Origin of the sequence: Arthrobacter sp. 1088 (assembly GCF_031455315.1) — a bacterium.
Lineage (GTDB): Bacteria > Actinomycetota > Actinomycetes > Actinomycetales > Micrococcaceae > Arthrobacter.
Map to the genome: position 1 here is coordinate 573729 of NZ_JAVDSM010000001.1, position 57671 is coordinate 631399.

The 57671-nt window shown below is 62.3% G+C and carries 53 protein-coding genes and 1 tRNA gene (2 of these 54 cut by a window edge); 39 read left to right on the plus strand and 15 right to left on the minus strand.

Going from position 1 to position 57671, the window contains the following annotated elements:
- The 15 genes from groL to J2Y41_RS02710 form a co-directional block, all read left to right on the plus strand.
- Window positions 1–1568 carry the 3' portion of a chaperonin GroEL gene (gene groL, locus J2Y41_RS02640; RefSeq protein ID WP_216925135.1) on the plus strand. It extends 46 nt beyond the left edge of the window, so only the last 1568 of its 1614 coding nucleotides appear in the window; its start codon lies beyond the left edge, outside the window; it ends in the stop codon at window positions 1566–1568.
- 184 nt (window positions 1569–1752) lie between these two features.
- Window positions 1753–3408, plus strand: a complete 1656-nt coding sequence (locus J2Y41_RS02645) for a response regulator transcription factor (RefSeq protein WP_224164958.1) — start codon at window positions 1753–1755, stop codon at window positions 3406–3408.
- A gap of 168 nt (window positions 3409–3576) precedes the next feature.
- The gene (locus J2Y41_RS02650; protein ID WP_309925886.1) at window positions 3577–3918 is read left to right on the plus strand and encodes a hypothetical protein; all 342 of its coding nucleotides are present in this window, start codon (window positions 3577–3579) and stop codon (window positions 3916–3918) included.
- A gap of 34 nt (window positions 3919–3952) precedes the next feature.
- Window positions 3953–5062, plus strand: coding sequence for an NAD(P)-binding domain-containing protein (locus J2Y41_RS02655; protein WP_309925888.1), 1110 nt, complete (start codon window positions 3953–3955; stop codon window positions 5060–5062).
- A 147-nt stretch (window positions 5063–5209) separates the two neighbouring features.
- Window positions 5210–7312 carry an acyltransferase family protein gene (locus J2Y41_RS02660; protein WP_309925993.1) on the plus strand — a complete coding sequence of 701 codons (2103 nt, stop codon included), beginning with the start codon at window positions 5210–5212 and terminating at the stop codon, window positions 7310–7312.
- Window positions 7309–9402: an acyltransferase family protein gene (locus J2Y41_RS02665; protein WP_309925890.1), complete on the plus strand. Its 2094-nt coding sequence runs from the start codon at window positions 7309–7311 to the stop codon at window positions 9400–9402. Before J2Y41_RS02660 ends, J2Y41_RS02665 begins: the two co-directional genes overlap by 4 nt.
- A gap of 257 nt (window positions 9403–9659) precedes the next feature.
- Window positions 9660–11171, plus strand: a complete 1512-nt coding sequence (guaB, locus tag J2Y41_RS02670; RefSeq protein ID WP_223933862.1) for an IMP dehydrogenase — start codon at window positions 9660–9662, stop codon at window positions 11169–11171.
- 103 nt (window positions 11172–11274) lie between these two features.
- Window positions 11275–13155 (plus strand): ABC transporter ATP-binding protein, encoded by a 1881-nt coding sequence (locus J2Y41_RS02675; RefSeq protein WP_309925892.1) that lies wholly within the window; start codon window positions 11275–11277, stop codon window positions 13153–13155.
- Window positions 13156–13207: 52 nt separating this feature from the next.
- Complete coding sequence (locus tag J2Y41_RS02680) at window positions 13208–14344, plus strand: GuaB3 family IMP dehydrogenase-related protein (RefSeq protein WP_224088261.1); 1137 nt, start codon at window positions 13208–13210, stop codon at window positions 14342–14344.
- 88 nt (window positions 14345–14432) lie between these two features.
- Window positions 14433–16187 carry a glycerol-3-phosphate dehydrogenase/oxidase gene (locus J2Y41_RS02685; RefSeq protein ID WP_309925894.1) on the plus strand — a complete coding sequence of 585 codons (1755 nt, stop codon included), beginning with the start codon at window positions 14433–14435 and terminating at the stop codon, window positions 16185–16187.
- A gap of 47 nt (window positions 16188–16234) precedes the next feature.
- Window positions 16235–16723 carry a PTS sugar transporter subunit IIA gene (locus tag J2Y41_RS02690; RefSeq protein ID WP_224164951.1) on the plus strand — a complete coding sequence of 163 codons (489 nt, stop codon included), beginning with the start codon at window positions 16235–16237 and terminating at the stop codon, window positions 16721–16723.
- A gap of 85 nt (window positions 16724–16808) precedes the next feature.
- Window positions 16809–17693, plus strand: coding sequence for an SURF1 family protein (locus J2Y41_RS02695; protein ID WP_309925897.1), 885 nt, complete (start codon window positions 16809–16811; stop codon window positions 17691–17693).
- Window positions 17690–18190, plus strand: a complete 501-nt coding sequence (locus J2Y41_RS02700; protein WP_309925899.1) for a DUF3817 domain-containing protein — start codon at window positions 17690–17692, stop codon at window positions 18188–18190. Before J2Y41_RS02695 ends, J2Y41_RS02700 begins: the two co-directional genes overlap by 4 nt.
- A gap of 121 nt (window positions 18191–18311) precedes the next feature.
- Entirely contained in the window at window positions 18312–19901 is a 1590-nt protein-coding gene (guaA, locus tag J2Y41_RS02705) for a glutamine-hydrolyzing GMP synthase (RefSeq protein ID WP_224088257.1), read from the plus strand.
- Between the two features lie 128 nt (window positions 19902–20029).
- A complete protein-coding gene (locus J2Y41_RS02710) occupies window positions 20030–24334 on the plus strand; it encodes a DUF4011 domain-containing protein (RefSeq protein WP_309925903.1) in 4305 nt (1434 codons plus the stop codon).
- Between the two features lie 60 nt (window positions 24335–24394).
- Here J2Y41_RS02710 and J2Y41_RS02715 read toward each other — a convergent pair whose 3' ends face one another.
- The 3 genes from J2Y41_RS02715 to J2Y41_RS02725 all read right to left on the minus strand — a co-directional run bounded on the left by J2Y41_RS02715 (window position 24395) and on the right by J2Y41_RS02725 (window position 26298).
- Window positions 24395–25186 carry an RcpC/CpaB family pilus assembly protein gene (locus tag J2Y41_RS02715; RefSeq protein WP_309925905.1) on the minus strand — a complete coding sequence of 264 codons (792 nt, stop codon included), beginning with the start codon at window positions 25184–25186 and terminating at the stop codon, window positions 24395–24397.
- 68 nt (window positions 25187–25254) lie between these two features.
- Window positions 25255–25527: an FmdB family zinc ribbon protein gene (locus J2Y41_RS02720; RefSeq protein WP_309925907.1), complete on the minus strand. Its 273-nt coding sequence runs from the start codon at window positions 25525–25527 to the stop codon at window positions 25255–25257.
- Between the two features lie 156 nt (window positions 25528–25683).
- Complete coding sequence (locus J2Y41_RS02725) at window positions 25684–26298, minus strand: 5-formyltetrahydrofolate cyclo-ligase (RefSeq protein ID WP_309925909.1); 615 nt, start codon at window positions 26296–26298, stop codon at window positions 25684–25686.
- A gap of 112 nt (window positions 26299–26410) precedes the next feature.
- Between J2Y41_RS02725 and galU the strand changes: the two genes are divergently transcribed.
- The 5 genes from galU to J2Y41_RS02750 all read left to right on the plus strand — a co-directional run bounded on the left by galU (window position 26411) and on the right by J2Y41_RS02750 (window position 29953).
- Window positions 26411–27343, plus strand: coding sequence for a UTP--glucose-1-phosphate uridylyltransferase GalU (galU, locus tag J2Y41_RS02730; RefSeq protein WP_396133430.1), 933 nt, complete (start codon window positions 26411–26413; stop codon window positions 27341–27343).
- Window positions 27344–27348: 5 nt separating this feature from the next.
- Complete coding sequence (locus tag J2Y41_RS02735; protein ID WP_224088250.1) at window positions 27349–27975, plus strand: GNAT family N-acetyltransferase; 627 nt, start codon at window positions 27349–27351, stop codon at window positions 27973–27975.
- A 131-nt stretch (window positions 27976–28106) separates the two neighbouring features.
- Entirely contained in the window at window positions 28107–29036 is a 930-nt protein-coding gene (locus J2Y41_RS02740) for a hypothetical protein (RefSeq protein WP_224091110.1), read from the plus strand.
- 6 nt (window positions 29037–29042) lie between these two features.
- Window positions 29043–29843 carry an NAD(P)H-binding protein gene (locus J2Y41_RS02745; RefSeq protein WP_309925912.1) on the plus strand — a complete coding sequence of 267 codons (801 nt, stop codon included), beginning with the start codon at window positions 29043–29045 and terminating at the stop codon, window positions 29841–29843.
- Window positions 29844–29880: 37 nt separating this feature from the next.
- A tRNA-Ala gene (locus J2Y41_RS02750) sits at window positions 29881–29953 on the plus strand.
- Between the two features lie 62 nt (window positions 29954–30015).
- Here the strand turns inward: J2Y41_RS02750 and J2Y41_RS02755 are convergent.
- Window positions 30016–30219 carry a cold-shock protein gene (locus tag J2Y41_RS02755; protein WP_144648155.1) on the minus strand — a complete coding sequence of 68 codons (204 nt, stop codon included), beginning with the start codon at window positions 30217–30219 and terminating at the stop codon, window positions 30016–30018.
- Between the two features lie 202 nt (window positions 30220–30421).
- Between J2Y41_RS02755 and J2Y41_RS02760 the strand changes: the two genes are divergently transcribed.
- From J2Y41_RS02760 to J2Y41_RS02780, 5 genes are read left to right on the plus strand one after another with little or no spacing between them, the layout of a single operon-like run.
- Window positions 30422–30766 carry a zinc ribbon domain-containing protein YjdM gene (locus tag J2Y41_RS02760; RefSeq protein WP_224164932.1) on the plus strand — a complete coding sequence of 115 codons (345 nt, stop codon included), beginning with the start codon at window positions 30422–30424 and terminating at the stop codon, window positions 30764–30766.
- Between the two features lie 16 nt (window positions 30767–30782).
- The gene (locus J2Y41_RS02765) at window positions 30783–31289 is read left to right on the plus strand and encodes a universal stress protein (RefSeq protein ID WP_224164930.1); all 507 of its coding nucleotides are present in this window, start codon (window positions 30783–30785) and stop codon (window positions 31287–31289) included.
- Window positions 31279–31707 (plus strand): CrcB family protein, encoded by a 429-nt coding sequence (locus tag J2Y41_RS02770; protein ID WP_309925917.1) that lies wholly within the window; start codon window positions 31279–31281, stop codon window positions 31705–31707. The genes J2Y41_RS02765 and J2Y41_RS02770 overlap by 11 nt, the downstream gene beginning before the upstream one ends.
- Window positions 31704–32075 carry a fluoride efflux transporter CrcB gene (crcB, locus tag J2Y41_RS02775; RefSeq protein WP_309925919.1) on the plus strand — a complete coding sequence of 124 codons (372 nt, stop codon included), beginning with the start codon at window positions 31704–31706 and terminating at the stop codon, window positions 32073–32075. The genes J2Y41_RS02770 and crcB overlap by 4 nt, the downstream gene beginning before the upstream one ends.
- 45 nt (window positions 32076–32120) lie before the next feature.
- A complete protein-coding gene (locus J2Y41_RS02780; protein WP_224088238.1) occupies window positions 32121–32651 on the plus strand; it encodes a ferritin in 531 nt (176 codons plus the stop codon).
- Window positions 32652–32680: 29 nt separating this feature from the next.
- On the opposite strand, the gene zapE is transcribed toward J2Y41_RS02780, so the two are convergent.
- The 4 genes from zapE to J2Y41_RS02800 are packed head-to-tail and all read right to left on the minus strand — an operon-like array spanning window position 32681 to window position 35801.
- Window positions 32681–33856 (minus strand): cell division protein ZapE, encoded by a 1176-nt coding sequence (zapE, locus tag J2Y41_RS02785; RefSeq protein ID WP_309925920.1) that lies wholly within the window; start codon window positions 33854–33856, stop codon window positions 32681–32683.
- The gene (corA, locus tag J2Y41_RS02790; RefSeq protein ID WP_224164925.1) at window positions 33853–34848 is read right to left on the minus strand and encodes a magnesium/cobalt transporter CorA; all 996 of its coding nucleotides are present in this window, start codon (window positions 34846–34848) and stop codon (window positions 33853–33855) included. Before corA ends, zapE begins: the two co-directional genes overlap by 4 nt.
- A 9-nt stretch (window positions 34849–34857) precedes the next feature.
- Entirely contained in the window at window positions 34858–35283 is a 426-nt protein-coding gene (locus J2Y41_RS02795; protein ID WP_224164924.1) for a DUF1761 domain-containing protein, read from the minus strand.
- Window positions 35284–35330: 47 nt separating this feature from the next.
- Window positions 35331–35801, minus strand: a complete 471-nt coding sequence (locus tag J2Y41_RS02800) for an Lrp/AsnC family transcriptional regulator (RefSeq protein WP_396133431.1) — start codon at window positions 35799–35801, stop codon at window positions 35331–35333.
- A 187-nt stretch (window positions 35802–35988) separates the two neighbouring features.
- On the opposite strand from J2Y41_RS02800, the gene J2Y41_RS02805 reads away from it, so the two are divergent.
- A complete protein-coding gene (locus J2Y41_RS02805) occupies window positions 35989–37224 on the plus strand; it encodes an MFS transporter (RefSeq protein ID WP_309925922.1) in 1236 nt (411 codons plus the stop codon).
- A 6-nt stretch (window positions 37225–37230) separates the two neighbouring features.
- Here the strand turns inward: J2Y41_RS02805 and J2Y41_RS02810 are convergent, their stop codons facing one another.
- Both J2Y41_RS02810 and J2Y41_RS02815 read right to left on the minus strand, forming a co-directional pair.
- Window positions 37231–37737 (minus strand): Lrp/AsnC family transcriptional regulator, encoded by a 507-nt coding sequence (locus J2Y41_RS02810; RefSeq protein ID WP_309925925.1) that lies wholly within the window; start codon window positions 37735–37737, stop codon window positions 37231–37233.
- Window positions 37738–37851: 114 nt separating this feature from the next.
- Window positions 37852–39075 (minus strand): MFS transporter, encoded by a 1224-nt coding sequence (locus J2Y41_RS02815; RefSeq protein ID WP_309925928.1) that lies wholly within the window; start codon window positions 39073–39075, stop codon window positions 37852–37854.
- Between the two features lie 108 nt (window positions 39076–39183).
- On the opposite strand from J2Y41_RS02815, the gene J2Y41_RS02820 reads away from it, so the two are divergent.
- Window positions 39184–40158: a LysR substrate-binding domain-containing protein gene (locus tag J2Y41_RS02820; RefSeq protein WP_309925997.1), complete on the plus strand. Its 975-nt coding sequence runs from the start codon at window positions 39184–39186 to the stop codon at window positions 40156–40158.
- Here the strand turns inward: J2Y41_RS02820 and J2Y41_RS02825 are convergent.
- Complete coding sequence (locus J2Y41_RS02825) at window positions 40133–41161, minus strand: nitronate monooxygenase (RefSeq protein WP_309925931.1); 1029 nt, start codon at window positions 41159–41161, stop codon at window positions 40133–40135. The genes J2Y41_RS02820 and J2Y41_RS02825 overlap by 26 nt on opposite strands.
- 41 nt (window positions 41162–41202) lie before the next feature.
- On the opposite strand from J2Y41_RS02825, the gene J2Y41_RS02830 reads away from it, so the two are divergent.
- Window positions 41203–42138: a BadF/BadG/BcrA/BcrD ATPase family protein gene (locus tag J2Y41_RS02830; RefSeq protein WP_309925934.1), complete on the plus strand. Its 936-nt coding sequence runs from the start codon at window positions 41203–41205 to the stop codon at window positions 42136–42138.
- An 8-nt stretch (window positions 42139–42146) separates the two neighbouring features.
- On the opposite strand, the gene J2Y41_RS02835 is transcribed toward J2Y41_RS02830, so the two are convergent.
- Entirely contained in the window at window positions 42147–43169 is a 1023-nt protein-coding gene (locus tag J2Y41_RS02835) for a pirin family protein (RefSeq protein WP_309925937.1), read from the minus strand.
- Between the two features lie 50 nt (window positions 43170–43219).
- On the opposite strand from J2Y41_RS02835, the gene J2Y41_RS02840 reads away from it, so the two are divergent.
- The 9 genes from J2Y41_RS02840 to J2Y41_RS02880 all read left to right on the plus strand — a co-directional run bounded on the left by J2Y41_RS02840 (window position 43220) and on the right by J2Y41_RS02880 (window position 52803).
- Complete coding sequence (locus J2Y41_RS02840) at window positions 43220–45016, plus strand: beta-galactosidase (protein ID WP_309925940.1); 1797 nt, start codon at window positions 43220–43222, stop codon at window positions 45014–45016.
- 41 nt (window positions 45017–45057) lie between these two features.
- Window positions 45058–45510 carry an NUDIX hydrolase gene (locus tag J2Y41_RS02845; protein WP_309925942.1) on the plus strand — a complete coding sequence of 151 codons (453 nt, stop codon included), beginning with the start codon at window positions 45058–45060 and terminating at the stop codon, window positions 45508–45510.
- A gap of 224 nt (window positions 45511–45734) precedes the next feature.
- Window positions 45735–46922 carry a ribosome small subunit-dependent GTPase A gene (gene rsgA / locus J2Y41_RS02850; protein WP_309925944.1) on the plus strand — a complete coding sequence of 396 codons (1188 nt, stop codon included), beginning with the start codon at window positions 45735–45737 and terminating at the stop codon, window positions 46920–46922.
- 97 nt (window positions 46923–47019) lie between these two features.
- Entirely contained in the window at window positions 47020–48114 is a 1095-nt protein-coding gene (locus J2Y41_RS02855; RefSeq protein WP_276573608.1) for an ABC transporter ATP-binding protein, read from the plus strand.
- Entirely contained in the window at window positions 48114–48857 is a 744-nt protein-coding gene (locus tag J2Y41_RS02860) for an ABC transporter permease (RefSeq protein ID WP_224164909.1), read from the plus strand. The genes J2Y41_RS02855 and J2Y41_RS02860 overlap by 1 nt, the downstream gene beginning before the upstream one ends.
- The gene (locus J2Y41_RS02865; protein ID WP_224088222.1) at window positions 48854–49600 is read left to right on the plus strand and encodes an ABC transporter permease; all 747 of its coding nucleotides are present in this window, start codon (window positions 48854–48856) and stop codon (window positions 49598–49600) included. Before J2Y41_RS02860 ends, J2Y41_RS02865 begins: the two co-directional genes overlap by 4 nt.
- Complete coding sequence (locus J2Y41_RS02870; RefSeq protein ID WP_309925948.1) at window positions 49597–50556, plus strand: ABC transporter substrate-binding protein; 960 nt, start codon at window positions 49597–49599, stop codon at window positions 50554–50556. The genes J2Y41_RS02865 and J2Y41_RS02870 overlap by 4 nt, the downstream gene beginning before the upstream one ends.
- A gap of 120 nt (window positions 50557–50676) precedes the next feature.
- A complete protein-coding gene (locus J2Y41_RS02875; RefSeq protein WP_224088221.1) occupies window positions 50677–51897 on the plus strand; it encodes a pyridoxal phosphate-dependent aminotransferase in 1221 nt (406 codons plus the stop codon).
- A gap of 51 nt (window positions 51898–51948) precedes the next feature.
- On the plus strand, window positions 51949–52803 hold the full coding sequence (locus J2Y41_RS02880) for a polyphosphate kinase 2 family protein (RefSeq protein WP_224164899.1): 855 nt from the start codon (window positions 51949–51951) through the stop codon (window positions 52801–52803).
- Between the two features lie 14 nt (window positions 52804–52817).
- Here the strand turns inward: J2Y41_RS02880 and J2Y41_RS02885 are convergent, their stop codons facing one another.
- Window positions 52818–53084: an exodeoxyribonuclease VII small subunit gene (locus J2Y41_RS02885; protein ID WP_224088218.1), complete on the minus strand. Its 267-nt coding sequence runs from the start codon at window positions 53082–53084 to the stop codon at window positions 52818–52820.
- Window positions 53085–53137: 53 nt separating this feature from the next.
- Complete coding sequence (xseA, locus tag J2Y41_RS02890) at window positions 53138–54415, minus strand: exodeoxyribonuclease VII large subunit (protein ID WP_309925952.1); 1278 nt, start codon at window positions 54413–54415, stop codon at window positions 53138–53140.
- A 202-nt stretch (window positions 54416–54617) separates the two neighbouring features.
- Between xseA and J2Y41_RS02895 the strand changes: the two genes are divergently transcribed.
- The gene (locus tag J2Y41_RS02895; protein WP_309925953.1) at window positions 54618–55490 is read left to right on the plus strand and encodes a hypothetical protein; all 873 of its coding nucleotides are present in this window, start codon (window positions 54618–54620) and stop codon (window positions 55488–55490) included.
- Between the two features lie 9 nt (window positions 55491–55499).
- Entirely contained in the window at window positions 55500–56585 is a 1086-nt protein-coding gene (locus tag J2Y41_RS02900; RefSeq protein ID WP_224088215.1) for a 4-hydroxy-3-methylbut-2-enyl diphosphate reductase, read from the plus strand.
- A 94-nt stretch (window positions 56586–56679) separates the two neighbouring features.
- Here J2Y41_RS02900 and J2Y41_RS02905 read toward each other — a convergent pair whose 3' ends face one another.
- Window positions 56680–57671, minus strand: the 3' portion of a protein-coding gene (locus J2Y41_RS02905; protein ID WP_309925957.1) for a DNA recombination protein RmuC. 256 nt of this gene lie beyond the right edge of the window; the window shows 992 of its 1248 coding nt (coding positions 257–1248); its start codon lies off the right edge, out of view — the gene reads right to left on this strand; its stop codon occupies window positions 56680–56682.

A 57671-nucleotide genomic window follows, 5' to 3' on the forward strand; every position in this document is an offset into this window, starting at 1 on the left:
AGGCCGGTATCGACAAGCTCGCCAACACTGTCAAGGTGACGCTTGGCCCGCGCGGCCGCAACGTCGTGCTGGACAAGAAGTGGGGCGCTCCCACGATCACCAACGATGGCGTGACGATCGCCCGCGAAGTTGAGCTTGACGACCCCTACGAGAACCTTGGTGCGCAGCTGGCCAAGGAAGTAGCCACCAAGACCAACGACGTCGCTGGCGACGGCACCACCACCGCTACGGTGCTGGCGCAGGCACTGGTCAAGGAAGGCCTGCGCAACGTTGCCGCAGGTGCCGCTCCTGGCGAGATCAAGCGTGGCATCGAGGTTTCCATCGAAGCCATCGCAGCCCGCCTCCTGGAGAACGCCAGCGAAGTGCAAGGCACCCAGGTTGCCAACGTTGCCGCTATCTCCGCCCAGAGCGACGAAATTGGCGAACTGTTGGCCGAGGCTTTCGGCAAGGTGGGCAAGGATGGCGTCATCACCATCGAAGAGTCCTCCACCACCCAGACCGAACTCGTCCTCACCGAAGGCATGCAGTTCGACAAGGGCTACCTCTCCCCGTACTTCGTCACTGACGCAGAACGCCAGGAAGCCGTCCTCGAAGACGCCTTGATCCTGATCAACCAGGGCAAGATCTCCTCGCTGCAGGAATTCCTGCCGTTGCTGGAGAAGGCGCTGCAGGCCTCCAAGCCGCTGTTCATCATCGCCGAGGACATCGAAGGCGAAGCCCTGTCCACGCTGATCGTCAACCGCATCCGCGGCACCCTGAACGTCGTCGCCGTCAAGGCTCCCGGCTTCGGCGACCGCCGCAAGGCCATGCTCCAGGACATCGCTACGCTCACTGGCGCACAGGTTGTTTCCCCGGACCTTGGACTTTCGCTGGACACTGTTGGCCTTGAGGTACTGGGTACGGCTCGCCGCATCACGGTCACCAAGGACAACACCACCATCGTCGATGGCGCCGGAACCGAGCAGGACGTTGCCGACCGCGTGGCCCAGCTGCGTGCCGAGCTCACCCGCACGGACTCCGACTGGGACCGCGAGAAGCTGCAGGAGCGCCTTGCCAAGCTGGCTGGCGGCATCGGTGTCATCAAGGTTGGCGCAGCCACCGAGGTTGAGCTGAAGGAAAAGAAGCACCGCATCGAGGACGCCGTTTCCTCCACGCGTGCAGCCCTTGAAGAAGGCATCGTTTCCGGTGGCGGTTCCGCGCTCATCCACGCCCTGAAGGCACTGGACGAGTCCCCGGCCGTCAAGGCCCTGGAAGGTGACGCGGCAGCAGCTGTAGGCATCGTCCGCCGCGCCTTGATCCAGCCGCTGCGCTGGATCGCGCAGAACGCCGGCTTCGACGGGTTCGTCGTCGTTTCCAAGGTCTCCGAACTCGAAGCCAACCACGGCTTCAACGCCAAGTCCGGCGAGTACGAGGACCTGATCGCCGCCGGCGTGATCGACCCCGTCAAGGTCACCCGCTCCGCACTCCGCAACGCCGCTTCCATCGCTGCCCTGGTTCTCACCACCGAGACCCTGGTTGCCGAGAAGCCAGCCGAGGAAGAAGACGCACACGCAGGCCACCAGCACTAACAGCCTGTTCAAAAAAGCCCTGGTCACCTTCGTGTGGCCAGGGCTTTTTTGTCAGGAACCCGCAGGTTCCCCGGAGCCGCGGGGACCTATTGTGGGACTTACGACGGCGGCGGTACCCTGACGCTAATACGGCGGCTTGGGTGCGCCAACCGGGTTGCTCCCGGTCGCGGAATGAGTGTTCACTATGTCGGTCACAGCCTTGGATATGGGACGCTCGGCATTCTCCGAGCGTCGCTGGAGCGATGCGCTGGACTGCCTTGCCCGGGCCGATTCCGAAGGTGGCTTGCCTGCCCGGGACATGGAACTGGTGGCATCCGTGGCAATGCTGCTGGGCCATGACGATGACGGAGTGAAGTACCTGACGCGGGCCCATGAGGAATTCCTGACGTTGGGCGACATGGCCGGTGCGGCGCGCTGCGCGGCGTGGCTGGTGCTGTTCCTCATGGACATCGGGGAGCCCGCGCGAAGTTCCGGTTGGATGTCCCGCGCCCAGCATTTGATTGCGGAAATGGAAGAGCCCACCGAAGCGGAGGGCTACCTCCTCATCCCATCCGCCCTGGGTTCACTTTACGGAGGAAACCCCGAGGCCAGCCACGAACTGTTTGGCCGGGCCTTTGAAGTGGGCCGGCGTTTCCACGACAGGGATCTCATGGCGTTGGGCCAGCTGGGCCTGGGCACGGCCAGGATTACCCTCGGCTCCCCGGACGAGGGATTGCAGCTCCTCGATGAAGTGATGTTGTCCGTCACCGCCGGCGAGGTCTCGCCCATACCTTCCGGGATCATCTACTGTGCGGTGATTGGAAGCTGCCGGCTCGCTTTGGACGTCCACCGCGCCCAGGAATGGACAGCAGCCTTGGAGCGGTGGTGCGGAGACCGGCCGGACATGGTGATGTTCAGCGGGCAATGCCAATCGCACCGCGCAGAGCTGTTCATCCTGCATGGAGCCTGGGACGAGGCCTTGGCTGCGGCCCGCATCGCCCAAGACCGTTCGCGTCGGGGCGATCCGGAAGCGGCCTGGGGAGCTTGGTACCAACAGGGGGAAGTCCTCCGCCTCAGGGGCAGGTTTGACGAGGCCGACGCAGCCTACGCCAAGGCCGGGGAGACCGGCTTTGAGCCATTGCCTGGCCTTGCGCTTCTACGTATGGCCCAAAACAAAACGTCCCAGGCGCAGGCCATGTTGCACCGTGCGATGTCCGGAGCGGATCCGGCCAACCGCTGCAGGCTGCTTCCGGCGGTGGTCCAGGTGGAGCTTGCGGCGGGGGACGTCGTCGCAGCCCGAGAGGCCGCAAATGAACTCGCAGCACCGCTCCACGAAGCCAGCCGCCCCTTGGAGCGGGCGCTATCAGCCCAGGCGGAAGCGAGCGTTCTCTTGGCCGAGGGGAGTGCCGAAGCCGCACTGATGACCGCCCGGAAGGCTTGGCGGCTTTGGTATAGCCTCGAGGCTCCGTATGAGGCTGCCCGGTGCCGGTTGTTGGCCGGTCGTGCGTGTGCCCGGCTGGGCGACCCCGACTCTGCCGCCATGGAATTCGAAGCGGCCGCAGCCGAGTTCGCAGAACTCGACGCAGCGCCTGCCCTGGCCGGGGTGCTGGGTCTCAAAGCGGGAGCCGGAACGGTGAGCGGCGGCGATGGTTCCGTGCCCACTGCCCGTGAACTGACTGCCCGTGAACTGGAAGTCCTGAGGCTTGTCGCCGACGGAAAAGCCAACAAGTCCATTGCCCGGGAACTGTATCTCAGTGAAAAGACCGTTGCCCGCCACGTCAGCAACATCCTCAGCAAGCTCTCCCTGCCATCCAGGGTTGCTGCCACCAAATACGCGTTTGAGCACCACTTAACCAACTGATGCTCTATCACTTCCCACCGCTTTTCTCCCGATCTTCTCTCACATACTGCAGGGTTTTCCCGAACGCTCTCTCACTTCCCGGCATGCGCATAAATACCCATGCCCGTTCCTGCAGGATGCGTCATTTGGCCGACGCGGCAAGGGGCGCCGGACTCATAGCTTGGGCTTATGAACATTCCACTGCTCGCCGGCACCGTATCCACCGTGCTCTTTGCATCCAGCATGCTGCCCATGTTGTTCAAGGCAGTCCGGACCAAGGACCTGGCCTCCTACAGTTTGAGCAATATCACCTTGACCAACATCGCCAATGCCGTGCACTCGTTCTACGTCTTCGATCTTCCGGCGGGGCCGGTGTGGCTGCTGCACACCTTCTATGTGGTGACGTCGGCACTGATGTTGGTGTGGTGCCTGCGATACCGGAAGGCTCCCACTGAAACCCCAGCAACTGAAACTCCAGCAACGCGGGGTCACTTAAGGCCCATGTCGGCCGCTGCCATAGGCCATAAGTGACCCCGCGTTGACTAGTAGTGAGAAAGGAAAAGCCATGAAAAAAGCTAGTGACCCACAGTTCGATACCGTGATCGTAGGCGGTGGCCAGGCCGGTTTGGCGCTCGGCTATTGGCTGGCCAAAGGGCACCACGACTTCGTCATCCTCGACGAGAACGCCAGGACCGGCGATTCGTGGCGCCAGCGGTGGGATTCGCTCCGTCTCTTCACCCCGGCCAAGTACGACGGTTTGCCGGGCATGCCCTTCCCAGGGGACCGCCTGGCGTTCCCCAGCAAGAATGAGTTGGCGGACTACCTCGAAGAATATGCACGGCGGTTCAGTCTTCCCGTGGTTCCCGGGGTCCATGTTGATGGAGTGACACAAGAGGGTGATCGCTTCCTTGTGAGCTCCGGTGACAGGTCCTGGACCGCCAACAACGTAGTGGTTGCCACCGGCGGGTATCGCCTGCCCAAGCGGCCGGCATTCGCGAATGAGCTGGATCCGGCCATCGTGCAGCTTCACTCGCAGGAATACAAGAATCCCGGTCAACTCCAACCTGGACCAGTGCTCGTTGTCGGGCTCGGCAATTCCGGCGCGGAGATTGCCCTCGAAGCCAGCAGGACCCACACCACGTTGTTGGCGGGCAAAGCCAGTGGCGAAATCCCTGTTCGCCATGGACGCGCTGCAGCCCGGTTTGTTCTGCCTGTGATCCGGTTCGCAGGCCTTCACGTCCTGACGCTCAACACACCGGTTGGCCGGAAGGTGGCGCCGGCATTCAAGATGATGGCGGCACCTTTGATCCGAACACGTACCAAGGAACTGCGCGAGGCGAAGGTGGAACTGCTGCCAAGGATAGCCGGCGTAAAGCAGGGCAAACCGTTGCTGGAAGAGGGCCGGACGCTGGACGTGGCGAACGTCATTTGGTGTACCGGATACCGGGAGGACTACTCGTGGCTGAAGCTCCCGTACCAGGACGGAGAGGGGGCGCCGGCCCACAAGAGGGGAGTAGTGGAATCTGTCCCTGGACTCTATTTCATAGGCCAGGAGTTCCTGTTCGCTGCAGTCTCGGCAACGCTTCCAGGAGTTGGCCGGGATGCCCGTTATCTGGCACAACGAATCACAGTCGACCGGCAGCTGACGGTGGGGCGTCGGCCGGCCTTGACCTAGTTTTCCGGGCCTTCAGACACAGTGCCTTGGCACAGGCAACGCACAGTTTCATCTTTGCAAATGCATAGTCCAACCTGAGCTAATAGACACTCGTAAGGCGGTTCCGCAGACCGGCCCGACTGGGGCCGGAGCCCGGAACAGCGTATGATGGATGCTTTGTGCAATAGCCTTGAGGAACTGCCTAACGTGACTACATCAACGATCCGAACGCCCGCCCGTCCCAACAGGCGGGCTACCGGTCCCGTTGTAAAGTCCACCTTCCGGCCCGAAATCCAGGGCCTCCGCTCCCTCGCTGTCCTCATGGTGGTGAGCTACCACATCTGGATTGGGCGGGTGTCAGGCGGGGTAGATGTCTTCCTGCTGATCTCGGCATTCCTCATGACTCTTCAGTTCACCAGCCGCTTCAAACAGCGGCGCCCGATGGACTTGCTGCGGCACTGGCTGCACTTGTTCAGGCGCCTCCTCCCGGCAGTCGTGGTTGTACTCTTCGGAACATTGGCTGCTACTTTTGCTTTCCTGCCTCCCACCCGCTGGGTAGAAGTGGTCAATCAGGCTTGGGCCTCACTCTTCTACTACGAGAATTGGCTCCTGCAGACTCTTGCGGTCAACTACTACGCAACGGACCACAGCCTGGCCAGTCCTGTGCAGCACTTCTGGTCGCTTTCCATCCAGGGCCAGGTATTCATTCTCTGGCCGGTGATCTTCGCCGTGATGGCGGTCATCTGCCGCAAATTCGATCTCCGGTACCGGGCTTCGCTCGCGTACGTTTTTGCGCTCATCTTCGTCGTTTCCCTGACGTACTCCATCATCTTTACGGCCAACAACCAGGCGGTGGCGTACTTCGACACCTTCGCCCGCCTGTGGGAGTTTGCCCTCGGAACCCTTGTTGCCTTGATATTGCCTGCCTTGGACTTTTCCAAACCTGTCCGCGTGGCGATGGGGTGGATCGGCGTGGCCGCCATGCTCAGTTGCGGCATCCTGCTGCAGGTCCAGACGGCGTTCCCCGGCTTTGTTGCACTCTGGCCTACCCTGGCTGCCGTTGCAGTGATTGCAGCGGGACAGACCGGTAGCCGCTTCGGCGTGGATCGGATCCTGAGCTCCAGATTCCTTGTTCGGCTGGGCGACAATTCCTATGCGCTCTATCTCTGGCACTGGCCCATCCTGGTGATCGCGTTGGCTTGGAGCGGCAAGGATCATGCGGGTTGGCTTTCCGGCACGGCGATTGTGGCGTTGGCACTGGTCCTGGCGTTCCTGACCACGAAGTATGTGGAGAAGCCATTCCGGGAGTGGAAGTGGCCCGAGGTGAAGCGTCGCCGGGCAGCCATCTCGATCGCGGTGTGCCTTGCCGTGGCGTGCACGCCGTTGCTCGGTTTCCAGTACAAGCAGTACCTGGACCAGAAGGCCGCTGACACGCAGGCATTCAACGACAACCCGGGAGCACATGCCCTCCTGCCCGGGTACGTGGACCAGGTCAGCCCTGACGCCAAAACGCTTCCTACCGCAGAGCAGCTACCTGAGGACTGGGCACATCTGGGTGGGACGTGCGAGGGAGCGTCCCAGCCGGAAGACAAGACCCTGCAGGAGAACTGCCAGCAAAACGGCGTGGGCGATGACGCCACCAAGAGCATCATTGTCTTGGGTGATTCCCATGCCCAGCAGTGGCTGGCCGCGCTCGGTCCCCTCGCTGAGGCTGAGCACTGGAAGGTCACGGCCCTCCTTTTGGGCGGATGCCCGTTCATGCCGGAGAACCCCGACGCTGACCAGCACTGCAATGATTTCAACTCGGCGGCTTTCAAGTATGTGGCAGCGCACACCCCGGATTCCGTGTTCATGGTGGGCACCAAGGCTGCCCCGTCATCACCGGATGAGGAGTTGGTGTACGGCTTTGAACAGTCGGTCACCAACTTCAACGACCTCGGCATCCAGGTGGTGGCCATCCGTGACAACCCCCGCTATGACCACAACGTCACCGAGTGTGCCCTGTCCAAGGGCGTGGACAGCCCTGACTGCAAATCCGACCAGCATGACGTCCTGGCAGCGGAGAGCCCTTTCGCGGCCGTGCAGGGAAAGTTTGGAAATGCCGCGTTCCTGGATATGACGGATCTCCTCTGCAATGGTGTCCAGTGCCCCAGCGTCGTAGGAAATGTGTTCGTCTACCTGGACGATAACCACTTGTCCAAGACCTACGTCACCAGCATGGGTGAGATGTTCGATGAAAGGTGGTTTGCCGCAACGGGGTGGGAGCGATGAGCGACAACGTGAAAACAACTGCACCTTTGGGTGGCAACCCCACCACAGCGAGGCCCACGACGGCGGAACGCACCTTTCGTCCCGAGGTCCAGGGCCTGCGGGCCTTGGCTGTGTTGATGGTGGCGGCTTATCACATTTGGCTGGGCCGGGTGTCCGGTGGTGTCGACGTCTTTTTGCTCATCTCGGCTTTCCTGCTGACCCTGTCCTTTACGCGGAAGCTCGAAAACCACAAGCCCCTGAGGCTCCTGCAGCACTGGCTCCACGTGTTCAAGCGGCTGCTGCCCGCCGTCGTCGTTGTCTTGTTGGCGGTTCTGACCGCAACGTGGGCCTTTGTCCCGCAGAGCCGGTGGCCGGATGTGCTCGCGGAGGCGTGGGCCTCCCTGTTGTACCGGCAGAACTGGCAGCTTGCGGATTCTGCCTTTGATTATTATGCCCAGGACCACTCCGGGGCCAGTCCCCTTCAACACTTTTGGTCCCTGTCCGTCCAGGGCCAGGTCTTCATTCTGTGGCCGCTCATTTTCGGCGTCGTAGCCCTGCTGCAGCCGCAACTGGCAAAGCTGTTTCCAGGCCGAAGGGTCATGGAACACCGGCAGTTGCTGTTCATGGCGTTCGGCCTGGTCTTTGTGGCCTCGCTGGTCTATTCGATCGACCAGACGGCGAACAACCAGGCCTATGCGTATTTCGATACCCGGACAAGGCTGTGGGAATTTGCGCTGGGTTCCCTGCTGGCGCTTGCTCTCCCGTACCTCAAACCGGGACGGCGGCTCCGGGTATTCCTGGGTTGGGCAGGGCTGGCCGCCATGCTCTCGTGTGGCTTGATCCTGACTGTCGACCGTTCCTTCCCGGGATTCGTGGCCCTCTGGCCCACGCTCGCCGCCGCGGCCGTTATCGTCGCCGGCCAGAGCAACAGCCGCATTGGTGCGGACCGCGTGCTCAGCTCAAAGCCCCTGGTCGTGGTGGGCAACAATTCCTATGCCTTGTACTTGTGGCACTGGCCTGTCCTGGTGTTCTTCCTGCTCGTCACGGAGACCACAAGTCCCAACCTCCTGCAGGGCCTGGGCATCATGGCGGTATCCATGATGTTGGCCGTTGCCACCACACGGTATGTCGAGGTGCCCATGCGCCGCTGGCAGTGGCCGGACGCACGGTCCTGGCGGGCCGCCGTCGTCGTTGTTTCCTGCGGTGCGCTGCTGGCGCTTCCGATGACCGCCTGGCAGGGTGCCATTGCCGCCGAAAGCGTGGCGATTGCCGATCAGCCCAAGGAACTGACGCCCGGTGCCGCAGCGCTGTCGCCTGGTTTCGCGGGCCAACCGACGCCCGAGGCAATGATCATTCCCGCACCCGCCGCCATGAACGATGAATGGGCGGACATCGATGGCCTGTGTACTGGCGCGAACGTCCCGTCAGATCCGTTGCTGCAGGGTTGCCTCCAGAACAACGAACCGGCAGTGGTGACCAAGAGGATCGTGGTCCTGGGCGATTCCCATGCCCAGCAGTACATGGCCGCCCTGGGACCCATCGCCAAGGAGCATGGTTGGGAAGTGGTCACTCTGCTGAAGGGGAACTGCCGGTTCGGTGCGGACTCTCCTGAACGCACCAGCGAATGCAACGACTTCAACAAGGCAAGTGCCGCCTACGTCATGGAACACAAACCCGATGCAGTGTTCACTGTGGCGTCACTAACTCATGTCACGGCCCCTTTCGAGACCGAAGTGCCCGGCTATTTGGAAGGCATCAAGCCCTTCACGGATGCCGGAATCGACGTCGTCGGCGTGCGCGACAACCCGCGGTTCAGCATCAACATGCCCGAGTGCGTGCAGAAGAAGGGCCCTGATTCGCCTGACTGCAACCCTCCCTTGGAGGATTCCCTGGCTGCGTCCTCGCCCTTGGACGATTACGTGGGCAAGGTGGATCGGTTGTACCTGATGGACATGAGCGACTTCATCTGTGAAAAGGGCACGTGTCCGGCAGTGGTTGGGAATGTGTACGTCTACAAGGACGACAACCATCTCACCAAGACCTATGTACAGAGCATGATTCCCATGTTCGAGGAGCGGCTCCTCGCCGCGACGGGCTGGTCTGAGCGCTAGCCTCGCCATCCGCAGGAGCATGCAACGCACGACGCCGGCCTGCCGCCAGTGCCGTTGCTCACACTCAGGCGTCGCGGAATATGGCGATCGCCGCGGAGGTTCTACTATTTATTCAATACCCGAAGCACCTTTGCCTTGCAGTACCTCATGCACAGGCCAGTACTTTATGCACAGGCCAGTCCCGTAATGACGGGCTGGTCATCAGTTGCAACCCCTACCAGTTATAGCCCCCGGAACCCAGGTAAGAGGCCGCACTCATGACCCAGCCCGAACACGATCCCTTTGGCTTCGTAGGCCTGACCTACGACGACGTCCTGCTCCTGCCCGGGCACACCGACGTCATCCCCTCGGACGCGGACACGTCCTCCCGCATTTCCAAGCGGATTACGGTGCAGACGCCGTTGCTGTCTGCTGCCATGGACACCGTCACGGAGTCCCGTATGGCCATCGCGATGGCCCGCCAGGGCGGCCTGGGCGTAGTGCACCGCAACCTGTCCATCGATGACCAGGCTGAGCACGTTGACCGCGTCAAGCGCAGCGAGTCCGGCATGATCACCAACCCGCTGACCATTGGCCCGCAGGCAACGCTGCAGGAACTGGACGAGCTGTGTTCCCGCTACCGCGTCTCCGGCCTTCCCGTAGTGGACACTGACGGGCGCCTGCTGGGCATCGTGACCAACCGCGACACCCGGTTCATTCCCGAATCTGAATTCCCGCTGCGCAGCGTCAGCGATGCCATGACAAAGATGCCGCTCATCACCGGCCATGTGGGCATCAGCCGCGAGGAAGCCTCGCACAAGCTGGCCACCAACAAGATCGAGAAGCTCCCTCTCGTTGACGAGCAGGGCCGCCTCAAGGGCCTCATCACCACCAAGGACTTCACCAAGGCAGAGCAGTACCCGCTGGCCACCAAGGACGACGAAGGCCGCCTGCGCGTAGGTGCCGCCATCGGCTTCTTCGGTGATGGCTGGGAGCGCGCCATGAAGCTCATCGACGCCGGTGTGGACGCCCTGTTCGTGGATACGGCCAATGGCCACTCCCAGGGCGTGCTGGACATGATCCGTCGCCTGAAGTCGGATCCGATCGCTGCCCACGTGGACATCATTGGCGGCCAGGCAGCCACCCGCGAAGGTGCCCAGGCACTGATCGACGCCGGTGCCGACGGCATCAAGGTAGGCGTTGGTCCGGGCTCCATCTGCACCACCCGTGTTGTTGCCGGTGTCGGCGTTCCCCAGATCACGGCCATCTACGAATCCGCGAAGGCTGCCATTCCGGCGGGCGTGCCGCTGATTGCCGACGGCGGCCTCCAGTACTCGGGTGACATCGGCAAGGCGCTGGTCGCCGGTGCCGACACCGTCATGCTCGGCTCACTGCTGGCTGGTTGTGAAGAGTCTCCCGGCGAGCTTATCTTCGTCAACGGCAAGCAGTTCAAGAGCTACCGCGGCATGGGCTCCCTGGGCGCCATGCAGTCGCGTGGAAAGAACACGTCCTACTCCAAGGACCGCTATTTCCAGGCCGACGTTTCCGGCGATGACAAGCTCATCCCGGAAGGCATCGAAGGCCGCGTCGCGTTCCGTGGTCCGCTGGCATCCGTGGCCTACCAGCTGGTGGGCGGCCTCCGCCAGACCATGTTCTACACCGGCGCCCCCACCATTGCCGAGCTCAAGGCACGCGGCAAGTTCGTCCGGATTACGCCTGCCGGCCTGAAGGAATCGCACCCGCACGATATCCAGATGACCGTAGAGGCGCCGAACTACGGTTCCCGCTAACCATCATCAGTTCCTCCCGGCTGTTCCCTGTGGATGCTTCCATGGGGAACAGCTGTTTAAGGGCCGCAACGGAAATGTCCGTGGGTAGGAATAGGCTGGGGACATGTCCGAAAAGCCCGCACAACCGCGGCACCCGGAGTCAGTCCGGCTGAATTCAGGCACAGCGCCCCGCAAGCTTGCCCTCCGGCCGTACGCACGCGCCGTCGGGCAGGTCCTGAAGGTCAGTTTCAAGGCATCACCTGTTGCAGTCATCATGAAAGTGGCCGGGTCCCTGATTTCGGCCACGCTGCCGCTGGTCACCACCTACTTCGCCGCGTTGACCACCACCGCGTTGGCCGCCGGTTACGCGGGAGATCCCGACGCCGGTCCGCGGGCGGTACTGTACGTCATCATTACTGCGGCGCTCGGGCTGTTCTGGGGCGCCTTCAGCAGCGTGGACCGGTACATCCAGCAGCTGATGAGCTTCAAAGTGGGGGCAATCGTTGGCGACATGATGTATGAGCGCTTTCTGGCGCTGGAGTTCTGGCGCTACGACGACAAAGAAACGGTGGACCTCTACGATCGCGCCAAGCGGTTCTCCGATTCCTACGCCCGGGTCCTGGACAGGATCGCGGCCATCTTTACGCAATTGGTTTCAGTCATCCTGGCAGTCGGTGCGCTGTTGTTGGTCAGTTGGTGGATCGCCGTCATTGTCCTCATTGCAATCGTCCCGAGCGTCTACCTGCAGTTCAAACTCTCGAGAGAGCAAATAGCCCACTGGAATACCCAGGTGGATTCCCGGCGGCAACGGCGCATGATCGAGACGAACCTCCTGCGTCCCCAGCACATTGCCGAGATGCGGCTTTACGGGATCGTGGGCTATCTGATGGACCTGCGGTCCCGGCTTCGGGACGCTGACGAGCGCAGGCGACTGGACTTCCAGAAGCGCTACATCCCCAAGCAACTCGCAGCGGACGCCCTGCAGTATGGTGCCGAAGTTGTGTCCTTGATCTGGGTGGTGGGACAAATCATCGCCAGGGCCCAGCCGGTAGGGCAGTTCCTCTACATCCAGCAGATCGTCAGCCGGGCTCTATCCACCGCCAACAACCTGGTCTCCTCACTGAGTTCCATCGACGAAGACCTTGCCAACCTCAAAGACTACGAGCTTTTCATGGCGCTTCCTGTGCCCAGCGGCCACGAGCCTCCCCTGGTGAAGTCGCCTTCCGTAGTGGAAATGCGGGACATCCGATTCAGCTATACGGGGAGTGACATTGAGGTTATCAAGGGCATATCCCTGACCATCAGGGCGGGCCAGCACATTGCCATAGTTGGTGAGAACGGCGCAGGAAAGTCCACGCTGATCCGGATCCTGGCTGGCCTGTACCGGCCGGATTCAGGCCAAGTACTGCTCGACGGCGTCGATCTCACCGGTATCGACGTGACCAGTTGGCACCGGCACCTCGCGGTCCTTAGCCAGGAGTTCCTGAAGTATGAATTCGCAACCGCGGCGGAGAACATCTACCTGGGCGATGTCGATCAACCGCGGGACGAGCAACGCATCCGAAGGGCAGCATCGGACGCCGAGGCCATGGAGTTCATCAACAAACTGCCCAATGGCCTGGAAAACCATGTGAGTAATTGGATGGAGGATCCCCGCGGACGCAAGGGGAGTGGCCTCTCCGGCGGGCAATGGCAGCGACTGGCCATGGCCCGGAACTTCTACCGGGATGCCTCCTTCATGGTCATGGACGAACCAACGTCGGCCATTGATGCTTTGGCTGAGCACCGGATCTTCACACGCCTTTTCGCGGACCGGAACAGCACCATCATTGCCATCAGCCACCGGCTGGCCACCATCGAAAAGGCGGACGTTGTGTACATGCTCGAGGACGGTCGCATTGCCGAACAGGGGACCCACAAGGAGCTTGTGGCGTTGAGGGGCCGCTACTTCCGGATGTTCGAATCCCAGCTCACAGTGGAAGAGACCAGCCAGAACACCCCGTAGGAGCAAGTTGGAACAAAACGGTGGCTTGGTCTTGGTGGGATAAACTCGAGCAGTGACTTATGAGATTGAGATTGGCCGTGGCAAGCGTGGGCGTCGTGCCTACTCCCTGGATGACATCGCGATCGTTCCGAATCGTCGGACGCGTGACCCGAAGGACGTCTCTGTCTCCTGGCAGATCGACGCCTATAAGTTCGATATGCCGGTGATTGCCGCCCCCATGGACTCTGTGATGTCGCCGGACACGGCCATTGCCTTGGGCCGTTTGGGTGGTCTTGGCGTCCTGGACCTTGAAGGCCTCTGGACCCGGTACGAAAACCCACAGAAGGTGCTCGACGAGATCGCCGGCCTGGCCAATGAAACCAGCAGCCCGGCCGTCACCCGCCGGATGCAGGACCTGTACCAGGCGCCCATCCAGCCGGAGCTCATCAGCTCCCGCCTCGCCGAGATCCGCGCCGCAGGCGTCACTGTTGCCGGTTCCTTGACCCCGCAGCGGACACAGGAACACTACAAGACCGTGGTGGCCGCCGGCGTCGATATTTTCGTCATTCGTGGAACCACCGTCTCCGCGGAGCACGTGTCCAAGAATCATGAGCCGCTGAACCTTAAGCAGTTCATCTACGAACTCGATGTCCCTGTGATCGTTGGTGGAGCGGCTGGTTACACACCGGCCCTGCACCTCATGCGCACGGGTGCCGCCGGCGTCCTCGTTGGCTTCGGTGGAGGTGCTACCACCACCACGCGCCGTGCGCTGGGCATTCATTCGCCCATGGCATCGGCTATCTCAGATGTCACTGCGGCCCGCCGTGACTACATGGATGAGTCCGGTGGGCGTTATGTCCATGTCATTGCCGACGGCGGCATGGGCAGGTCGGGCGACATCGTCAAGGCCATCGCGATGGGAGCGGATGCCGTAATGCTGGGCAGCGCCCTGGCACGCGCCGAAGAAGCTCCGGGCCGCGGCTGGCATTGGGGTCCGGAGGCGCACCACCTCGAATCGCCCCGCGGCGACCGCGTCAACGTTGGCACGGTCGGATCCCTGGAGGAAGTCCTCTTCGGGCCGGGGCACCACACCGATGGCACGTCCAACCTCATTGGCGCACTGCGCCGGTCCATGGCGACCACAGGATATTCCGACCTCAAGGAGTTCCAGCGCGTGGACGTCGTAGTATCCCCTTACGCGGGCAACTAAGACTTCTGCCAATCGGGACTTCTGCCAATCGGACCGGGCAACAAGTAGGGTAGGGGACTACCAGCTGTTGCGTTTGAGGAGGGGTCCGATGAGCAATGTCGCAGGCGGTCCGCAAGTGAATTCTCCGGGAGCATTAAGCCCGGAATCCCGTGCGGCGTCCATTGAAGTCCTGAAAGCCACTGCCGAAGCCGGCAAACAGCTGGACATCCTGATTGTCGGCGGAGGCGTGGTGGGGGCTGGAGCAGCCCTGGATGCGGTGACGCGCGGCCTTACAGTCGGCATCGTCGAGGCGCGGGATTGGGCCTCAGGGACATCCTCGCGCTCGTCCAAGCTCATCCATGGTGGCCTCCGGTACCTTGAAATGCTTGATTTCGGACTGGTCCAGGAGGCCCTGCAGGAACGCGGGTTGCTGATCCAGCAGATCGCACCCCACCTTGTCCGCCCTGTCCCTTTCCTCTACCCGCTGACCCGGAGGTTCTGGGAGCGCCCCTATGTGGGCGCGGGCATCATGCTTTACGACACCCTGGGCCTCACGTCCGGGCACAGCCGCGGGGTTCCGATGCACAAGCATCTTTTCAGGCGCGGCACCCTGAGGGCGGCTCCGAGCTTGAAAGACGATGCTTTCGTTGGTTCCATCCGCTACTACGATGCCCAGGTGGATGACGCCCGTTTGGTGGTCAATGTTGTCCGGACCGCAGCGCATTATGGTGCCCATGCTGTGAACAGGGTGCGCGTAGTGGACTTCCTCCGGGAAGGCGAACGCGTGGTGGGCGCCAAGCTTGAAAACCAGGAAGACGGGAGCGTCTTCGAGGTGCGTGCCAAGCAGGTAGTCAATGCCACGGGAGTCTGGACGGACGAAACCCAGGCCATGGTTACGGACCGCGGACAGCTCAAAGTCAGGGCATCCAAGGGCATCCACCTGGTGGTGCCGCGGGACAGGTTCCAGTCCACCGTTGGGCTGATACTTCGCACGGAGAAGTCAGTGCTCTTCGTGATCCCCTGGGGCCGCCACTGGATCATCGGGACTACGGACACGGATTGGAAACTGGACAAGGCGCACCCGGCCGCGTCCAGCAAGGACATTGACTACGTCCTGGAGCACGTCAACAAGGTCCTGAAGCGGCCCCTCACCCGTGAGGACGTGGAAGGCGTTTACGCCGGACTCCGCCCGCTTCTCGCAGGCGAAAACGACTCCACCGCCAAACTCTCCCGCGAACATGTCGTGGCTCATCCTGTGCCGGGCCTGGTGGTGGTGGCCGGGGGCAAGTTCACCACCTACCGTGTCATGGCCAAAGATGCTGTTGATGAGGCCACACGCGCCATGGATGAACGCGTTCCCTCCAGCTGCACGGAAACGATCCCGTTGCTCGGTGCCGAGGGGTTCAAAGCCGCATGGAACCGCCGCGCCCGCTCCGCGGAAGAGGCCGGCGTCCACGTTGCGCGCGTGGAACACCTGCTCAACCGCTATGGGTCCATGGCCTCGGAAGTGCTGGATCTCATCGCTGGGCAACCCGAACTGCGGGAACCGCTTCCCGGGGCCGACGATTACCTTGCCGCGGAGGTTGTCTACGCCACCACCCATGAGGGTGCCCGTCATGTTCACGACGTTTTGACGCGCCGCACCCGGATCTCGATCGAAGCGTGGGACCGGGGTGTGTCAGCAGTGCCTGTAGTGGCTAAGCTGATGGGAGAAATCCTTGGCTGGAGCGACACACAGCGGGAAAGCGAAATCAAGCATTATCTGGCCAGGGTGGAAGCTGAACGGCTTAGCCAGCAACAACCCGACGACGAATCAGCTGACGCCGCGCGCATGGGAGTCGATGACATCGTTCCCCTTCGCTGAGCAACACAGGACCTGCGGCCGGGAGGCCACACTGGAGGGAACACAACTTGGCTGAACCACTTGACCGGTATGACGCGGAACTGACTACGCCGGACACCGTCATCCTGGAACTTGTTGCCGAGGACAAAATCGACGCAGCGGCTCAACTCGCGGAACGGCTTCACGCGGCTGGCCGGATTTCCAACCTCCAGGGCTTCCTGGAGCAGGTCCATTCCAGGGAACACCAACTGGCTACCGGGCTTCCCGGTGGCATTGGACTGCCACATGCGCGGAGTGAATTCGTAGACCGGATCTCCATCGCCGTAGGCGTCACAAAGTTCGGCCATGCCCTGGATTTTGGTGCCGCCGATGGCCCCGCCACGCTGATCCTCCTCATTGCCACGCCGGCCAGTTCCTTCTCGGATCATTTGGAAGTCCTGGCTACTTTGGCGCGTTCGCTCTCCAAAGAGTCATTCCGGGAGTCCCTGCGCCGGGCACACGATACCGAGGTTATTTCCGAACTCATCAACTCCAGCCTGGTGTTCTTCGACCATTGAGAACGGCGCCCACGGACCAGTTCCAGGGCTAAGGTCCCTACCGTTCGTTTCGTTGTTCTACAGCCGGACGAAGTACGGTTAAGGGGTGTTGAAAACCGCGCTGAAACCCCGCTGGATCGCAGGACTCGTCTTTGCGCTTCTCTTGTCCGCGGTGTTTGTGCTGCTCAGCCAGTGGCAGCTCAGCAGGTCCACCCAGCACGAAGCTCCCGTTTCGTCCAGCATTGAAGATGTCAAGCCCTTGGTGGACGTCCTGCAGCCGGGGCAGTTTTTCCCCGGTTCTGCTTCGGACCAGATGGTCAGCGCCACCGGATCTTACGATCCTGCCAAGCAGGTCCTGGTTGAGGGCCGCCTGTACAACGGCCAGAAGGGATTCTGGATTGTCTCGGCTTTCGCGGTGGACAATGCTCCCAAACTGAGCGGTGTGGCAGCCTCGCCCAACACCTGGATTCCAGTAGCCCGGGGTTGGGTGGCCGATGCCGCCCAGGCCGGTCCGCCGCCGTCGGGCACCATCACGCTGACCGGCCGCCTGCTGCCCTCTGAGGCGCCGGTGCCAAACGTCGACGCCGGTCCGGGCCGGGCGTCCGCAGTGGCAGTTGCCGAACTTATCAACATCTGGGACGTCTCCAGCTACCAGGGTTTCATTGCCGCAACGTCCGAAGCAGTTGGCGGTGTTCCCGTCGCCGCGGACGACGCGGTGAAGGCACTCAACATCCCAGCACAGCCGCCCGCCCAACAGATCAACTGGCTAAACCTCTTCTATTCCGTTGAGTGGGTGGTCTTCGCAGGATTCGCGCTGTACATCTGGTGGCGCATGGTGGCAGACGACTACCGTCGCGACCTCGAAGACGACGAGTTCGACGCAAACGACGACGGATTCGACGATGGATTCGACGATGACAGAGACCACCCCAATGAACCGTCAAGCCCTGAACCCCAGCAACCTGGGCCAGAACAAAAGGTGCAGCAATGATTGAGCCCAAGCCGGCCATCCAGCCCGAGCAGTCCGGACCCAAGCCGAAGAAGCGCAGGTTTGGCGGAACGGAAGCCCAAATCCATTCGGCACTGAAGTTCTACAAGGTCATGGCCTACCTGACCGGTGCCATGCTCCTGCTGCTCTGCGCGGAGCTGATTGCCCGTTACGGTTTCGGTGTATCGCTCTTTGCCGGTGGCACGGACGCCATCACGGGTAAGCCCTTTGGCTTCGGATTCGCCGAGTCTGAGCCCAAGGGCGTGATCGGTGGCTTCAATATCTCCACCACCGTATTGATCGTTCACGGCTGGATGTACGTGGTCTATCTGGTGTCCAACTTCCGCTTGTGGTCGCTCATGCGGTGGCCGTTCTCCAAGCTGGTCCTGCTGGCGTTGGGTGGTGTCGTACCGCTGATGTCGTTCATCGTGGAGAAGAAGTTCCACGCACAGGTTGAAGCGGAACTGGCAGCCAACCCGCAGGCGTCAAAGCGCTACTAGCCGCGGCAGCTCCAGCCACCGGGGCGTTAGGGTGTGAGATGCCTAACGACGAGCCCGTAATTGACCTCTTCGGGCCGCTGTCAACGTGCACGGGGGCCGCCCGGCAAAGTAGTCTTGGTTGGTGACTACTCCCACCGCACCCCAGACTTCCCAGAAGCCGGTGCTGGTTGTTGACTACGGTGCCCAGTACGCGCAGCTGATTGCACGCCGCGTCCGCGAAGCGAATGTGTATTCGGAAATTGTTCCGCATACCTTCACCACCGAGCAGCTTCTGGCCAAAAACCCGGCAGCCATCATCCTTTCCGGCGGACCTTCCAGCGTCTACGCAGAAGGTGCTCCGCGTGTTGGAGCGGACCTTTTTGAAGCCGGGGTGCCGGTTTTTGGTATCTGCTACGGCTTCCAGGCCATGGCCAACGCACTGGGCGGCAAGGTAGCCCAGACGGGCCTCCGGGAGTACGGCGCCACCGAAGCACTGGTGGTCGGCGATGCCCGCTCGATCCTTGATGGCGTGCCGTCTTCACAGAACACCTGGATGAGCCACGGCGACTCCGTCCATGAAGCTCCCGAGGGCTTCGAAGTGCTGGCCACCACGGCTGGCGCGCCGGTGGCCGCCTTCGCCAACGAGGAAAAGCGCCTCTACGGCGTGCAGTGGCACCCGGAGGTCAAGCACTCCGTGCACGGCCAGCACGTCCTGGAGAACTTCCTGTTCAAGGGCGCTGGCCTGAGCCCCAACTGGACCACAGGAAATATCCTCGAAGAGCAGGTGGAACGTATCCGCCAGCAGATCGGCGATTCCAAGGTCATCTGCGGTCTTTCCGGTGGTGTGGATTCGGCTGTAGCCGCAGCCCTGGTCCAGAGGGCAGTTGGAGACCAGCTGACCTGTGTCTTCGTGGATCACGGTCTCCTTCGCGAAGGCGAAGCAGAACAGGTTGAACGCGACTTCGTCGCTGCCACGGGCGTCAATCTGTATGTTGCCAACGAGCAAGAGCGCTTCCAGTCTGCATTGGCCGGAGTCAGCGATCCCGAGACCAAGCGCAAGATCATTGGCCGGGAATTCATCCGTGCCTTCGAAGAAGCGGAGCGGGCCATCATCGCCCAGGCAGCAGCCGAGGGCGAGAAGATCAAGTTCCTGGTCCAGGGCACGCTGTACCCGGACGTCGTCGAGTCCGGCGGCGGCGAGGGCGCTGCGAACATCAAGAGCCACCACAACGTGGGTGGGCTTCCCGAGGACCTGCAGTTCGAACTGGTCGAGCCGCTGCGCGCCCTGTTCAAGGACGAAGTCCGCGCGGTCGGCGCCCAGCTTGGCCTGCCTCAGGAAATCGTTGGCCGCCAGCCGTTCCCCGGCCCTGGCCTCGGTATCCGCATCGTCGGTGAAGTCACCAAAGAGCGCCTTGACCTGCTTCGCAAAGCTGACGCGATTGCCCGTGCCGAGCTGACCGCTGCCGGCCTGGACAACGATGTGTGGCAGATGCCGGTGGTTCTGCTGGCTGACGTACGCAGCGTCGGCGTCCAGGGCGATGGCCGCACCTACGGCCACCCGATCGTTCTCCGTCCGGTATCGTCCGAGGACGCAATGACGGCCGACTGGTCGCGTTTGCCGTACGACCTCCTGGCCCGCATCTCCAACCGCATTACCAACGAAGTGGATGGAGTTAACCGCGTGGTGCTGGACGTCACCAGCAAGCCGCCGGGAACCATCGAGTGGGAATAGCATTTTGAGTGGCCGGCCTCCCTTGGGAGGCCGGCCACTGTTCTTTCAGCTGTGAAATGACGGCGAATTTCGCATTGCCACAGTGTTGCGGAGCGGGCTGAAGGAGTATTCCCGCTACCCTCGAAAGTATGCCGGTATGGTCCAAGGCGTCTAAAGCTAGTACAGAAAAGAAGGCAGCAGTTGTGTCATTAGGTCAAGGCCAGGAAGAGGGCTCCGAAGAGCTCCGGAAATGGCTGTCCGGACTTAAGCCCGTTACCGGGGCGGACACGATGCTGCGTTTCGTGAAGACGCCCGAAGGCGCCATCGATCTCAGCAACGCACATCCCTCGGGCCTCGCACAGCTGCTGGCGGGGCGTAGAACGAGGTTGTCCACGCTTATCCGAGACAGGCAGCAATACCTGGTGGCGGCACGGGCCGCGCGCAACATCCGGTCCAAGATTTTTGAGCTCAGCAATGATCGCGGCATCGAGGCCGGGTACCTCTCTGCGGGCACGGTGGTGTGGACTTCGGCCGTAGGTGGCAAACCCCAGCGGGTTTCGGCCCCTGTCATGCTGACCTCCATTGTCCTGACCGTTCGCCCGGGCGAGGACGATTTCGAGCTGCAGCTCACCGAGCAGGCACGCATGAACCCGGCTTTGGTGCGCCACCTGAAGACCGTCCACGGCATCGTCTTCGACGTCAATGCAGTTGCCCGCATGGCCTACAACACTGCCAGGCTGGACCCCCAGCCGGTCCTGGACCGCCTGGCCACCCTGGTTCAGCCGATTCACGGCGCCGAGGTTGAATTCAACTTGCTCGTGACCACTTTGGCTGATCTTTCGGGAAACCTGGACGATCCGTGGATCAACATGAACAATCCCACCGTGGCGGCCCTGGCAACTGCCGCCAATGGTGGCGACGTCGAGCCTGAACCCATTAAAGCGGGGCGGTTCCCAAGCCTGGATGAACGTGATCCGGCGGACGAGCTCCTCCTGCTCGACGCGGACACTGACCAGCAGTACGTGGTGGACGCTGTTCGCGCAGGAGATTCGCTTGTTGTCAGCACCCCTCCAGGGAGCGGCCAGACGCAGACAGCCATCAATGCCATTGGCGCATTGGTCAGCGAAGGCAAATCCGTCCTCGTGGTGGGGGACCGGCAGTCCAGCCTGGCGGGACTTTCTGCGCACCTGGAAGCGCTGGGCCTGGATTCGATGTTGTTCCGTCCGGGCAACGGCACAACACCACAGCAGCTAAAGGGCCAGTTGGTCCGGGCCATCATGCGCAATGAAAAGGCACTGGAACCGCAGCTTGGGAACCTCCATCAGACGCTGGTCGGACACCGGCATGCCCTGATGGACCATGTCGCGTCGCTTCACAACGTCCGCGAACGCTGGGGCTGCTCGCCGTACCAGGCCATGCAATCGTTGGCCGAATTGACGTCCATCCACCCGGCGCCGTCCACCACGGTGCGCCTCAAGCGCAGTGTGCTGGATAACATCAAGGACCGCGAAGAACTGGCTGGCCGCTTGCGTCGCGCTGCCGAGCTGGGCAGCTTTAGCCGGGCTTCCACCTCCAGCCCCTGGTATGGTGCACGCCTCGTAACCCGCAAGGAGACAGAAGAGGCCCAACAGCTTGCCCGCATCGCCGAGGAGAAACTTCCCGTCCTGCGCGATCGCATGAAGCAGCTTTCGGATCACGCCGAGATCCGTTTGGCGGACACCTTCACGGAGTGGGGCGCTCAGCTTGAATTGCTGATTGCCGTGCGCGAAAGCCTGGACAAGTTCACTCCGGATATCTTCGATCGCCCGGTGCATGACCTCATCTCTGCAACTGCAAGCTCTGCGTGGCGACGCGAGCGCAACCTGGAGATGCCTTCAATGCAGCGTTCGAGGCTGCGGCGGGTGGCAAAAGAGTATGTGCGGCCCGGTGTTCACATCGCGGACCTTCACAGCTCCCTGGTCCTCGTCCAGGAGCAGCGTGCCCTGTGGGCAGGTTATGCCACCACGCAACGCCACCCGGCCGTGCCGTCCGGGCTCGCCGACCTCGGGTCCTTGTATCGCGAACTGGATGGCGAGCTTCGCCGCCTGGGTGAGGCACTCAAGCACACCTCTGCCGGTGGTTCGCTGCACCAGACACCGTACCTGGAACTGATGGAGCGGCTGGAACGGCTGGTAGCGGATACTGCCACGCTTGAAACACTCCCGGAGCGCACGCTGCTCATTGAGGAGATGCGCGAGCACGGCCTCGGCGAACTGCTCGCTGACCTTGCTGCCCGTGAAGTGCCGGCCGCTTCGGTGGCGGCCGAGCTGGACCTTGCCTGGTGGCAGTCTGCTTTGGAGGCAATGATCAGTGGTGACGACTACCTCGCCATGTCCGACGGCGACTCGCTCCGCCGCCTGGAAGCTGAGTACCGCCTTGCGGACCAAGCCCACATTGCCAGTGGTGCTGCGCGTTTGCGGTGGCAGTTGGCCCGGAAGTGGAGCGAGGGGATAGTTGAGCACCCCCGGCAGGCTGAGTTGCTTCGGGCCCTGCTCAAGGATGGTCGGGTTACGCTCCCGGCTCTGAGTGCCCAGGCTCCCGACCTCGTACCCATGCTTGTTCCGGTGTGGTCTGTAAGCCCCTACCTGTTGACGGGGGTTCTTCCCGCGGAGCAGAAGTTTGACGCGGTGATCGTCATCGACGCTGAATCGACCTCGCTCCAGGCCGTCCTTCCGGCGATTGCGCGAGCCCGGCAAGTCATAGCCTTCGGTGATGCGAAGATTGCGAATGCCCGCACCTTCAGCGTGGCCGTGGAACCTCCAGTGGCGGGAGTGGCCAGCCACGAGACCGTGGACAGCGCGTTCAAGGCCCTGGCACGCGTCCTGCCCACCTGGCAGCTGAACTGGGTCTACCGGGCGGTCGATGAGGACCTCATCCTGCAGTTGAGCAAGAACTACTACGACGGCGGCCTCCGGCGTTTGCCCGATGGCAGTTCGGTGACGGGCCTGGATCGTTCGATCCTGGTGGAGTACATCCCCGATGGAACCGGACTCCCGGGCGCCGACCATGAGGGCGTTGAGTCCGTTACGGCGGAGGTCAACCGGGTAGTGGACCTTGTCTTCGAGCACGCCAGGCTTCGGCCACGGACTTCCCTGGCTGTGGTCACGGCCAGCCTGCGCCATGCTGCGCGGATTGGCGAGGCAATCAGGCTTCAATTGCCCAACCACCCCTTGTTGTCCGCCTTCTTCGGTGCTGGCCCCGAGTCCTTCCGCGTGGTTGACCTTGAGCGAGCCCAAGGCCTGGTGCGTGACCATGTCATTTTCTCCCTCGGCTACGGCCGGACACCTCATGGCCGCGCCTTGCACTCGTTCGGACCCCTGTCGGCGGAGGGCGGACGAAACCGCTTTGCCTTGGCTATGACCCGCGCCCGCCGTTCCATGCACGTCCTGAGCTGCTTCCGCCCGGAAGATCTGGATCTGGATCGCCTGGCCCACGGGGCTGTGGACTTTTACGAACTGCTGGACCGTGAACTGTCCGGGAACAGCAACCTTGGAACTCCTGCCTCGCGCGCCGTTGCCAGCGAACAGGCCTTGGGGGAGGACCCCCTGGTTGCCGATCTCGGCGAGAGGTTGCGGGCCAGAGGTGCCCGCGTCTGGCACCTCTATGACGGTGTCCTGGACATTGCCGCCGCTGCCGATCCCGTCCACACCATTGGACGGGAGGGTGCCGAGATTCCCACCCCGGTGGCAATCGAGTCCGACGGCACGGAACGCTACCGGCGCATGAGCGTCCGCGAACGCAGCCGTCTGAGGCCCCAGCTGCTGGAACGCATGGGCTGGCGTTACATGTCCCTGTGGACCATCGAAGTGTTCACCGATCCCTCGTCGTGCGCGGATCGAATCGGATCCTATTTGGGACTTGAGAACCATGTTCCCCAGGCCGTACCCCAAGCGGAGCATGGCTTCCTGGACATGGATGTTGAACAATTGAATCTGGACAATGCGGCTTCCTCGTACGCAAGCTCCTCATACAGCAGTTCCCCGCACAGCAGTTCCTCCGCAAGCAGTTCCTCCTACAGCCGGGCTTCGCATCGGCAAAGCCCGGGAGGTGCCCAGTCATCGGTGGAATCCCAGCAGCCCGGGCAGGCAAGTGTGGAAAATCGCAGGGGGCCAGGTGGCGAACCGGGCAACGCAGAAGCCAGCACTCCAACCCCCAGTGATCCAGAGGATGGGACTGAAGCACCAGTGAAAGAACAGGGAACCGGCAACGACAGCGGCTCTGACGAACCGACCGCAGCTTTGGGCGCCGAAAACGCTGAAGAGTCCGCGGAGACAAAGACTCCTGCGGCGAAGCAAGCCTCCGGTGGCATCTTGCCCACCAAGGCCGCTGAAGACGACCCCCGCCGTTGGGGCGACGAAGGCAACTATGACCATGAGCAGTGGTTGAAAGAGCAGAAGCCACCGCATTGGGGCTGATTGCGTCATCGAATCCAGGCCCGGCAATAGAGATCGACCAAACGCTGGGATTGACCGAACCTAGGGATTGACCAAAACAAAGAAAAGCTTGCCTTGCGTTGATGCGCCGGCAAGCTTTTCTGCTTGTGGAGGATTTGCAGCCACTACCACCAACCCGTCTGTGTCGCTGGTTCCCAGCCATTGGCCGGGTTTACCCCCTTGGGCAGATGTCCATAGGACAGGGACGGAGGCGGCAAGGACTTCAGTTTGCCGGGATTCGTCATATGTCCCGGCGGCGGTAAGTACTACATTCACCAGCTGTCCCGGGGACAGCAGCTGGATGGATGAAGGGTCAGCCATTCGAAGGGGGACCGCAGCTGAGCCTACGGGTGCGCCTGTGAGAAGTCCCGGCCCCAGAAGATTGGATTCAGTGGGAATCTGCCCTTTGGCCAAAGGCGAGGCGAGCTGGCGGCCCACCAGTGAAACGTGATCCTCCAGGGCTCCGGAAATTGCGAGGTCCGGCGGCACACCAACATTGGTGAAGTCTGACTCGGTGAGGTTGGTGCCTGCTGCGAGGTCATGGGCAGCGACGAGAATGCTGACGCGCTGCTCAGAGGCAGGGGTTAGCTGTTGGACAGTAATGCCTGTGGCGAGGCAGAGCAGCAGTGCAACTGTCAGCCGACGGTTCCGGGTGACCCAGAACTTGAGGCTCTGCCTGCGGCCCAGCCTGATCTGGCGATGTGGCCCCTGCTTCCGGGGGAGGAAATGGCCAGCCGTGGTTGTGGGCTTGTTCCGGGGGCTATCACGGCCCCGGACAGGCGGACTGGGGCGTTCGCGGCGGGGGACTGGGGAAGTGGTTGTCTTTAGTGGCATGACGCCACGTTAGCCACCGGGCCCGGCCACCCAACAGCGGCCGGGTGCCCTATGTGGAAAAGTGCCGGCTAACTGGCAGCGGCTGCGGCCGCCGGTGCAGGCGTGGCAGCAGGGGCCGGAGTCGCCGGGGAGGAGGGCGCGGCGGAGACGGTGCTGCCCTTGGCATCGCGCGAATCCGTGCGGTAGAAGCCCGAGCCCTTGAAGACAACGCCGACGCTGTTGAACTTCTTGCGGAGCGCGCCCTGGCATTCAGGGCACTCCGTCAGGGAGCTGTCAGAAAAGGACTGGACGATGTCAAAGGCATGGTCACAGTCTTTGCAGGCGTATGCGTATGTGGGCACTGAGTTCCTCCTTCAGGACAAAGTTCAGGTCCTGTGGAGCCGTGGCGGAGAATCTCCGCATTAGCAGTCGCAGGGCCTGAGTGCCAATTCTATCATCCGCATCCGGCTCGTTCGCTATCTCCCAACTGCATATAAATGCGGGACTTCACGTATGGGTCAATCGAGATCACTCCCGCGGCCAAGCGTGATGATTCCGGAGGGCGTCAGCACCTCCGGCACCGGCCGGTCAAAAGGCTCTGCGGGGATAGCTCCCGAAGGCAACACATCGTCGTCGTACACCACTGCAATGGTGGGTGGCCGCCCGCCGGAGTTGTCCAGGCCTTGGAGGAGCCGGTCGTAGTAGCCGCCACCCTGTCCGATGCGGTTGCCATCCCGGTCGACGGCCGTGGCCGGCATGAAGATGCCCGCAACAGAGCTCACTACAGCACTGTCCAAACGTTCGCCTTCGGGTTCGTCGATGGGTGCGTAGTCGGACCGGACGAAGGCTGTCTCCGGCGTCCAGTACACCCAGCTCAATTGGCGGCCGGCCTCGCAGACAGGAAGCAGGACCTGGTGGCCGGCGTTGTGGAGCCCTGCGATCAAGGGCATGGTTGGGGGCTCGTGGGAGACGCCCACGTAGATGGCGAAGGTCGTGGGCGATCCGGCCGAAATTTTCCGGGCCCAGGCCAAGCCGTGCCGTGCAATTGATTCGCCGGCCTGGGCTACAAGCTCCTTGGTGAGGCTGCGCCTGTACAGGCGTCGGCTGCTGCGGATGTCTTCCTTGGATGCCATTTTTGTCCGATCATGAGATTCCCGCGGGCCACCGTGGTGTACGTAAAGCAGCAAATCCCCTCCAGTCCAGGGGCTGTTTCTGCGTCTTGCCACGGCGGGGGTTTACCCGTTGATGTATTCCTTCCGTTACATTAGTCCGGTGACTCTCGATAACAATGCTGTCCGTAAGGCCGTCATCCCCGCAGCGGGTCTTGGTACCAGGTTCCTCCCCGCCACAAAGGCGATGCCGAAGGAAATGCTGCCCGTGGTTGACAAGCCAGCCATCCAGTACGTCGTCGAAGAAGCGGTGAAGGTTGGCCTGCACGACGTCCTGATGATCACCGGGCGCAGCAAGCGCGCCCTGGAAGATCACTTTGACCGTGTGCCGGCGTTGGAAGCAACGCTGGCAGAGAAGGGCGATACTGCCAAGCTTGAAGCCATCCAGTCCGCCACCAACCTGGGTGACATCCACTATGTCCGCCAGGGCGATCCCAACGGTCTCGGCCATGCAGTCCTTCGTGCAAAGCAGCACGTCGGGCATGAGCCTTTTGCGGTCTTGCTGGGCGATGACCTCATCGATCCCCGTGAGGACCTGCTGAGCGAAATGATCGCTGTCCAGCAAAAAACCGGCGGTTCCGTTGTTGCCCTCATTGAAGTTGAGCCTTCCAAGATCAGCGCCTATGGTTGCGCCGACGTCGAGGATAGCGATGAGGACGGCTACGTCCGCATCAAGCAGCTCGTTGAAAAGCCGTCCCCCGAGGAAGCTCCATCCAACCTCGCGGTGATCGGCCGTTACGTTCTCCATCCGGCAGTGTTTGACGTCCTGGAAAACACCGCTCCCGGACGTGGCGGAGAGATCCAGCTGACGGATGCCCTTGAAGTTCTGGCTGCCGGGGAAGGCGAAGGCTACGGCGTTTATGGCGTTGTCTTCCGTGGACGCCGCTATGACACCGGTGACAAGTTGAGCTACTTGAAAGCCTGCATCGAGTTGGCATGCGAACGCGATGACCTGGGCCCCGAGCTCCGCGAGTGGCTGCCCACCTTCACTGCCGGTCTTCCCAAATAACACCGGTGTACGGCTCTGCGATCTGGCCGGTAACGCTGGAAAGCGGAGCCTTGGTGCTCCGGCCAATCCGTTACCGCGACAAGCGGGAGTGGTCTGAAGTCCGTTCGCGGAACAGTGAATGGCTTGCACCTTGGGAGGCGTCCAATCCTGCACCGGGTGGGCGCCTGCCCAGTTACCGTCAAATGGTGGCATCCCTGAATGCGCAAGCCCGGCAGGCTACGGCTTTGCCCTTCCTCATCACGGAGCGCACCGAGGGTTTCCGTGACCCTCAAATTGTGGGGCAGTTGACGGTCTCATCCATCGTGTGGGGTTCGGCGATGATGGCGACCCTTGGCTACTGGGTTGATAAGGAACGCGCCGGGCACGGTATCGCTCCAACTGCAGTTGCGATGGCTACGGACCACTGCTTCCGGACCCTTGGCCTGCACAGGATGGAAATCAATATCCGGCCTGAGAACGCGCCAAGTCTTCGGGTGGTGGAAAAGCTCGGATTCAGGGACGAGGGCTACCGGTTGAGGTACTTGCACATCAATGGCGAGTGGGCAGATCACCGGTCTTTCGCGCTTACGTCGGAGGAAGTTCCGCAGGGACTCCTTGACTGGTGGCTCAGAGGAAGAACGGGCAGGTCATAGGCCCTTTTGAGCCGTATCTCCATTCATTTGCGGACTCGCCGGCGACACACCGACCGCAATGCCGCCGCCCCTGATGATTTGCTTCTACGGTTTTGAATGTGGACTTCCCTCTCAGCAGCTCAGTGATACTCGTGGTCACTGTCGCGCTTTGGATGGTATGGGTCGCTCCTTACGTTCTTCGGAACAGACGGCAGCAGGTCCAGGCGGCCGCTGTTTCAGCAGAGGCATTTGACGACGAACCAGACGAAACGCAGGCAGGGGTGGTACTGACTTTGGCACCCCGGCAGGAGAAACCGATGGAGACCATGCACAGCAAAGCACCGGCGTCGCCGCAGGAATCCCGCGTGGCTGAGTCGTCTGCCAGGAAGCCACCCACAACTCCCTTTACGATCCGTTATGCCCGGCTCACTCTGGCCTTGGCCGGCCTTGCTTTATTGCTGACTGCCATTGTTTCGGGCGTGCTGCGGCTGTTCGGTACGGGTACTGTCTGGCTGCCGTTGGTGTCGTTCGCGGGTTCGGTACTTGCCGTGGTGACTTTGCGGCGGCTCGCCCTCCGGGATCTCCGCGAACGCCGGGCGCGTCGGGCTGCGCCGGTGGTGCCCATCCAGACACCCGCGCGGTACCTGCCTAAGGAACCGCCTGTCGAAGCCAAGGAAACACGGGTTTTCGACGCCGAGGCCGGAAAGTCCGAGGCCGCACGCCTTTCCGCCGTGGAACTACGCCAGGCTGCCTTGGCTGTTGCCTTGGCAGCTGGGGACAAGTCAGCTGGGGACAAGTCCGCCGGCAGCAACTCTGTTGGCGACAAGTCCGCTGGTTCCGAAGATGCCAGCTGGGAACCGGTTGAGGTTCCCAAGCCCACCTACGTTGGTGCCGCCAAGGCGCCGCGCCCCGCTCCGGAGCCCTTGGATCTTCCTGAAGCTCCCAAGCCTGTGGGCAAGCCGGTGCTAAAGCAAAGTGTTGAGCAGGCGGAGGCCGCAGCAGTTGCGCAGGTGCGAACTGCATCGAAGGGACAGAGTGCCCTGAGCAATCTGGACGATGTCCTGCAGCGTCGCCGCGCATAGCCCGGCATGACCGCGCTCTGTGTTGCGGGTGGCACTGGCCAGGTTGGCCGTGAAGTTGTTCGCCAGGCGCTCGACGCCGGGCACACGGTTTCCGCCCTGAGTCGCCACGTGCCGCCGGCCGGTTCGGAGAAGCATCATGACGGCGCGGCCTACTTTGCCGGCGACGTCACCACGGGTGATGGTTTGGCGGCCGCGGTGGCGGGTGCCGACGTCGTTATTGATTGCCTTGAAGGCCGGTTCGGGAAAGCCCAAAAGGAATTCGCCGACGGCGGCGCTCGTCTTCTTGACGCGGCTCACCGGGCAGGGGTGCGCAAGGCTGTGGCCTTGTCGATTATCAACTGTGACCAGAGCACGTATTCCTTCTACGTTTCCAAGGCAGACAAGGAACGGGTCTATGCGAGGGCCAAACTGGATACGGTGGTTATCAGGGCCACACAATTCCACAGCCTGGTGGAAATGATCTTTGCTGCAGGCGCAAAAGTGCGGTTGATTCCGGCATTCAAGGGAGTGCGCTTCCAAACGATTTCACCCAGGGAAGCCGCCGCTGCATTGCTGGAAGCTGCGCTGGAGGTGCCTTCTCCCGAGCGGCATCGCGTCAGGACCATTGGCGGGCCCGAAGTGCTGGCCATGAAGGACATGGCGGAGTCATGGAAAGCCATTACCGGCGCGCGGGGCAAGGTTCTGGAAGTCCCGCTCCCGGGCGCCATGGGCGCCTACCTGCGTGCGGGACTCAACCTCATGCCCGAGCAAAGGTATGGCACTGAAACGTTCGTGTCGTGGTTGGAAAAGCGGTCGGAAACTTTGTAGCCTAAGGACACTGGCCCGGCCGTAGACGCCGTGCCCAGGGGCTATAGCTCAGTTGGTAGAGCGCTTCGTTCGCATCGAAGAGGTCAGGGGTTCAAATCCCCTTAGCTCCACGGATTCCGGCAACAACAAAACCGGCCAGGCACAACATGCCTGGCCGGTTTTTTGTGGGAGTTTAGAGGGGCTGGATGTTCTCCGCCTGAGGTCCCTTGGGGCCCTGGGTGATGTCGAACTGGACCTTCTGGTTCTCGTCCAGGGAACGGTATCCGCTGGACGTGATTGCTGAATAGTGGGCGAATACATCCGGTCCACCGTCGTCCGGGGCAATAAATCCGAAGCCCTTTTCAGCGTTGAACCATTTCACTGTGCCTGTAGCCATGCTTGTTTTCCTTCACGGGTAGCTGGTCGGTACCGCTTGTCGGATCACCGTCCCCGCCACTCACATTATTGAGCCTATGTGTCGATCTGACATGGGGCAACAGATTCTGCCGCGCCTTTCATAATGTCCTTGTGCCGGGGTAGGCTTCCGGGCCGTGGTTGGAAGGGCCGGCCAGCGGTGGATGCCCCCTTAGAATTACCCTGTGAACGACTCCCTGCCTCCGTGCCCCGAATGCTCCAGTGAATACACCTACCAGATGGGCGCGCTGTTGGTTTGCCCTGAATGTGCCCACGAATGGTCACCAATGAGCGGGAGCGACGAGCAAGGGAATGTCATCAAGGACGCGGTGGGCAACATCCTGAGTGACGGTGACACCGTCACAGTGGTCAAGGACCTCAAAGTGAAGGGCAGCGCCACGGCCATCAAGGTCGGCACCAAAGTGCGGAACATCCGGCTGGTCGACGGCGTGGGGGATCACGATATTGATTGCAAGGTGGACGGGTTCGGCCCCATGCAGCTCAAGTCCAGCGTTGTGAAGAAAGTCTGACGGGAGGCGCTTTACGATGACGGGGACCCCAGTACCCAAAGCCCTCATCGGCCCCATCCTGGTAGGCGTCATGCCCGGGCAGCGTCCCGTCGTCGTAGAGCGTGCCGCCGAGGTGGCGCTTAGCGCCGGACTGCCGTTGGTGTGCGCCTTCGTTGATGTGACCGTTTATCCCGTGGATGGAACCACGGGCGGGCCGTCTGCTCCGATTGATCCCGACGGCGTGGACGATGATGCCGAGAACGTCCCGGAATCCTTGCGGACAGCTATTGCCACCCAGTTGGCCGAAGCTGACTTGAGCTGGTCCATCGTCTCCCTGGCAGGGGAACCGGCACGGGCACTGGCCCGTGAGGCCGAAGATATCGGCGCGTCCATGATTGTGGTGGGCTCCAGGGACCGCAAGCTCGGTTCGGCTATCAAAGAGCTGACGGCGGGCTCCATTGCCCGTCAGCTCTTCCACCGACAGGATCGCCCTGTGTTGGTTGTACCCGTGGAGCCACGCGTCCCGGTGGATGATGACGACTGACGCCAGGCGTCCCGTCCATCTTCACTGGGGGTTCATCGGAATTGTGGCCGCGGGTGGCGTGTTCGGGGCACTCGCCCGCTACGGCCTCGGACTTATGATTCCTTCGCCAGGATCCTGGCCGTTGCCCACCCTTCTGATCAACCTTTCCGGCGCTTTGGCCCTGGGCGCTTTGCTGGAGGGACTTGCCAGGAGGGGGCCCGACGTCGGCCGTCGCCGGGCGTTGCGCCTCGCCTTGGGTACGGGCTTCCTGGGTGCCTACACCACGTACAGCACGCTCGCATTGGATGCGGTGCACCTGTTCACTTCAGGTGACACGACTGCTGCCCTGGGTTATCTGGGCCTGAGCCTGCTGGGTGGGGCGCTCGCAACCATGGCGGGAATCTGGTTCGCCGCATGGCATCACAGGCGTGCGAAATGACAGTCATCCTGTTGGCCCTCGCGGGAGGACTGGGCGCGGCTGTTAGGTTCATGCTGGACGGGCTCATCCGGGCACGCGTACGTACTGCCCTGCCATGGGCCACCATTTTCATCAATGTTTCCGGTTCCTTGCTCCTGGGGTTCCTGGCAGGCCTGGTGATGGACGGGCAGGCGCCTGAATCCCTTCAACTCATCCTCGGCACTGGTTTCCTGGGCGGCTACACCACCTTCAGCACGGCAAGTCTGGAGACCATCAGGCTGGTGCAGAGCGGGCGGATGGGGCTGGCGCTCGTCAACGGATTGGGTTCCATGGCCGTTAGCGTCGCGGCTGCCGCGGCCGGTGTTTGGTTCGCTCTGCTGCTGGCTTAAAAGAAGACTGTCTGGCTGTCTTGGCCCGGCTGTAGGATCGGTGCCATGGCTAACAAGACATTCAATGAGCTGTTGTCCGTTCAGGTCGCCAATGAGTTTGCGGCCTCCCAGCAATACATTGCAGTAGCCGTGTATTTTGACGGTCAGGACTTGCCGCAGCTTGCCCGGCATTTTTACCGCCAGTCCCTCGAGGAGCGCAATCACGCCATGATGATGGTCCAGTACATGCTGGACCGCAACGTGCCCGTCGAGATCCCGGGCATCGCCCCGGTCCGCAACAACTTCACCAACGCCAAGGAACCTATCGCTTTGGCCCTTGAGCAGGAAAGGGAAGTTACGCGCAACATCGAGGAGATGTTCCGCGCGGCCCGTGCTGAGGGCGACGCCTTGGGCGAGCAGTTCATGCTGTGGTTCCTGAAGGAACAGGTTGAGGAAGTTGCCTCCATGACCACGCTTCTCAACATCACGGAGCGGGCGGAGAACCTCTTCGATATCGAGAATTACGTTGCGCGTGAGAGCGTTGGCGATGGCGGGCATGATTCCAGTGCACCGTCCGCTGCCGGCGGCGCGATCTAGCTGCAAAAAACCAAGGGGCCGCCCGAAGCTCAGCTTCCGGCGGCCTCTTCGATTGCCAGGGCATCGTCGGGGTCGGACCTGCCCAGCAGGGACAGGCGGCTGGCAATGCGGGCCAGATCCACGGGAGGGACGCTGCCGGAGGGCTCCGCGTCCCAGTCCAGGGGTCCGGCGCCGATCAGGAACAGTGTGATGTCCTGATCGTGAAGCACATCCACGGCATTGCTGAATCGCTGCCATGCGGGCGCGGAAGCAGGGTCGCTCCCGGCAGGGGAGGGAACGTCGTCGATGACCCAGGTCTTGAAACTGTGCGCCAAGGCCAGGAAGTCCGCAGTGGAGGTCAGCCCTGCGCACAATTCCGGAAACCCCACCCAGAGCAGGTCCCGGTCAGCGTTCTTGACCACGATCGGCTGCGTTGTTGGGGTCAGGACGCGGCTTTGGGATACCGATGGCCGGAAGAGCCCCAACCGTCCCAGTTGTTTGGGCGTCCCCGGTGTGATGATCCGGCCAGAGCTAAAGGCTTTGGGCGCGGCGCTGGGTTGGGAACCTGCTGCAGGAAACCGCCGGAAATCGGCGGGGCCATTGACCTCCACAATATCCATCATCTCTTTGATGGCTTCGATGGTGGGCACAAAATGGTCGTGCCACAGCGGATTGGGCAGTAAATCGTCCGGGGCGTAGTTGGACGTCACCACCAAGGGAATCCGGCGCTGCGCCGCGGTTCGCAGCAATCGCGCGATAAACATCCCATCCCCAACGTCATGGACATGGAACTCATCGAAGAACAGGACGTCGATGTCCGCCAGGAGCACATCCACCGAGTGCTGGATGGCTGTTCCATCCGCGGAACCGGAACGGCGGGTCCCGGCGTGGAGCCCTCGGAAGAAATCATGAAAGTGGACGCGACGTTTCCGGGCGCGGAGCCTGTCGTGGAAACTGTCCATGAGCCACGTTTTGCCGCGACCCACAGGTCCGTGAAGATAGATACTTCGCGGCGTCCTTCGCTGACGCGCTCGACGGCGGGCAGTTACCTCTGCACCAAAGGACGCCAACCGCTGCGCTGCTTCATGCTGGCTGGGCTCAAGCTGGAAACCCAGCCGTCCGGCGTCGTGCGTGATGCCCTCCACGAGCGCCAGGACAGTTTCCCGGTTGCCCTGTCTTCCCCGGTGCGGGAGGCTCCCCGGTTGCGGGAGGAATGGGGGCGTCACAGCCAGCCTTTCCGCTTGAAGATGAGATACATGAGCAGTGCTGCTCCGAACATGAGTCCGATGGCCATGGGATAGCCGAAGTCCCAGTGCAGCTCCGGCATGTGGTCGAAGTTCATGCCGTAAACACCTGCCACAAAGGAGGGCGCGAACAGAATGGCGGCCCACGAGGAAATCTTCTTGACCTGTTCGTTCTGGGCAGCGCTCGCCTCGTTCTGGCGGTTTGCTGTCAGGGTGCCGTCGAGGGTCAGGGCGTTCTGCAGGAGATCCCTGAAGGAGTTCACCCTGGAGATGACGCGCTGGACGTGGTCCTCTACGTCACGGAGGGAGCGCTGGAGCTCGATGTCCACGCCGTATTTCTCGAAGCCCTTCTCAAGCAGCACCATGATGTCCGGAAGAGGCTGGATGGCCCTTTGGAATTGAATGACTTCACGGGCAAGTTCATAGATCCGCCTGGACACTGCTGTATCGCCGCTGAAGAGCTGGTCCTCAATTTCGTCGATGTCGTTCTCGAGCCCGGCAACGACAGGTGCATAATCGTCCACCACCTGGTCCAGGAGGGCGTAGAGCACCGCTTCCGGTCCATGCCGCAGGAGGTCCGGCCGCTGCTCCAAACGGTGGCGGACACGCGCAACTCCGCCGGTCTCGGCATGGCGGATGGTCACTACGAAATTGGGACCTGTAAAGATGTGCAGCTCGCCGAACTCCACCGTCTCGGAAGCATCCAGATAGCGGGCGGGTCGCAGGACTGTGAAGAGGTTGTTGTCGTAGCGCTCCAGTTTGGGCCGCTGGTGCGCTGAAACGGCGTCTTCCACGGCGAGTTCGTGGAGGCCGAACTCATGGGCGACAGCGGTCATTTCGTCCCGGGTGGGCCGGTAGAGACCGATCCACGCCATGCCACCTTGCTCCGAGAGTGTCTCGAAAGTCTGCTCAAGGTTACGTGGGGTGGCTGTGCGTACGCCTTCTACATAGACGGCGTTATCAATGATGGTCACGAGTGAACGCTACTGCATGGCACCGATGATGGCGCCGGCAACGGTCATGGCGAGGATATCGTGCCCCGCATCAATAACGGTCACCTCCGAGGGACGCCCCGCGAAACCATTGTGGATGACATGTCCTCCGGCACGGAAGACCAAAGCCAGGATGAGGGCGAAGAAGCCACCTGCCAGGAACGTGTTGAGCTCCAGGGCACTGATCAGGATGGCCAGCAGAATGCTGGTGAGCGCGGCGGCAAGCATCATGGGAATCCAGATGCCGGCTCCACCATCGATGTTCTTAAGGTCCTCTTCGGTTTTGCCGATCGCTTGCATCCACCTGCGCCCAAGGACGGCCGGCATGTACCAAACGAAGCCGATCACCATGCTTGAAATGAAGGCCAGGAGAACGGCGAGCCAGTTGATCTGCAATATGTGTGAGAGCCAATCCATGGACAAAAGCCTAATCGGGTGCGACCCCTGGAATCGCGTTCAAGCGCTCATGCTGACCGCGTGTTGGTGGAACCGGCCAACCTTTCCATCAAAGGCTCCGTGCGGTAGGGGATATGTGTGTGGAGCGCCAGGACAGTTTCTGTTCGGATGACGCCCTTGGTACGCAGGACGGACCTCAACGCGGATTGCAGGTTATGCGTATCGGTTGCCACCACGCGGCACCAGAGATCTCCACGTCCGGAGATTTCGTGGACCTCCAGCACTTGTGGAATCAGCCGCAGGGCACCGATGACGCCATCGAGTTCGCGGTGCGTCACTTCGATGGTGATGAAAGCTACGACGTCGTACCCCACCTTTTCCAGGTCCACTTCACGGCCTGCTGCCTGAAGGACCCCGGACCGAAGCAGCCGCTTAAGGCGGCTCTGCGCAGTATTGCGGGCGATGCCGAGTGAGTCGCTGAGCTCGGCGATTTGGATGCGGGGATCCTTGATGAGTTCCAGAAGGATCTTCAAGTCCATGGGGTCCAAGGTATTCAAATGGTCACTCCGGCTCACTGAGACAACAATAGTTTGACTATTTTGCTCAATTCTCCCACGTTTCTGCTTCGTCGAGCGCAGGTCTACGGCAATCTGTTGCTACCGAAACCTGGCTGCGTCCTCCATCCCACAAGGACCCCGCGCGCAGCCCCGAATCAAGGGCACGGAAATGACTGTCTTGAGCGAACTCCGCATGCGTCCGGCCAAAGCCGGAGCCTGGAGTTGGGATGCCACCACCACTGCAAGGTTGGTCCTGGCCGGCATCGTGATCTTCACCCTGCTGGTGGGCGCAAACCTGGCCACACCTCTGTATCCTTTGCTGCAGGCCAGGCTGGGGATGTCCCCCTTGGACGTCACGGTTGCCTTTGCGAGCTACGTTGTGGCGCTGGTTGTGGTTCTCATGGTGGCGGGGCACTGGTCCGATCACATTGGAAGGCGGGCGGCACTGGTGCTTGCCGTCGTCATGGGATTGCTGGGTGGCATCATCTTCGCGAATGCGGACAGCCTTGGCATGCTGTCCCTCGGCAGGGCCTTCCAAGGTGTGGCAGTAGGGCTGGCCACCGGGGCCAGCTCCGCAGCCCTGCGTGAACTGTTGCCCCAGAGGCCTGACTGGGCTTCGCGCTTCACGTTGCTCTCCTCGGCTGGTGGCGTGGCTGCCGGACCCGCAATCGGTGGTCTCCTGTCGCTGCTTCCGGACCCTACTCGAACGCCCTACTTCATCCACTCCGGGGTGCTTCTCGCCGCGCTCATTCCACTGTGGCTACTCAAGGCAAGGCCCGCGATTGCCCCCGCTGCGGGAAAGCCGGCGCTGAAGGTTCTCGCTCCACGAAAGCCCGCTATTTCCAGTCATGCACGCGGTGCCTTTTGGATGGCATCCGCGGTGGGCTTCCTAAGCTTCGCAGTCTTTGGCTTCTGTTTGTCGCTGGCTCCGGGATATTTCGCAACGGTGGTGCATGCCGATTCCAGGCCCCTTGTCGGGCTGACGGCGGGGGTGACCTTGGGCGCATCGGCGCTCAGCCAGTTGGTGGGAGTACGCGGACGCTACCTGGTCCCCGTTGCCCTGGCGGTGTTGGGCGTCTCCATAGTCCTGGTGGGAGCTGCCGCCGCTTGGTCGAGCCCGTTGGTGCTGGTGGCCGCCAGCGTGACCGCCGGTGCAGGGCAGGGCATCGCGTTCCGTCAGGTGTTCAACGACGTCGCCGGGAAGGTAGAGGCGGCCCGGCATGCGCAGGTCATCAGTACGGTGTACGTCATCACCTATCTGGGAAGCGCGGTTCCGGTGATTGGCTTGGGACTGGCGGTGTCGGCGTTGGGCTTGCAGACCGCCGTCGTTGGTTTTACGGTGCTATGCGGGGTTGCGGCGCTGGCGCTCGCTGCGGCATCAGTCCGGGGCGCCCTGCGCGCCTGAGCCGGGCTACTCGGGAAGCGGACCTCGGTTTCCGGGGATGTGCTGGAAGACCATGGTGGTTTCCGTGTGTCCGACCACCGGATCAGTAGCGAGGTTATCGAGAAGCCAGTTGCGGAGGTCGTCGGTGTTGGCGACGGCAATGTGCAGAAGATAATCCACGGAGCCGGTGGTGTGGAAGGTGGAGATCACCGCCGGCAGCTTAGGGACGCGTGCGGTGAAGCGGTCGATCTGGTCCCTATCATGGGCGCGGAGACGGACAGCAATGAGCGCCTGCACTGAGCGGCCGATCGCCGGCAGGCTGAGGATCGCCTCAAAGCCTTCGATGATCCCGCGTTCGGACAGGGCCCTGGTCCGCATCAGAGCAGTGGAGGGAGCGATTCCCACGAGTTCCGCCAATTGTTTGTTGGAGATGCGGGCGTCCTCTACCAGGGCGGCGAGGATTCGTTCATCAATAGCGTCCAGCGGCTCGGCGCTGCCTGAATGTGTCCGAACATTCTTCGCGGGGTTGCTCACGGATCCTCCTGAAATTGCCTTTCATTCATCATAATCATTGAAATCCTGGCCATCCATTCGTTCCCGCCCGTTGTTCCCGAATATTTGCCTAGGGTCGACCCGGTACAGCGTGGATTATTCTTGCGGGGTCGGTGAGCGATGCACGACGGCGGTGATTACCGCCGTCGTGAAGGCAAGCGCCATGACGCTCCAGGCCAAAGACGGCCACCCGAACGCCTGGTAAGCCAGGCCTCCCGCCCAGCCGATGACACTGGACCCCAAGTAGTAGGAGAGGTTGTAGAGCGATGCCGCTTGGGCGCGTCCTGTTGTGGCGATGGCACCGGTCCAGCCGGAGCCCACGCTGTGGGCTGCGAAAAAGCCTCCAGTAAACACCACGAGGCCGATCAACGTTGCCACGAGGTTCTCTGCCAACGTCAGGGCGAGGCCCGTGATCATCATGACAATCCCAAAGAGCAGGACGTTGCGCCGCCCGAAGCGCGTGGTGAGTCCGGCCGCCCACCGGGAGCTTACGGTTCCGGACAGATAGGCCAGGAAAATGAGGCTCACCACCGTCGTGGGAAGCCCGAATGGTGCCGCATGGAGCCGGAACCCGAGGTAGTTGTAGACAGCGACAAATCCGCCCATGAGCAGGAATGCCTGAAGGTAAAGGGAGAACAGTTTGGGGTTTCTGGAATGGCTCCCCAGCGTGCGCAAGGCTCCTCGGAATCCACTGGCCGGCGCGGGCATGAAGCGACGCTGTTTGGGAACCAGCACCACGAACAGTACCGCCGAGACGGTGGCCAGCAAGGACACTGCCAGCGCGGCTGCCCGCCACCCCCAGAGTTCTCCCACTGGACCCGCGACCAAGCGTCCGGCCAGTCCGCCGAGCGTGGTTCCGGCAACGTAGCTTCCGGCCGCCAACGCCGTGTGGATTTTTGTGACTTCTTCGTTCAGGTACGCGATGGCTATGGCTGGGATTCCGCCCAGGGCCATGCCTTCAAGAGTCCGCAGTCCCAGAACCAGTGGAACAGTCGGCGCCAGTGGAACAACCAGCCCCAGCACCGTCGCAGCTCCGATGCCGATGGCCATTGCACGAACCCGGCCGATCCTGTCTGCCACGAAGGACCACGGCAGGACGCTGACGGCAAGTCCAACGGTGGCCAGCGAGATACTCAGTGCGGCTTCAGCTGCGGAAATTCGGAGGTCGGCGGCCATCAGTGGCAGGACTGCCTGGGTTGAGTACAGCTGGGCGAACGTCGCAACCCCGGCCAAAGCCAACGCGGCAAGCACGCGTCGATAGCCACGGGAACCCTTGGCGTGTCCTTCCCATGGTGTAACGCTCACGGCTGTTTTAGTCACTGGCCCAGATTAGGCTTCCCGGATTGGGTGATCCAATGCATCATTCGCTTATGATTCATGCAAAACTGCATGATTGTCCTACTGATGCTGGAGCGGAACGGCAGGCACATGGAACCTGATCACCAACAGCTTGTGCAGCTCCTGCCGCTGCTTCCCGTCCTGGCAGAACTGGGCCGGACGGAGCATATGACGGAGACGGCCGAGCTCCTCGGCGTCCCCCAGTCCACGGTGAGTCGTGCAGTGGCGAGGGCAAGCGCGATTGTGGGGATGGATCTTCTTGTTCGTGACGGGCGTGGCATCCGACTGACTCCGGCGGCAAGGACGTTGCTGCCCTACATCGAAGCAGCGTTGGAAGACTTCCAAGCCGGATTGGACAGGGTCAGGCACGAATCGGAGGTGGTGAGGGGACGCATCGGCATCTCGTTCCAGCACACGTTCGGTGAAGCGACTCTGCCCCTGCTCATCAGCGCGTACCGGGGCAGGCATCCGCATACGGTCTTCGAGCTACGGCAGGGTCCGCGCGACGACTGCCTGGACGAACTAGCCAGGGGCGATACAGATTTCGCCCTCACTGCACCGATCGCCCCGGAAGGCAGGGGCATCCACTCCCTGCCCCTCTACAGGGAGCCACTGCGTGTGGTGCTGCATTATCGGCACCCACTCGCGGGCCGCCCCAGCGTGCACCTGTCCGAGCTGCGGCATGACCCTTATGTGACGCTGCCGGCTGGCGTCGGGCTCCGGGCCTTGGGCGAAGCGCTGTTGCGCGAAGCGGGCTTCCGTCCGCGGACCGCCTTTGAAGTCCAGGAATCCCACACTGCCAGGGGGCTGGTGGCGGCCGGGCTGGGCTTCTGCATCCTGCCTCCCGCCGGGCCCGGCTCCGGAACTGGCCAGTTCCTGCCAGGGGCTGAGTTGGGACTTGTGGAAGTTCCCATCGAATCCGACCTTGCGTTCCGGCAAATCGGCATGGCATGGCGGGAGCGCACCTTCGAACCCGACGCCGTCAGGCTGTTCCGTGAGCTGGTGGTAACGGAGGGCGAAGCATTGCTGGCCGAGCTTGTCAGAGCCCGCTCAGGAAACCCCTGACAACATCCACTGCGGATCCTTCCTTTGCTGATCGCCAACCAGTGCCTGCCCACAGATTGAGGCGGTCAGGATCACCCGCCGCCGATGCTGCTGCCCGGATCGGCGCCGTCAGGTGGTGGATTGCCGGATAACCCTCTGGCGCGTCCGCGTGATCGCGAACGAACGCGTTGACCAGTGAACGGGCGTATCGTCCCGTAAAGGCCCGGGTCCTGGCCGTCTCCGTAAAGCGCGGGTCGCCCAGGGCATCTTTATGCGGTTGCCGGGCTCCGCTTTCCTCCGTTCGTACCAGCGCCGTACCAACTTGCGCGGCTGACGCACCAGCAGCCAGGACTTCGCGAAGCGCTGTACCGTCGCTCACCGCACCGGCCGCAATCAGCGGAAGGTCGACGGCGGTACGCACCTCGGCGATGAGACCCGCCGTCGTGCTGCTTTCTCCCGGGTCGGCCGCCAGGAACGTCGCACTGTGTGCTCCTGCAGAACTGTGCTGCACCGCAAGGGCATCCGGGCCTTCCTCGGCGGCCGCAAGGGCCTCGGCGACACTGGTCACAGTGGAGATGACAGCAGTTCCGGCCTTCTGCAGGGCCTTGACCACAGAGCGTCCCGGAAGCCCGAAGACGAAGCTGACGAACTCCACAGGATCCGCGATCAGCGCGTCGATTTTGTCCTGCCAGGCGTCGTCGTCGTCAAATCGGAGGGCTGGGATTGCCACGCCGTAGCGGGCGCCCTCTGCTTCAAGTTCCGTCCGGTACGCCTCCAGCCTCGCGCGCGCCCCGGCGGACGGGGAGAGTTGCAGCGTGTCCGGTACAAAAACGTTCATTCCGAACCGGATGCCCATGGCACGCGCTGCTGCGATCTCGGCTGCCATGGCCTCGGGACTTTTGTAGCCGGCCGCCAGAAAACCCAAGCCTCCGCCGGCCTGGACTGCCTGCACGAGTGCGGGAGTGGACGTTCCACCAGCCATGGGCGCTGCAATGAAAGGCGTATCAAACAGGGAATGCGACATGTGCAGTTTCTCCTCGGGGCGCTCCAAGCTAGTCTTTCACGGTGAACAATCTTGACTCTGCCATGCATTCCCACGCGTCCACGGAGGCACTCACCGGTACCGTGATCGGGCTGGATATCGGCGGAACGAAAACGCGCGGCGTGAGGTTCGAAGACGGCGTTCCCGTCCTGGACGAAAGCGCCGGAAGCTCCAATGTGCAGAATGTGAGCCGCGAGCAGGCCATGGCAAATCTCGCCGAACTCTTCGCAAAGATCGGCGGCGGTGACATTGACCAGGTTTACGCTGGCGCCGGAGGAATTGATACCGATGAGGACGCGCAAGCGCTCGCCGACTTGATCTCCCCACACGTCCCCGGGGCGCGCATCACCGTGGTTCACGATTCCAGGCTGCTTCTGGCGGCAGGGGGAGCAAGCACAGGCGTCGCGGTGATTGCCGGAACCGGTTCTGCCGCGTGGGGACGGAACGCGGCCGGTGAGGAAGCCCGCGCCGGAGGCTGGGGTTATCTTCTGGGCGACGAGGGAAGCGGCTACTGGCTGGGTCGCGAAGCCGTCCGCCACAGCTTGCGGCGGATGAACCAGGGACTTGAGCCGGACACCCTGAGCCGTGCCTTGCTGGACTCCTGTGGAGTGGAGGAGCCTGGCAAACTGATCGCCTTGTTCCACTCCCCGGAAACCGGTCGCCGTTATTGGGCGCAACAAGCGCGGCTGGTCGTCGAGGCTGCGGACGCCGGTGATCAAACCAGCGCCAGGCTGGTGGACCAGGCGGGCAAGGACCTGGCTGACCTGGCCGAGCAGGTCGTTCGACAACTGGGCTTGGACGGTCCCGTGATTCTGGGCAGTGGACTGGGCATGAACGTCCGCCGCCTGCAGGAATCATTCAAGGCGCGGCTGGCCGAGCAGGGTATCGTCGATGTCCGGATTCTCCAACAGGACCCTGTGTTCGGCGTCCCCCGGCTTGTGGCCGAGCAGCGGGCGTAGCGCTTGACTCAGCCCCTGGTACGGGGCCGGAGCTTAACGCCCGGAAGTGGCGGCGCGGGGATGCGTCCGGCTTCCGGTCCTGCGTCAGGACCATGGCCCTGGACCAAGCCGAAGCGTGACGTGGCGGCGGCGTCGTCGTCGAGCAGGCCTTCGGCTTCCCATTCCAGACGCGCTTTTTCCACTTCTTCATGCGTGCGTCCCACGAAGTTCCACCACATCAAGAGGTCTTCCCCGAACGGTTCGCCACCCAAAAGCATGAAACGGGTATCCGGTTGGGCCTCCACGATCAGGTTGTGCCTGCCGGCACCCAGGTAGGCCAAGGGGCCTGGTTCGATGTCTTCGCCGTCGATGACCAGGTGCCCGTCCAGCACCAACACTGCATGCTCAAACTCGGGTCGAAGCGGAAGCTGGAGCGTACCTGCGCCGGTGATGTCCACACCAACGATGGGGCTGAACATCGTGGCAGGTGAGCGCTGGCCAGCGAATTCACCCACCATCACGGTTGCCGTGTAGCCTTCGCCAACAGCGACTGGAAGCTCGCTGTGTTGCTCGAAGGACGGTTCGCGGTGCCGGTGCTCGTCGGGGAGTGCAACCCACAACTGGAGTCCCCGCGACATGGGAATCCCGTCATCCGTTCCGGCCACCGTAGCCGCAGGCAGGACCGAGAATTCCGAATGCGAGATTCCGTGGCCGGCGGTCATGATGTTCAGTTCACCGGGTTTGACCACAACATCGCTTCCCACGCTGTCGCGGTGCCTAACGGCCCCTTCCAGCGGCCATGTCACCGTCTGGAGACCGCAATGGGGGTGGGGGAGAACGCTCATTGCCACACGGTCCGGCCCAAAACGGTCCAGGAAGCACCAAGCGCCAACGGTGGGCAAACCGCGCTGGGGCAACGTGCGGAACACGTTCATGGCACGGACGCCGCCCAGCGGAACTTCACGCTCGGGCCATAACTGCACGCACGGGCCTTGTCCTTCATGGGCGGCGGGGCAGACTTGTTCCGCCGGCGAAGTATCAAGATTGGTCATGTGTTCATCACCTGTGCATAAATGTTGGAAATTGAGCTAATCTGTTCCGTGTGAACAACGCCCTTTTGAGCTACCACGACGCCGTCCTCTACCGTTCGGGTGAACCGTATCGCATCCTTGCGGGAGCCATCCACTACTTCCGGGTTCACCCCGATTTGTGGCAGGACCGGCTACGTCGGCTTAAGGCCATGGGCGCCAACACTGTTGACACCTACGTCGCCTGGAACTTCCACCAGCCTAAGCGCGAAGAGGCGCCGGACTTTACAGGCTGGCGGGACATTGGCCGTTTCATCGATCTCGCAGCGGAGGAAGGTTTGGACGTCATTGTCCGGCCGGGCCCCTACATTTGCGCGGAGTGGGACAACGGCGGCTTCCCGGCCTGGCTCACCGGAATCCCCGGGATCGGCCTGCGGTGCATGGATCCACAGTTTACGGCCGCGATCGAGGAGTGGTTCGATCACCTTCTCCCGCAGGTCGCCTCACGGCAGGCATCGGCGGGTGGCCCGGTCGTCGCCGTCCAGATTGAGAACGAATATGGCAGCTACGGCGACGACCACGAGTACATCCGCTGGAACCGCCGTGCTTTGGAGGAGCGCGGGGTCACTGAGCTGCTGTTCACCGCCGACGGCGGCACCGACTACTTCCTCGACGGCGGCTCCGTCGAGGGGACCTGGGCGACAGCCACGTTGGGAAGCCGGGGTGACGAGGCCATCGCAACATGGCAGAGGCGCCGACCGGAAGAGCCGTTCTTCAATGTCGAATTCTGGGGTGGTTGGTTTGACCACTGGGGCGAACACCACCACCGCCGCGACGCCCACGACGCCGCTGCGGAAGCACGGAAGATGCTCGATGCTGGTGGATCGGTGTGCGTCTACATGGCACATGGAGGCACCAACTTTGGCCTGGGATCCGGCAGCAACCACGATGGCATCATGCTCCAGCCGACGGTCACCAGCTACGACTCCGATGCCCCCATTGCCGAGAACGGAGCATTAACGCCAAAATTCCATGCCTTCCGCAAGGAGTTCTACCGCGCCCAGGGCATCGAGGACCTTCCTGAACTGCCTGCCGGGTTGCTCACGGACGCCCCGGTCCTTCCAGCGCAGTCCCTGGCCCTGACGGAAGGCCGGGACCTGTTGGAGCTCGTCCGCGATTCGGGCAAGCCGGTTACCAGCGTCAAACCGCTCACTTTTGAACAGTTGGGACTCGACGCCGGCATGGTCCTTTATGCGGCCGAGGCGACTCTCCCGGGACGCCCCGGGGCTCCAGTGGAGAGCCGCCTCAAAATCACAGGGTTGAATGACCGTGCCTACATCTGGGTGGATGGTCAGTTTGCCGGGGTCCTGGACGATGTGAACGGGGCCGAAGGGTTGGCTGTCACCGGAGCCGGCGTCCCGGCCAAGCTGGAGATCCTCGTGGAGAACCTGGGCCGCATCAACTATGGTCCCCTGACCGGGCATGGCAAAGGAATCCAGGGCGGTGTCCTGATCAACCAGCGCTACACCTTCCACTGGACGCAAACGCCAGTACCGTTGGCGGAATGGGCGGCAGAGGAGCTCGAGGGACTATCCGGAGCGCAGTTCGAGGTTGCGGAACCGGCGGATACATATATTGCGCTCCCTGGTTCCGGGAAGGGCTTCGTCTGGCTCAACGGCTTCCTGTTGGGCCGGTACTGGGACAAAGGGCCCCAGGTAACCCTGTATGCCCCGGCGCCTCTAGTGAAGCGTGGCCTCAACAGCATCAAGGTGCTGGAGCTCGCCGAAGCGGGGACCGTCGTCGAGCTCCGCGAAGGACCGGACCTCGGCCCGGAAGAAGCCGGGCCGATCATGGCGGCCGAATTGCCTTAGTGCAGACCGGCTGGGAAGTAGCTGCCTACTAAGCTGGCACCATGACCCTGGAGTTCGACACCCGCCCCGCCGCTTACGCCATCATCATTCAGGAGGACCGGATTCTTCTCGCCTACTGGAAGCAGGACGGCAAAGAAGGCTGGACTCTGCCGGGTGGCGGACTGGACCTTGCGGAGCATCCCGTGGACGGATGCCGCCGCGAGGTCTATGAAGAAACCGGTTATGAGGCCCGCATCGATCGCATGCTGGGCATCGACGTCGGACACTGGCCCGCGGAAGCCGGGCAGGACGGTACGCTGCGGGACTTCCAGGCGCTCCGGCTGGTCTACGAGGCCACGATCGTCGGTGGCGAGCTGACGCACGAGGTGGATGGCAGCACTACCCATGCGGCGTGGATTCCCCTGGAAGATATCGGCAAACTCAACCGGGTCTCCCTGGTGGACGTGGCAATACGTCTGCACAATGAGCGGCCAGCCGACGGGAAGCTCGACTAAAGGCCTCCCAAAAGACCTAGCCAAAGGCCCAGTGGCTTGGCTACGCTGTAGAACGTTGCCGGCCCGCCAGCTGCCGGCCCGGATGCTGAGGAGGTGGAACTGATGATTGCCATAATCCTGCGCGCCCCGCACCCACGCGCGGCGCACCGTCATCACACCACCATTCCTGTCCCGGCATCAGCCAGCCAAGGCTAGGCGGCCGGGCCTCAGCAGAGGTACCAAACGTGAATACTTACGCTTCTTCAAGCGACCCAAAAAACAGTTTCAGCGACGCAGTCGACGGCCACCGTCTCCAAGGCCCAACAGACTACGGCTATACCGAAAGCACCGCTGAACTCTTCCGCGCCAACCCGGCTACGGACGGCCACACCAGCCACAACACTCCGGCACGGGTAGTCCGCCTCGACAGGAACCGTGTGCTCGTAGCCTCGAGCAGCGGCCTGCTCCATCTTCCCTATCCCGGGCATGGTTTGGTGCCCGCCACTGGTGACTGGGTGTGGCTGGGGCATAACAGCGCCGGTGAGCCATCCGTCGTCGAGGTTCTTCCCCGGCATTCGGCCCTGAGCCGAAAGCGCGCTTTCGAGGCATCCTCCGAAGAACAAATCCTGGGCAGCAACATCGACATCGTGGCGGTAGTGGTTCCCGTGGACCGGCCTCTTACCCATAACCGGCTGGAGCGGACGCTCGTGGCCGCATGGGATTCCGGCGCAACTCCGCTGGTCGTCATTACCAAAGCCGACCTGGCGGACCTGGCAGACGACGTCGTAGGTGAAGTCATCCTCCAGGCTGCCGGCGTGGAGGTGGTCACCACGTCAGCAGAGCAGGGCGACGGCATTGAGGACCTCAGGCAGCACATCCCGGATGGGGCTACGCTGGTGCTGCTCGGCCCTTCGGGTGCCGGCAAATCCACGCTCATCAACGCCCTCGCCGGACGCGATCTCCAGGCAACGGGTGAGGTGCGTGCCGGTGACGGCAAGGGGCGGCATACCACTACCTCCCGGGAACTGGTCCCCTTGGCAGGCGGTGCCGTGCTCATGGACACTCCAGGTGTCCGTGGCTTTGGGCTGTTCGACGCCGAAGACGGAATGGAGGAGATGTTCGGCGACCTTGAGGGGCTGTTCGCCGGATGCCGCTTCGCCGATTGCTCTCACCAAGCCGAGCCGGGGTGCGCCGTGTTGGAGGCGCTCGCCGACGGAACCCTGGACGAGCGCCGGTGGGGCAGCTACCTCAAACTGCAACGCGAACTGGCGGCCCTGAACCGGAAACACGATGCCGCAGCCAGGCGGGCCTATCAGCGCGAATGGCATCAAAAGGTGATGTCGGCGGACAGGGGACAGCGTGCCGCGGAAAGACACCGGCACGATCAAGCCCAGGAACGCGCAGCAAAGGGCGGCAAACGACGCAAACGCTGAACATTGCCGATTCATTACGGAATACGTGGCGTCGCTGACATCGTCGGTGGTGCTGGCTACGCTGGGTGAAGATCGTCCGCCGAAGATAGGCCCGGGTATGGCAGAAGCCATGATTGAGTTCCAGAGCGTGACCAAGCAATACCAAGGCGGCCAGCCGGCCGTCGACAACCTGACCATGTCCATCGACAAGGGGGCCATCACCGTCCTCGTCGGTCCCTCGGGCTGTGGCAAAACGACGTCCCTGCGCATGATCAACCGCATGGTGGAACCAAGTTCGGGCACCATCACGGTGGCAGGCAAGGATGTCTCCACAGTGCCGGCAGCGCAGCTTCGCCGCTCCATGGGCTATGTCATGCAGTCCTCCGGGCTGCTTCCGCACCGGTCCGTTTTGGATAACATCGCTACGGTTCCGCGGCTCAACGGCGTATCCAAAGCGGATGCGCGCAAACGTGCCGCAGAACTTCTCGACGTCGTTGGGCTGGCTTCGGTGCTCGGCAAACGGTATCCCTCGCAACTGTCAGGCGGTCAGCAGCAGCGCGTGGGAGTGGCACGCGCGCTCGCAGCCGACCCGCCGGTGCTTCTGATGGACGAGCCCTTCAGCGCCGTTGACCCGGTGGTCCGCGATGAACTCCAGCAGGAACTCCTGCGCCTGCAGCGCGAGCTGGCTAAAACCATCGTGTTTGTCACGCATGATATTGACGAGGCCACGGTGTTGGGCGACAAAGTGGCAGTCTTTGCTGTTGGCGGCAAGCTTGCCCAGTATGCCGCCCCGGAAGAAATCCTGCGGGCACCGGCCAACGATTTCGTGGCCTCCTTCGTGGGCAGGGACCGTGGTTTCCGCCACCTTGCCTTCGACGTCGCCGACTCCGTGAGACTCCACCCCGTCACCATGGTGGGACAAACCGAGGGCCAAAACGCCGGACGCCGTTCGGGGGAGTGGGCGCTGGTGGTGGACGACGAATCACGTCCCCTCGGGTGGTCCTCACCCCGGGACGGTGCCGGGCTGGTCCCCGGAGGTTCCCTCTTCCATAAGGGAGACACTTTGCGCCGGGCGCTGGATTCGGCGTTGTCCTCGCCATCGGGATTGGGCGTTGCCGTGGACGACGACGGCAGGGTAGCCGGGGTCTTGAAGGCGCCGGAAGTCCTTGCCCTGATCGAGGAAGTCCGCCGCCACAGGGAGGACGCCACCTGATGGAGTGGTTCCTGGCGAACATTGGCCTGGTTCTCGGCTTGGCCGGCCAGCACCTTGTGCTCGCACTCATCCCGATGCTGCTTGGGCTGGTGATCTCAATTCCCCTGGCGCAGCTCGCCCGGCGGAACAGTACCCTGAGGTCTGTGGTGGCCACGGCGACGTCCTTGCTCTACACCATCCCGTCCCTGGCGCTTTTCATCATCCTGCCCACCATCCTGGGCACGCGGATCCTGGATCCCCTCAACGTCGTGGTCGCCTTGACGATCTATGCGGTGGCCTTGCTGGTCCGTGCCGCCATGGATGCGTTCGACTCCGTTGACGACGATCTCCGCAACGCTGCCGTGGCCATGGGCTTCAAGCCCTCGGCCCGCTTCTTCCAGGTGGACCTCCCGCTGTCACTGCCGGTCCTTTTCGCCGGGCTCCGCGTCGTGTCAGTCAGCAACATCTCGCTGGTCAGCGTTGCTGCCCTGTTGGGAGTCGGCAACCTCGGAATCCTGTTCACCGATGGTTTGCAGAGGACCTTCGTCACCGAAGTAGTGGTTGGCATCATCGCCATCCTTATCCTCGCCTTGCTGATGGATGCAGTCCTTGTGGTGCTGGAGCGTCTCCTGACTCCGTGGACACGGGCGGCAGGCGGCGGCACGGGCGAACGCAAGAACGGCACCGCCTTGCTCACTGAACCGAAAACCGGACCACACCTGCCCCACGCCCCAGTACGGCCGGATCCGGGTGCATCGGCATGAGCAACGTTTTTACGGACACCATTGCGTGGTTGACGGATCCCATTCATTGGACGGGAAGCGGAGGCATCCCCACGCGGCTGTCCGAGCATCTGCAGTACAGCGGGCTGGTGCTCCTCATCGCTGCGGCCATTGCAGTACCTGTGGGTCTTTACATTGGCCACACGGGACGCGGCAGGGTGGTTGCCGTGGCCATTGCGGGCGCCCTGCGGGCCCTGCCCACTCTGGGTCTGCTGGTCCTCTTTGCCTTGTTGGCCGGCAGCGGTTTGATGCCGCCGGTGTGGGCCCTGGTGATCCTCACGGTTCCACCATTGCTTGCGGGGACGTATGCGGGTATCTCCAGCGTGGATGCCACGGTGGTGGACGGAGCCCGGGCCATGGGCATGACGGAGCTTCAGATCCTGTTCCGTGTTGAGCTCCCCAATGGGCTCCTGGTGATGTTCGGTGGCATCCGGACAGCTGTTTTGCAAGTGATTGCAACCGTTTCGGTAGTTGCGTACTTGCCGCTGGGTGGCCTGGGACGGTATTTATTCGATGGGCTTGTCCTGCAGGACTTTCCGCGGATGCTTGGTGGATCGCTGCTGATCGCTGCCCTTGCCATTGCGGTGGACCTCGTTCTGGCCGCCCTGCAGAGGCTGGTCCTCCCGCCCGGCCTCACCCTCGACTCAAGCGGACGCCACACGGCGGCCGACGATCTCACAGCCGCAGCTCCCGCCGCGGCTGCCGTTCAAGGAGGTACACCATGAAAAATCCCGTTCCCATGACCCTTACGCGCCGTGGACTCGGCGGCCTCGCGGCCGGCGTCGGTGTGGCCCTCGCCTTGAGCGCGTGCGGCGGCAGCCCTTTGGCCACCCCGTCCACTTCTGCTCCCGGTGGATCCAGCGGATCCAGTGGGCCCCTTGTGGTTGGATCGGCCGACTTTCCAGAGAGCCAGGTGATTGGCGAGGTCTATGCGGGCGCCCTGAACGCGGCCGGTGTTACGGCCACTACCAAGCCGAACATCGGCTCGCGCGAAATCTACTTCAAGGCTGTCCAGGACGGGTCCGTGGACCTCGTCCCGGACTACTCCGGCAACCTGCTCTCCTATGTTGATCCAGAGGCCACGGAGGTCTCGGCTGAGGACGTGTACAAGGCGCTTCCTGGCAAGCTTCCGGAGGGACTGGCGGTGCTTGATCCGGCAAAGGCGGAGTCCAAGGACGCCATGGTGGTCACCAAGGCCACTGCCGAAAAGTACCAGCTCAAGTCCATCGAGGACCTCGCCAAGGTCTGCAAGGACTTCACGATGGCGGCCCCGGCAACGTTCGAGACCCGTGCTTATGGCTTCCCCGGGCTGAAGAAGAACTACAACTGCGAGCTCAAGGGCCTGCAGCCATTCAACGACGGCGGCGGGAACCTGACGCTCCAAGCGCTGTTGGAGGACAAGGTTCAGGTGGCCGACATCTACACCACCACACCGTCAATCGCTGACAACGACCTCGTGGTCCTGGAAGACCCCAAGAACAACTTCAAGGCCCAGCAGGTATTGCCGCTCTACAACAAGGCCAAAATGACGGACAAGGCCAAGGACGCGCTCAACAATGTGTCCAGGATCCTGACCACCGATGACCTTGTGGACCTGAACCGGGCAGTCAGCGGGGACCAGAAGCAAAGCCCCAAGGATGCCGCGGCCGCATGGCTGAAAGACAAGGGCATCGTTAAGTAGCGCCTGACGTAAACCGCGTACGACGGCGGTGGCGGACCCGTGCGGGTCTGTCACCGCCGTCGTCGTATCTGTGAGTTAAGTCTCAACTGAAGTCCATCACCGGTGTGGCATATTTGATGAATGGCGAATTTCAAGCAGTCCACCAAGCTTCATAATGTCCTTTACGACATCCGTGGACCGATTCTTCAGGCCGCCCAGCAGATGGAGGCAGAGGGTCACCGGATCCTCAAACTGAACATCGGAAACCCGGCTCCCTTCGGCTTTGAAGCGCCTGACGCCATTTTGGTGGACATGATCCGCCACCTGCCCAATGCCCAGGGCTACAGCGACTCACGCGGCATATTCTCGGCCCGGACGGCCGTCTCGCAGTACTACCAGACCCGCGGAATCCAGAACATCCACGTTGATGACATCTACCTCGGCAATGGGGTCAGCGAACTCATCACCATGTCCCTCATGGCCCTTCTCGAAGATGGCGATGAAGTGCTGATTCCCACGCCGGACTACCCCCTGTGGACGGCTTCCGTTGCCCTGGCCGGCGGCCGGCCCGTCCACTACCTCTGTGACGAGGAGTCGGGATGGCAACCTGATCTGGAGGACCTGGAGTCCAAGATCACGCCGCGGACCAAGGGCATCGTGGTCATCAATCCGAACAACCCCACGGGCGCCGTCTACCCCGAGGACACGCTCAAGCAGATCGTTGCTTTGGCCGAGAAGCATGGCCTGGTCCTGTTTGCCGATGAAATCTACGAGAAAATCCTCTACGAAGACGCTGTCCACGTGAACCTTGCCGGACTGACCGGCGACGACGTCCTGTGCCTGACGTTCAGTGGCTTGTCCAAGGCCTACCGCGTTTGTGGCTACCGCGCCGGATGGATGGCCATTTCCGGTCCCAAGAAGGATGCTGCCGATTACCTTGAAGGCATCAACCTGCTGGCCAATATGCGGTTGTGCGCCAACGTCCCGGCACAGCACGCCATACAAACAGCGCTTGGCGGCTACCAGAGCATCAACGATCTCATCCTTCCCGGTGGCAGGCTCCTGGAGCAGCGCAACAAAGCGTATGACCTCCTGAACGCGATCCCGGGTGTCAGCACGCAGCAGGCCAGGGGTGCCCTCTACCTGTTCCCCAGGCTGGATCCAGAGGTTTACCACATCCGGGATGACGAGAAGTTCGTCCTGGACCTGCTGAAGGAGCAGAAGATCCTGGTTTCCCACGGACGTGCCTTCAACTGGGTGCGGCCGGACCACTTCCGGATGGTGACATTGCCCAACGTCAAGGACATTGAAGAGGCAATTGGCCGCATGGCGGACTTCCTGTCGAGGTACCCCGGGAACTAGCCTGTGGTGCATGGCCGCGTCACGAGGTCGCGTCAGGCAGAAAGGCAAGCCATGCCCGTTGCAGTGGAGTTCGCCGAGAGTCCAGCCAAGGTGCTGAAGGTTGGGCCGGGTTTTTCGTTGGCCGGCGTGGATCCCCAGGCCACGCCTGGCTACGCCGGAACAAAGGCCGACGGCAAGTCCTTGTTGGCTGCACAGGACGCCAGGCTTGCAGAACTTCAGGAAAAGCTCTTCGCAGAGGGGAAGTTCGGGAGCAACAAGCGGCTCCTGCTGATACTTCAGGCCATGGACACTGCCGGGAAGGGCGGCATCGTCAGCCACGTCGTGGGCGCAATGGATCCCCAGGGTGTCCAGCTGAAGGCATTCAAGGCACCCACTGATGAGGAAAAGTCGCACGACTTTCTGTGGCGGATCGAGAAAGAGTCACCCGCTGCTGGGATGGTGGGAGTCTTTGACCGCTCACATTATGAGGACGTCCTGATCCACCGGGTCCACGCATGGGCGGACTCCGCGGAATTGGAACGGCGCTACGCCGCTATCAACGATTTCGAGTCCAGGCTGGCCCAACAGGGAACCACCATCGTTAAGGTCATGCTCAACATCAGCGAGGATGAGCAGAAGAAGCGCCTGCTGGCGCGGCTCGATGATCCCGGCAAGCACTGGAAATACAGCCGGGGCGATCTCGCGGAGCGGGCGTTCTGGGATGACTACATGGATGCCTACAACATGGCCTTTGCGAAGACGTCCACTGACGTCGCCCCATGGCACGTTGTTCCGGCGAACAAGAAGTGGTACGCCCGGATCGCCGTCCAGCAGTTGCTTTTGGACGCCTTGGAGGGCTTGTCCCTGGAATGGCCAAAGGCGGACTTCGACGTCGCGACGGAACGTGCCCTTGTTGAGGAATCCTGAGCTTCAGGGAGCCGTCATCGCGGCTGGTCTGTGCCGGCGGCAGCCCCGGCGTCGTTGGTAGCGTCCCTGGCTGTTGCCAGCCGTTTGCGGGCGCCCTCAAGCCAGTCCTCGCAACGCTTTGCCAACGCCTCGCCCCGCTCCCAGAGCGCCAGCGATTCCTCAAGGCTGGCTCCGCCTGCTTCCAACCGGCTGACCACTGCCACAAGTTGTTCGCGGGCTTCCTCGTAGCTGAGGGAATCCAGGGAATCCGTTGAAGGTGCTGTGGGATTGTTCTCTGTCATGGTGGTCCTTCGCATTCGATGGTGAGTGTTTGTGCCGTGCAGCTGCCGCGAAATCAGCGCTCGGCGAGTTGTGCTTGGCCGCTGGAGACAGCCCTGAACCGGCCTTCTGCCACTCTGATGGCCAGGGGCGTGCCTTCGGGAGTCTGTGCCGGGCTGCTGACCACTGTGTGTCCGGCTTGGTCTTCACCGACGATCTGGACAACGGCGTAGCCGCGGTCCAGGGTCTTCTGCGGAGATAATGCCCGCACCTGGGCACGCAGGTGGTGGACCTGGTCAAGCGCCCGGACCACCGCTGTGCTGACGGCTGCATGCGACCTTCGCTGAAGCCGGGTGATGTCCTCTGATCTTGCTGCGACCATGGTGTCCGGCGTTGCCAGGACGGGCCGCGACCTCAATGCGTGAAGCCGGTCCGTCTCCCTGTCCACCATCCTGCCAATGCTCCGGCGAAGATGGTCCCGGGCCTGGCGGACCATGGCGAGTTCCTCACTGACATCAGGAACGATGCGTTTCGCGGCGTCGGTGGGTGTCGATGCCCTCAGGTCAGCCACGTCGTCCAGGATGGGCCGATCCGCTTCGTGGCCAATGGCGCTGACCACAGGCGTTGTTGCCGCTGCCACTGCCCTGATCAAGTCCTCATTGCTGAACGGCAGAAGATCTTCCAAGGCGCCGCCACCTCTGGCGAGGACAATGACGTCGATGTGTGGATCGGCATCCAACGAACGGAGCGCGGCAAGGATCTGTGCAACGGCCGTATTGCCCTGGACAGCTACCTCGCGAACGTCGAATTCAACGGCCGGCCAGCGGAGTGCCGCATTACGGAGGACGTCCTTCTTGGCATCCGAATCCCGCCCTGTGATGAGCCCGATGCGGTGGGGGAGGAGGGGCAACTTCCGTTTGCGGGAGTCGGCGAACAGGCCTTCTGCGGCAAGGGCCTGGCGCAGCCGCTCGATCCGGGCAAGAAGATCACCCAGGCCCACGGGCCGGATGTCCTTGACGGACATGTTCAGGCGCCCGGTCTTGACCCAGAAGTCGGCCTTGACCAGGGCGACCACCCGGGAACCACGTTCAAGGGGTATCTTCTGGCGATCCAGGACCGTGGACCATACGGACGCCGGCAGTGAAATCTCAGCATCGACGTCCCGGAGTGTCAGGAAGGCGTTCCCGCCACGCCGGTTGAGTTCGATGACCTGGCCTTCGATCCACGCCGCGGGCGCACGCTCGATGTGGGCCTTTAGCTTCCTGGATAGCAACTGCAGGGGCCAGGGGTTGTCGGGACTGGTCTCCGCAGCGGTACCGGGCAGCGTTGATTCCGGGCTCGCGTCAGCTGCCATGGGTGATCCGTGCGTTTACCTGCATGTGTATATCCTCGCTAGCTGTGCGGCCGTGGTCGCGGCCAATCGGTCCCGCACGCAATCAGTACCGGGCCGGCCTTCCAACTCTATCCATAGCTTTAGCAGTGGACCCCGACATTTTTCCTATCCTGTGGACAGACCTAGGATGGTGGCACTGGCCCCTTACCCCCGAGGATGACTTTTGCGCAGTTTCATTTCCGCGGTGGCAGTGGTCCTCGCCTTGTTGCTGACGGCCGTCGCAGTTCCGGCCGCTTGGGCGGACGTCAACGTGGTCAAGGAGGACGGCTTCGTCCACCTGGCCAGCGCGCTGGGCAAGGATCCCGAGTTCCAAAGCCGGCTTGCTACAGCCGCAGCGGGGAATTTCGAATCCTCCGTAAATCTTCCGGAACCACTCAAATCGGTGGCGGCGCATGCCCTCAGGGAAGCTGCATCCGGAATGCAGTCATGGCCTGAGTACCCCAAAGCATGGGAAGAAACGGCCAGGAACAGTCATCGGTTGAACTTCGGAGGAGGGAAGCAGCCGGAGGAGACGGTGTCCCATACAGCACTGCTCCTGGACATTGGCCCACTCATCAGGCTTATCCGCGACCGTCTATCCTCCGCCAGCGGACTACAGATTGAGGTCCCGGCGGAAAGTTTGGTGACCATGGGTGAACCATCCCAAAAGCAATTGGTTGATCGGGTGGCGGCCTTTGCCCCGCTCTGGTGGCTTGCCGCCGTCGGTGCTGTTGTTTCGGTCCTGTTGGCCCTCGCTGCTGCGCGTCGCCGCTCCCTGGTGATGGTCTCCCTCGGACTTGGCGGGTTGGTGCTTGCTGCGCTGTGGTCGGCGACGGTGGATCTGGCTGGCGGACTGATGGGAAGCCTCTCCAGTGGCAACGGTGTTGCAGAACTGTTCGAGCAGGAGTTCTTTTCGGCCGTGCGGACGGGCTTCGGTGAATGGATTGTCATCGCTGCTGTGGTGTCAGGTGCATTCCTGGCACTGGGCGTCATCGCCTGGATTCTGTCCGCGAGACGGAGATCACCTTCTGCGAGCGGCCAGGGGCCGGGCCGGTAGCATGGAGGGATGACCAGCACAGCAGTTTCCATTCCGATGCCCACGGTGCCCCGCAGACGGCGATCACCGGAAGAGATTCAGGCGGCGGCCCCGGTTACTGGACCCAAGAAGGTTCTACTGGCGGCTCCGCGTGGCTATTGTGCCGGCGTGGACAGGGCTGTCATTGCTGTTGAGAAAGCCCTGGAACACTACGGACCACCCGTATATGTCCGCAAGCAGATCGTCCACAATGTGCATGTCGTGAGCTCCCTCGAAGAGCAAGGCGCCATTTTCGTCGAAGAAACGGATGAGGTTCCTGAAGGTGCCTTGGTGATCTTCTCGGCACATGGCGTTTCCCCGGCTGTAGTCCAGTCCGCCGAAGACCGCGGTCTTCGCACCATCGACGCGACGTGCCCGCTGGTCACCAAGGTTCACCGTGAAGCCGTGCGATTCGCCAAAGAGGACTACGACATCCTGCTGATCGGCCACGAAGGCCACGAGGAAGTCGAAGGAACAGCCGGCGAGGCACCCGAGCACATCCAGATCATCAACGGCCCCCACGAGGTAGACAAAGTCACCGTGCGGAACCCGGAGAAGACCATCTGGCTCTCGCAGACCACCCTGAGTGTCGACGAGACGATGGAGACCGTCCGCCTGCTCAAGGACCGCTTCCCCACGTTGCAGGATCCGCCCAGCGACGATATCTGCTATGCCACCACCAACCGCCAGGTGGCCATCAAGAAGATCGCTCCCCAGGCTGACCTGGTCATAGTGGTGGGCTCGGCCAACTCGTCCAACTCGGTGCGCCTCGTTGAAGTGGCACTTGAGTATGGGGCACGGACCTCCTACCGCGTGGACTTCGCGAACGAGGTGGATGAAAGCTGGTTCGAGGGCGTCGCCACGGTAGGTGTGACCTCCGGGGCTTCCGTCCCGGAAGTGCTCGTTCAGGACGTCCTCCGGCTTTTGGCGGACTACGGCTATGGCGAAGTCCAGGAAGTCGTCACGGCCGAGGAGGACCTTCTCTTCTCTTTGCCGAAGGAATTGCGGGCTACCCTCAAGGAGGCTGGCGACGTGACCCGGGCCCTCGGTGGCCGCGGGAACCGCCCTACGTCCTGAACGTACCTATCCTGAATGTACGTATCCTGAATGTACTTAGCAGGCTCGTTGTGGCAGCCACCCTTTCGGAAGCTGCCACAGCGGGCCTGTCCTTTTAAGCTGCAGACTCCTCTTGGGCTGCAGCATCAAGGGAGTCCACTGCGAGCAGCTCGGGCGCAGCCAAGGCCCGGGGGACTGCTTCGACGGACAGGGGGGTGGCCAGTCCGGCGTCGTCCATGGTGTTGAGTTTGCGGGCGGTAGGGAGTACACGTGCCTCCAGTGTGCCGACCATCGCGTTATAGCGATCCACCGATGTCTTCAAGGAACTTCCAAGTTTCCCGACATTCTCGCCCAGCGTGCCCATGCGTTCGTAGAGCTGTTTGGCCAGTTCGAAGAGCTCGTGGGCGCTGTCCGTCAAGACATCCTGCCGCCACGTGAACGCCACCGACTTCAGAACCGCCAGCAGTGTCCCCGGCGAGGCCAGGACGACGTTCCGGGAAAGGGCATGCTCCAACAACGCCGGATCAGCTTCAAGGGCTGAAGCCAAAATCGACTCCGCGGGGAGGAAACAGATGACGAGCTCCGGGGAGTTGCCCGGAATGTCCCAGTACTTCTTGGCTGCGAGGGCATCGATGTGGGCTTTGAGTGCCTTGGCGTGCTGTGCCAGGAGCGTCTTGGAATCATGATTGGCCGCTGGCGCGACTGATTCACCCATGGAGCCTTCGCCGTGCACTTGTTCCTGCGCCGCCAGGTAGGAAGCCAGCGGGACCTTGGCATCCACCACGAGTTGCTTGCCGCCTGGCAATTGCACCACAAGGTCCGGGCGCAGCGTGTTCTCGCTCCGGCCGGAGTGCACTTGCTCGTGGAAGTCCACGTGACGGAGCATTCCAGAGGCTTCGACAACCCTGCGCAACTGAACCTCGCCCCATTGTCCGCGGGCACTGTTGGACCGGAGTGCGGACGCAAGGGCATGCGTGGACCGTAAAAGCTGTTCGTCGGAGAGCCTGGCGTCTTGGAGTTGCTGTGCGAGTTGGCCATATTGCTCCACTCGGTCGCGTTCCAGGAGCGAGACCTGCTGCTGTACGGCAGTGAGCTTTTCGGCCACGG

Coding starts and splice junctions, on each gene's coding strand:
- J2Y41_RS02645 (WP_224164958.1), top strand. CDS start 1,753: ATGTCGGTCACAGCCTTGGATATGGGACGCTCGGCATTCTCCGAGCGT.
- J2Y41_RS02650 (WP_309925886.1), top strand. CDS start 3,577: ATGAACATTCCACTGCTCGCCGGCACCGTATCCACCGTGCTCTTTGCA.
- J2Y41_RS02655 (WP_309925888.1), top strand. CDS start 3,953: ATGAAAAAAGCTAGTGACCCACAGTTCGATACCGTGATCGTAGGCGGT.
- J2Y41_RS02660 (WP_309925993.1), top strand. CDS start 5,210: ATGGATGCTTTGTGCAATAGCCTTGAGGAACTGCCTAACGTGACTACA.
- J2Y41_RS02665 (WP_309925890.1), top strand. CDS start 7,309: ATGAGCGACAACGTGAAAACAACTGCACCTTTGGGTGGCAACCCCACC.
- guaB (WP_223933862.1), top strand. CDS start 9,660: ATGACCCAGCCCGAACACGATCCCTTTGGCTTCGTAGGCCTGACCTAC.
- J2Y41_RS02675 (WP_309925892.1), top strand. CDS start 11,275: ATGTCCGAAAAGCCCGCACAACCGCGGCACCCGGAGTCAGTCCGGCTG.
- J2Y41_RS02685 (WP_309925894.1), top strand. CDS start 14,433: ATGAGCAATGTCGCAGGCGGTCCGCAAGTGAATTCTCCGGGAGCATTA.
- J2Y41_RS02700 (WP_309925899.1), top strand. CDS start 17,690: ATGATTGAGCCCAAGCCGGCCATCCAGCCCGAGCAGTCCGGACCCAAG.
- J2Y41_RS02710 (WP_309925903.1), top strand. CDS start 20,030: ATGCCGGTATGGTCCAAGGCGTCTAAAGCTAGTACAGAAAAGAAGGCA.
- J2Y41_RS02715 (WP_309925905.1), bottom strand. CDS start 25,186: ATGCCACTAAAGACAACCACTTCCCCAGTCCCCCGCCGCGAACGCCCC.
- J2Y41_RS02725 (WP_309925909.1), bottom strand. CDS start 26,298: ATGGCATCCAAGGAAGACATCCGCAGCAGCCGACGCCTGTACAGGCGC.
- galU (WP_396133430.1), top strand. CDS start 26,411: ATGTATTCCTTCCGTTACATTAGTCCGGTGACTCTCGATAACAATGCT.
- J2Y41_RS02745 (WP_309925912.1), top strand. CDS start 29,043: ATGACCGCGCTCTGTGTTGCGGGTGGCACTGGCCAGGTTGGCCGTGAA.
- J2Y41_RS02755 (WP_144648155.1), bottom strand. CDS start 30,219: ATGGCTACAGGCACAGTGAAATGGTTCAACGCTGAAAAGGGCTTCGGA.
- J2Y41_RS02765 (WP_224164930.1), top strand. CDS start 30,783: ATGACGGGGACCCCAGTACCCAAAGCCCTCATCGGCCCCATCCTGGTA.
- J2Y41_RS02770 (WP_309925917.1), top strand. CDS start 31,279: ATGACGACTGACGCCAGGCGTCCCGTCCATCTTCACTGGGGGTTCATC.
- crcB (WP_309925919.1), top strand. CDS start 31,704: ATGACAGTCATCCTGTTGGCCCTCGCGGGAGGACTGGGCGCGGCTGTT.
- J2Y41_RS02780 (WP_224088238.1), top strand. CDS start 32,121: ATGGCTAACAAGACATTCAATGAGCTGTTGTCCGTTCAGGTCGCCAAT.
- J2Y41_RS02795 (WP_224164924.1), bottom strand. CDS start 35,283: ATGGATTGGCTCTCACACATATTGCAGATCAACTGGCTCGCCGTTCTC.
- J2Y41_RS02800 (WP_396133431.1), bottom strand. CDS start 35,801: ATGGACTTGAAGATCCTTCTGGAACTCATCAAGGATCCCCGCATCCAA.
- J2Y41_RS02805 (WP_309925922.1), top strand. CDS start 35,989: ATGACTGTCTTGAGCGAACTCCGCATGCGTCCGGCCAAAGCCGGAGCC.
- J2Y41_RS02820 (WP_309925997.1), top strand. CDS start 39,184: ATGGAACCTGATCACCAACAGCTTGTGCAGCTCCTGCCGCTGCTTCCC.
- J2Y41_RS02825 (WP_309925931.1), bottom strand. CDS start 41,161: ATGTCGCATTCCCTGTTTGATACGCCTTTCATTGCAGCGCCCATGGCT.
- J2Y41_RS02835 (WP_309925937.1), bottom strand. CDS start 43,169: ATGACCAATCTTGATACTTCGCCGGCGGAACAAGTCTGCCCCGCCGCC.
- J2Y41_RS02845 (WP_309925942.1), top strand. CDS start 45,058: ATGACCCTGGAGTTCGACACCCGCCCCGCCGCTTACGCCATCATCATT.
- J2Y41_RS02855 (WP_276573608.1), top strand. CDS start 47,020: ATGGCAGAAGCCATGATTGAGTTCCAGAGCGTGACCAAGCAATACCAA.
- J2Y41_RS02860 (WP_224164909.1), top strand. CDS start 48,114: ATGGAGTGGTTCCTGGCGAACATTGGCCTGGTTCTCGGCTTGGCCGGC.
- J2Y41_RS02865 (WP_224088222.1), top strand. CDS start 48,854: ATGAGCAACGTTTTTACGGACACCATTGCGTGGTTGACGGATCCCATT.
- J2Y41_RS02870 (WP_309925948.1), top strand. CDS start 49,597: ATGAAAAATCCCGTTCCCATGACCCTTACGCGCCGTGGACTCGGCGGC.
- J2Y41_RS02875 (WP_224088221.1), top strand. CDS start 50,677: ATGGCGAATTTCAAGCAGTCCACCAAGCTTCATAATGTCCTTTACGAC.
- J2Y41_RS02880 (WP_224164899.1), top strand. CDS start 51,949: ATGCCCGTTGCAGTGGAGTTCGCCGAGAGTCCAGCCAAGGTGCTGAAG.
- J2Y41_RS02885 (WP_224088218.1), bottom strand. CDS start 53,084: ATGACAGAGAACAATCCCACAGCACCTTCAACGGATTCCCTGGATTCC.
- xseA (WP_309925952.1), bottom strand. CDS start 54,415: ATGGCAGCTGACGCGAGCCCGGAATCAACGCTGCCCGGTACCGCTGCG.
- J2Y41_RS02900 (WP_224088215.1), top strand. CDS start 55,500: ATGACCAGCACAGCAGTTTCCATTCCGATGCCCACGGTGCCCCGCAGA.